Source organism: Rosettibacter firmus (assembly GCF_036860695.1).
Lineage (GTDB): Bacteria > Bacteroidota > Ignavibacteria > Ignavibacteriales > Melioribacteraceae > Rosettibacter > Rosettibacter firmus.
On sequence record NZ_JAYKGJ010000003.1, the window covers coordinates 115,343 to 173,013 of the forward strand.

The 57,671-nt window shown below is 29.9% G+C and carries 46 protein-coding genes (2 of these 46 running past the window's edge); 12 read left to right on the plus strand and 34 right to left on the minus strand.

The features are described from left to right. Positions 1 to 110 carry the end of a DNA primase gene (gene dnaG / locus VJY38_RS10885; protein ID WP_353680734.1) on the plus strand. Its footprint begins 1,756 nt before the window's first position, so only the last 110 of its 1,866 coding nucleotides appear in the window; its start codon lies off the left edge, out of view; it ends in the stop codon at positions 108 to 110. Continuing rightward, positions 107 to 1,570, plus strand: a complete 1,464-nt coding sequence (locus VJY38_RS10890) for an alpha-amylase family glycosyl hydrolase (RefSeq protein ID WP_353680735.1) — start codon at positions 107 to 109, stop codon at positions 1,568 to 1,570. The genes dnaG and VJY38_RS10890 overlap by 4 nt, the downstream gene beginning before the upstream one ends. Positions 1,571 to 1,632: 62 nt before the next feature. On the opposite strand, the gene VJY38_RS10895 is transcribed toward VJY38_RS10890, so the two are convergent. From VJY38_RS10895 to VJY38_RS10940, 10 genes are all read right to left on the minus strand, one after another. Continuing rightward, entirely contained in the window at positions 1,633 to 2,043 is a 411-nt protein-coding gene (locus VJY38_RS10895) for a response regulator (RefSeq protein ID WP_353680736.1), read from the minus strand. 108 nt (positions 2,044 to 2,151) lie between these two features. Further along, positions 2,152 to 6,072, minus strand: a complete 3,921-nt coding sequence (locus tag VJY38_RS10900; RefSeq protein WP_353680737.1) for a PAS domain S-box protein — start codon at positions 6,070 to 6,072, stop codon at positions 2,152 to 2,154. Between the two features lie 383 nt (positions 6,073 to 6,455). Next, complete coding sequence (gene carB / locus VJY38_RS10905) at positions 6,456 to 9,635, minus strand: carbamoyl-phosphate synthase (glutamine-hydrolyzing) large subunit (RefSeq protein WP_353680738.1); 3,180 nt, start codon at positions 9,633 to 9,635, stop codon at positions 6,456 to 6,458. 44 nt (positions 9,636 to 9,679) lie between these two features. Further along, the gene (carA, locus tag VJY38_RS10910) at positions 9,680 to 10,759 is read right to left on the minus strand and encodes a glutamine-hydrolyzing carbamoyl-phosphate synthase small subunit (protein WP_353680739.1); all 1,080 of its coding nucleotides are present in this window, start codon (positions 10,757 to 10,759) and stop codon (positions 9,680 to 9,682) included. Positions 10,760 to 10,879: 120 nt separating this feature from the next. Continuing rightward, positions 10,880 to 11,473, minus strand: a complete 594-nt coding sequence (locus VJY38_RS10915; RefSeq protein ID WP_353680740.1) for an aminotransferase class IV — start codon at positions 11,471 to 11,473, stop codon at positions 10,880 to 10,882. Continuing rightward, positions 11,457 to 12,434 carry an aminodeoxychorismate synthase component I gene (locus VJY38_RS10920; RefSeq protein WP_353680741.1) on the minus strand — a complete coding sequence of 326 codons (978 nt, stop codon included), beginning with the start codon at positions 12,432 to 12,434 and terminating at the stop codon, positions 11,457 to 11,459. Before VJY38_RS10920 ends, VJY38_RS10915 begins: the two co-directional genes overlap by 17 nt. A 75-nt stretch (positions 12,435 to 12,509) precedes the next feature. Beyond that, positions 12,510 to 13,412, minus strand: coding sequence for a DoxX family protein (locus tag VJY38_RS10925; protein WP_353680742.1), 903 nt, complete (start codon positions 13,410 to 13,412; stop codon positions 12,510 to 12,512). Between the two features lie 5 nt (positions 13,413 to 13,417). Then, complete coding sequence (radA, locus tag VJY38_RS10930) at positions 13,418 to 14,767, minus strand: DNA repair protein RadA (RefSeq protein WP_353680743.1); 1,350 nt, start codon at positions 14,765 to 14,767, stop codon at positions 13,418 to 13,420. After that, a complete protein-coding gene (locus tag VJY38_RS10935; RefSeq protein WP_353680744.1) occupies positions 14,760 to 15,503 on the minus strand; it encodes an ABC transporter ATP-binding protein in 744 nt (247 codons plus the stop codon). The genes radA and VJY38_RS10935 overlap by 8 nt, the downstream gene beginning before the upstream one ends. A gap of 89 nt (positions 15,504 to 15,592) precedes the next feature. Next, positions 15,593 to 17,638 carry a GWxTD domain-containing protein gene (locus VJY38_RS10940; protein ID WP_353680745.1) on the minus strand — a complete coding sequence of 682 codons (2,046 nt, stop codon included), beginning with the start codon at positions 17,636 to 17,638 and terminating at the stop codon, positions 15,593 to 15,595. A gap of 199 nt (positions 17,639 to 17,837) precedes the next feature. On the opposite strand from VJY38_RS10940, the gene VJY38_RS10945 reads away from it, so the two are divergent. Next, a complete protein-coding gene (locus tag VJY38_RS10945) occupies positions 17,838 to 18,263 on the plus strand; it encodes an archease (protein ID WP_353680746.1) in 426 nt (141 codons plus the stop codon). Between the two features lie 21 nt (positions 18,264 to 18,284). Continuing rightward, positions 18,285 to 19,754 (plus strand): RtcB family protein, encoded by a 1,470-nt coding sequence (locus VJY38_RS10950; RefSeq protein ID WP_353680747.1) that lies wholly within the window; start codon positions 18,285 to 18,287, stop codon positions 19,752 to 19,754. 49 nt (positions 19,755 to 19,803) lie between these two features. On the opposite strand, the gene rdgB is transcribed toward VJY38_RS10950, so the two are convergent. Genes rdgB through uvrA form a run of 3 tightly spaced genes read right to left on the minus strand, consistent with a single transcriptional unit; the run spans position 19,804 to position 23,599 of the window. Beyond that, complete coding sequence (gene rdgB / locus VJY38_RS10955; RefSeq protein ID WP_353680748.1) at positions 19,804 to 20,394, minus strand: RdgB/HAM1 family non-canonical purine NTP pyrophosphatase; 591 nt, start codon at positions 20,392 to 20,394, stop codon at positions 19,804 to 19,806. Beyond that, positions 20,391 to 20,753: a carboxymuconolactone decarboxylase family protein gene (locus VJY38_RS10960; protein WP_353680749.1), complete on the minus strand. Its 363-nt coding sequence runs from the start codon at positions 20,751 to 20,753 to the stop codon at positions 20,391 to 20,393. The genes rdgB and VJY38_RS10960 overlap by 4 nt, the downstream gene beginning before the upstream one ends. Before the next feature lie 11 nt (positions 20,754 to 20,764). Further along, positions 20,765 to 23,599, minus strand: coding sequence for an excinuclease ABC subunit UvrA (uvrA, locus tag VJY38_RS10965; protein WP_353680750.1), 2,835 nt, complete (start codon positions 23,597 to 23,599; stop codon positions 20,765 to 20,767). Positions 23,600 to 23,679: 80 nt separating this feature from the next. Here uvrA and VJY38_RS10970 point away from each other — a divergent pair, with 80 nt between their 5' ends. Together VJY38_RS10970 and VJY38_RS10975 are read left to right on the plus strand one after the other, a co-directional pair. Next, on the plus strand, positions 23,680 to 24,303 hold the full coding sequence (locus VJY38_RS10970) for an IMPACT family protein (RefSeq protein WP_353680751.1): 624 nt from the start codon (positions 23,680 to 23,682) through the stop codon (positions 24,301 to 24,303). A 104-nt stretch (positions 24,304 to 24,407) separates the two neighbouring features. Further along, a complete protein-coding gene (locus VJY38_RS10975) occupies positions 24,408 to 24,836 on the plus strand; it encodes an RrF2 family transcriptional regulator (RefSeq protein WP_353680752.1) in 429 nt (142 codons plus the stop codon). Between the two features lie 49 nt (positions 24,837 to 24,885). On the opposite strand, the gene VJY38_RS10980 is transcribed toward VJY38_RS10975, so the two are convergent. From VJY38_RS10980 to lepA, 5 genes are read right to left on the minus strand one after another with little or no spacing between them, the layout of a single operon-like run. Next, positions 24,886 to 25,305 carry a hypothetical protein gene (locus VJY38_RS10980; protein ID WP_353680753.1) on the minus strand — a complete coding sequence of 140 codons (420 nt, stop codon included), beginning with the start codon at positions 25,303 to 25,305 and terminating at the stop codon, positions 24,886 to 24,888. Further along, positions 25,305 to 25,946: an O-methyltransferase gene (locus VJY38_RS10985; protein ID WP_353680754.1), complete on the minus strand. Its 642-nt coding sequence runs from the start codon at positions 25,944 to 25,946 to the stop codon at positions 25,305 to 25,307. Before VJY38_RS10985 ends, VJY38_RS10980 begins: the two co-directional genes overlap by 1 nt. A gap of 4 nt (positions 25,947 to 25,950) precedes the next feature. Beyond that, positions 25,951 to 27,981: a S8 family serine peptidase gene (locus VJY38_RS10990; protein ID WP_353680755.1), complete on the minus strand. Its 2,031-nt coding sequence runs from the start codon at positions 27,979 to 27,981 to the stop codon at positions 25,951 to 25,953. A 52-nt stretch (positions 27,982 to 28,033) separates the two neighbouring features. After that, the gene (gene lepB / locus VJY38_RS10995; RefSeq protein ID WP_353680756.1) at positions 28,034 to 28,939 is read right to left on the minus strand and encodes a signal peptidase I; all 906 of its coding nucleotides are present in this window, start codon (positions 28,937 to 28,939) and stop codon (positions 28,034 to 28,036) included. 27 nt (positions 28,940 to 28,966) lie between these two features. Then, entirely contained in the window at positions 28,967 to 30,760 is a 1,794-nt protein-coding gene (gene lepA, locus VJY38_RS11000) for a translation elongation factor 4 (protein ID WP_353680757.1), read from the minus strand. A gap of 150 nt (positions 30,761 to 30,910) precedes the next feature. Here lepA and VJY38_RS11005 point away from each other — a divergent pair, with 150 nt between their 5' ends. Both VJY38_RS11005 and VJY38_RS11010 read left to right on the plus strand, forming a co-directional pair. After that, positions 30,911 to 32,719 (plus strand): outer membrane protein assembly factor BamB family protein, encoded by a 1,809-nt coding sequence (locus tag VJY38_RS11005; RefSeq protein WP_353680758.1) that lies wholly within the window; start codon positions 30,911 to 30,913, stop codon positions 32,717 to 32,719. A 1-nt stretch (position 32,720) separates the two neighbouring features. Continuing rightward, positions 32,721 to 33,368 carry an HAD family hydrolase gene (locus VJY38_RS11010; RefSeq protein WP_353680759.1) on the plus strand — a complete coding sequence of 216 codons (648 nt, stop codon included), beginning with the start codon at positions 32,721 to 32,723 and terminating at the stop codon, positions 33,366 to 33,368. Positions 33,369 to 33,373: 5 nt separating this feature from the next. Here the strand turns inward: VJY38_RS11010 and VJY38_RS11015 are convergent, their stop codons facing one another. Genes VJY38_RS11015 through VJY38_RS11030 form a run of 4 tightly spaced genes read right to left on the minus strand, consistent with a single transcriptional unit; the run spans position 33,374 to position 38,517 of the window. After that, positions 33,374 to 34,723: a hypothetical protein gene (locus VJY38_RS11015; protein WP_353680760.1), complete on the minus strand. Its 1,350-nt coding sequence runs from the start codon at positions 34,721 to 34,723 to the stop codon at positions 33,374 to 33,376. A 19-nt stretch (positions 34,724 to 34,742) separates the two neighbouring features. Then, positions 34,743 to 35,951, minus strand: a complete 1,209-nt coding sequence (locus VJY38_RS11020) for a murein hydrolase activator EnvC family protein (RefSeq protein ID WP_353680761.1) — start codon at positions 35,949 to 35,951, stop codon at positions 34,743 to 34,745. Further along, positions 35,945 to 36,730 (minus strand): lipoprotein insertase outer membrane protein LolB1, encoded by a 786-nt coding sequence (lolB1, locus tag VJY38_RS11025; RefSeq protein ID WP_353680762.1) that lies wholly within the window; start codon positions 36,728 to 36,730, stop codon positions 35,945 to 35,947. The genes VJY38_RS11020 and lolB1 overlap by 7 nt, the downstream gene beginning before the upstream one ends. Continuing rightward, a complete protein-coding gene (locus VJY38_RS11030) occupies positions 36,727 to 38,517 on the minus strand; it encodes a tetratricopeptide repeat protein (protein WP_353680763.1) in 1,791 nt (596 codons plus the stop codon). Before VJY38_RS11030 ends, lolB1 begins: the two co-directional genes overlap by 4 nt. Positions 38,518 to 38,771: 254 nt before the next feature. On the opposite strand from VJY38_RS11030, the gene VJY38_RS11035 reads away from it, so the two are divergent. Further along, entirely contained in the window at positions 38,772 to 39,677 is a 906-nt protein-coding gene (locus tag VJY38_RS11035) for an ATP-grasp domain-containing protein (RefSeq protein WP_353680764.1), read from the plus strand. On the opposite strand, the gene rsgA is transcribed toward VJY38_RS11035, so the two are convergent. From rsgA to cysS, 5 genes are all read right to left on the minus strand, one after another. Continuing rightward, the gene (gene rsgA / locus VJY38_RS11040; protein WP_353680930.1) at positions 39,663 to 40,619 is read right to left on the minus strand and encodes a ribosome small subunit-dependent GTPase A; all 957 of its coding nucleotides are present in this window, start codon (positions 40,617 to 40,619) and stop codon (positions 39,663 to 39,665) included. The two genes, VJY38_RS11035 and rsgA, sit on opposite strands and share 15 nt — an antisense overlap. Positions 40,620 to 40,739: 120 nt before the next feature. Then, on the minus strand, positions 40,740 to 42,185 hold the full coding sequence (locus tag VJY38_RS11045; RefSeq protein WP_353680765.1) for an OmpP1/FadL family transporter: 1,446 nt from the start codon (positions 42,183 to 42,185) through the stop codon (positions 40,740 to 40,742). Between the two features lie 26 nt (positions 42,186 to 42,211). Beyond that, positions 42,212 to 43,117 (minus strand): hypothetical protein, encoded by a 906-nt coding sequence (locus VJY38_RS11050; RefSeq protein ID WP_353680766.1) that lies wholly within the window; start codon positions 43,115 to 43,117, stop codon positions 42,212 to 42,214. A 130-nt stretch (positions 43,118 to 43,247) separates the two neighbouring features. Further along, on the minus strand, positions 43,248 to 44,021 hold the full coding sequence (locus tag VJY38_RS11055; protein WP_353680767.1) for a hypothetical protein: 774 nt from the start codon (positions 44,019 to 44,021) through the stop codon (positions 43,248 to 43,250). Positions 44,022 to 44,096: 75 nt separating this feature from the next. Next, positions 44,097 to 45,515, minus strand: coding sequence for a cysteine--tRNA ligase (cysS, locus tag VJY38_RS11060; RefSeq protein ID WP_353680768.1), 1,419 nt, complete (start codon positions 45,513 to 45,515; stop codon positions 44,097 to 44,099). A 219-nt stretch (positions 45,516 to 45,734) separates the two neighbouring features. Here cysS and VJY38_RS11065 point away from each other — a divergent pair, with 219 nt between their 5' ends. From VJY38_RS11065 to hydF, 3 genes are all read left to right on the plus strand, one after another. After that, a complete protein-coding gene (locus VJY38_RS11065; RefSeq protein WP_353680769.1) occupies positions 45,735 to 47,846 on the plus strand; it encodes a multiheme c-type cytochrome in 2,112 nt (703 codons plus the stop codon). A 95-nt stretch (positions 47,847 to 47,941) separates the two neighbouring features. Beyond that, positions 47,942 to 49,351, plus strand: a complete 1,410-nt coding sequence (locus tag VJY38_RS11070) for an aspartate ammonia-lyase (protein ID WP_353680770.1) — start codon at positions 47,942 to 47,944, stop codon at positions 49,349 to 49,351. After that, positions 49,344 to 50,576, plus strand: a complete 1,233-nt coding sequence (gene hydF, locus VJY38_RS11075; RefSeq protein ID WP_353680771.1) for a [FeFe] hydrogenase H-cluster maturation GTPase HydF — start codon at positions 49,344 to 49,346, stop codon at positions 50,574 to 50,576. Before VJY38_RS11070 ends, hydF begins: the two co-directional genes overlap by 8 nt. Before the next feature lie 2 nt (positions 50,577 to 50,578). Here the strand turns inward: hydF and VJY38_RS11080 are convergent, their stop codons facing one another. The 7 genes in view from VJY38_RS11080 to VJY38_RS11110 are tightly spaced (at most 25 nt apart) and all read right to left on the minus strand, a layout consistent with a single transcriptional unit that may run on beyond the window. Then, entirely contained in the window at positions 50,579 to 51,562 is a 984-nt protein-coding gene (locus VJY38_RS11080; RefSeq protein WP_353680772.1) for an RluA family pseudouridine synthase, read from the minus strand. Then, complete coding sequence (gene lspA / locus VJY38_RS11085; RefSeq protein WP_353680773.1) at positions 51,531 to 52,199, minus strand: signal peptidase II; 669 nt, start codon at positions 52,197 to 52,199, stop codon at positions 51,531 to 51,533. The genes VJY38_RS11080 and lspA overlap by 32 nt, the downstream gene beginning before the upstream one ends. Before the next feature lie 9 nt (positions 52,200 to 52,208). Further along, entirely contained in the window at positions 52,209 to 52,811 is a 603-nt protein-coding gene (locus tag VJY38_RS11090; protein ID WP_353680774.1) for a TraR/DksA family transcriptional regulator, read from the minus strand. 23 nt (positions 52,812 to 52,834) lie between these two features. Further along, entirely contained in the window at positions 52,835 to 56,029 is a 3,195-nt protein-coding gene (gene ileS, locus VJY38_RS11095; RefSeq protein WP_353680775.1) for an isoleucine--tRNA ligase, read from the minus strand. A 25-nt stretch (positions 56,030 to 56,054) separates the two neighbouring features. Then, positions 56,055 to 56,672, minus strand: coding sequence for a hypothetical protein (locus tag VJY38_RS11100; protein ID WP_353680776.1), 618 nt, complete (start codon positions 56,670 to 56,672; stop codon positions 56,055 to 56,057). Then, positions 56,669 to 57,490 (minus strand): purine-nucleoside phosphorylase, encoded by an 822-nt coding sequence (locus VJY38_RS11105; protein WP_353680777.1) that lies wholly within the window; start codon positions 57,488 to 57,490, stop codon positions 56,669 to 56,671. The genes VJY38_RS11100 and VJY38_RS11105 overlap by 4 nt, the downstream gene beginning before the upstream one ends. Beyond that, positions 57,487 to 57,671, minus strand: partial view of a DivIVA domain-containing protein gene (locus tag VJY38_RS11110; protein ID WP_353680778.1) — the end only. 355 nt of this gene lie beyond the right edge of the window; the window shows 185 of its 540 coding nt (coding positions 356-540); the start codon falls outside the window, past its right edge; it ends in the stop codon at positions 57,487 to 57,489. Before VJY38_RS11110 ends, VJY38_RS11105 begins: the two co-directional genes overlap by 4 nt.

Consider the following 57,671-nt stretch of genomic DNA (forward strand, 5'->3'; position numbering starts at 1 on the left):
AAATAATGGAAAATACAAAAGATGAACATTTACATATAGAACTACTTAATAGGAACAAGGAATTATTAAACGAAAAAAAAATATTACTTAATCAAAAAGTAAAAAAATGAATCCTACTCTTTACGAAATAAACATTAGAACATTCCTGAAACGCTTCGGCAAAAGTGCAAAATTAAATGAGATATCAGAAGAATACTGGAATTATTTCATACAAAAGAAATTTGATTACATCTGGCTAATGGGCATATGGAAAACAAATAAAAGTGTAATAGAAAAATATTGTTTTGAAGATTATTTAATTCAAAGCTATCAAAAAGCATTAAAAGACTGGAATAAGAATGATGTTATTGGCTCACCATATTCGATAGATATTTATGAAGTCAATCCAGAAATTGGAAATTTTGATATGCTTCTGGAATTAAAAAACTTTCTAAATAAAAACAACATTGGATTAATACTTGATTTTGTACCGAATCATTTTAGTGCAGAAAGCCAGTTGATTAAAAAATATCCATCATTTTTTTTAAGTGTCGATAAAGACACATTTGAAAAAGATTCAAATACATTTTTTAAACCTTTTGAAGATTGCGAAAAATATTTTGCTCACGGTCGCGATCCTTTTTTTCCAGCATGGAAAGATACCATTCAGGTAAACTATTTCAGTAAAGATGTCCGTGAATACTTCAAAAAAATATTAATTGATTTAAAAAAATATTGTGATGGCGTAAGATGTGATATGGCAATGCTTGGATTAAATAATGTATTTAAAAGTACATGGGCTGGAGTAATAGAAAAAAGTAACTCAGATACATTAACTACAGAATTCTGGAGCGATATTATTTCTACAGTTAAAAAAGAAAGAAATGATTTTTTATTCATAGCAGAAGTTTACTGGAATCTTGAGAAAGATTTACAACAACTTGGATTCGATTATACTTACGATAAAAGCATACTCGATAAACTCAAATCTGGCAGTGCACTCGACATTAATGATCATCTTACTATGGATAAAGAATATCAATATAAATCTGTGCGATTCATTGAAAATCATGATGAAGAAAGAGCAATAGTATCATTAGGAAAAGAGAAATCAAAAGCTGCAGCAGTAATAATTAGCACAATTCCAGGTATGTGTTTATTCCATGATGGACAATTTGAAGGGAAAAAAATTAAATTGCCATTACAACTGGGTCGTGAGCCAGAAGAACAGATACAATCTGACTTAAAGGAATTCTATGATAAGCTCCTTGATATCAAAAGTTATGACATTTTTAAAAAAGGAAACTGGAAACTACTTTCAACTTTACCTTCGTGGGATGGAAATCATACTTTTACTAATTTATTAGCATGGCAATGGAATTTAAATTCTGAAAATTGTCTTGTGGTTGTAAACTTTTCGAATACAACTTCTTCTTGTAGAATTAAATTAGATGTAAGAAATTATCCCGAGACATTTGAGATTAGAGATGAGCTCAATAAGCAAACTTATTTTCGTTCTTCTGAAGAAGTTTATCACCAGGGTTTATATATAGAATTAAAACCATATCAAGCACATATATTTTTTTATTAAATAATTTGTTTAAAAAATGGTAAGTGATAAAGAAAAGTATAGTATAATAAATTGAGAAAAAATTATTCTATCTTTTTACCAGTCTTCTTTTCATAAGTTTTAATTAAAGAATCCAGTAAAACACTATTCTGAACTGGTTTAGTAATAAATAAATCGACACCTGCGTTATAAGCATTGTCTTTATCTCTTTGAAAAGCATGGGCAGAAAGACCAACAACAGGAATATCTTTGGTTTCTTCTGATTCACGTAATTCTTTTGTCAATTGTAAACCATCTTTTCTTCCTCTTAGAGAAATATCCATTAAAATAATATCAAATTTTTTCTCGTTCATTTTTTCATAAAAAGTTTCGGCAGAATCACAAACATCTACCTCGAACTTTCGTTTTAAAAACAACTGAAGAAATTTTTGATTTTCAAAATCATCTTCTACTATTAATAATCTTGGTTTATTTTTATCATTGATTTCAGACATAACTATGTTCCCTAATAAGTTTATAATCACTAAAAATTTACGAAACTAAGATAAACATTTCAAATAAACATATAAAGTGATTTTACACAAAGTATTAAAATAAACCGATTAAGATTTTTTGAATATAACTGTAAATGTTGTACCAATATCTTTTTTACTTTCAACAAAAATTTCTGCATTATTTATTTCGCAATATTTCTTAACAAGTGCTAATCCTAAGCCACTTCCCTCAAATCTTCTTGTATATCCCTGTTCTTCCTGTGTAAATGGTTGAAATAATTTTGGAATAAATTCATTACTAATCCCTATTCCTGTATCTTTTACTTTAATTACAAGATTATTCTCATCATTTCTATCCACAGTCACTTCTACACAGCCTTTTAAAGTATACTTAATTGCATTATCAATTAGATTTGAAAATATTTGTGTTATACTATAATCATCTGCAAAAAGCTCTAAATCTTGTGTGCTATAAACAATTGAAAAATCTAAGCCCTTTTCTTGAGCAATTAATTTGAACTCGGATTCCAGTGGTTCCAAAACATCACTCTTAATATTTATTGTTTTAAAACTTGTTTTATAAGATCCTGATTGAATTGCAGACATATTTAAAATCAGATCAATCGTTCTAGTGATTCTTTTGGAAGCCATATCAATACTATCAAAACTTTGAAGCAAATCTGATGATAATTTATCTTTAATTTCTTCTTTTATAAAATTACAGAAACTAACTATAACATTAAGCGGGGTTCTAATTTCATGTGACATTTGCGCAAGAAAATATGTTTTAAGTTTGTCTGCCTGTTCAGCTTTTTCTTTTGCAATTATTAATTCTTCCTCAGCTAATTTCTTTGTTGTAATATCTTCTGCTGTTCCTTCAAAATATGCAATGCTACCATCATGGTTTTTATATGCTCTTGCGTTTTCTCTAATATAAATTATTCTTCCATCCGTTCTTTTCCATTTCTGTTCAAATCCATAAACATAACCTTCTTCCATCATTATATTTAAGAACAAATCGCGTGTACCTTTTTCAGCATAAACTTCATCCATTTTAATTTTTGATTGTGCTTCTTCGAGAGAATCAAAGCCAAGCATCGAAAGAAAAGCTGGATTAGCAAGAAGCAATTTCCCATCGGGAGTAGTTCTATATACACCAATAGTAAGACTTTCATAAATATTTCTGAATCTCTCTTCACTTTCTTTCAATTTTTCTTCAGCAATTTTTCTATCGGTTATGTCAAATGCAGTTCCTATAGCAGCAATTTCTCCTTTATAGTCAATTAAAGTAGAAGTAAATGTAATCCATTTTTCTTTACCATCTTTTGTAAGAATTTTAAAATCATAGCTCGAAGGAACATCTTCTCCTCTTTGACGTGCCAATCCTCTTTCTTTTATTAATTCTCTATAATCTGGATGAACAACTTCCCAGAAATTCATATTCAATAGTTCTTCTTTTGAATATCCAGACAATTTTTCTGTTGCTGTATTTACATAAACAAACCTAGCTCCTTGATAAATAAAAATAGCAGTATTAGTCGATTCAGCTAATTTTCTGAATTTTTCTTCGCTTTCTCGTAGATTTTCTTCAGCTATTTTTCTTGCTGTGATATCTCGAGCTATCCCTTGAATAGCAACTAGCACTCCCTTTTCATCATATATTGGAACGTTCGTTTGTTCTGTCCATATAATTTGTCCATCTTTTCTGATACATCTAAATTCCACGGGTTGGGTGGAAATTTTATCTTCAAAGAAAGATTGTAAATTTGGAAGATCATCGGGATGAACAATTTTAATCCCAAGCATAGGATCAGAATAATATTCTTCTGGTGTATAACCTACAATTTTAGTTACTGAAGGACTAATATATTCGAATCCAAGACTGGGTTTAATTCTATAGACAAAAATTAAATCGCGTGATCTTTCTGCAATAAATCTAAATTTCTGTTCGCTTTCTTTAAGAGCTCTCTCTACTTCTTTAAGCTGTGTAATATCCTTAGAAATAATTGTTACAGCAACAGTTTCGTTTGTTTGTGGATTTTTTACAGGGCTTAATGTTCTAATAAAATATCTCCCATCTCTATTACTTTGATATTCATAAACCATTGAAATTCCAGTGTTGCATACTTTTTTAATTTTTTCTTCAAAATCTTTTGAGCCTTCTGGAGTATGGAAGTCACTATACGGTCTGCCTACTACATTTTTTAGCGTCTCACCAAGTCTTAACAAATATCTCTTATTCATATGGAGATATTTACATTCCTTATCAACAAGATATATAGCATCTTCGCTTGATTCTATAAGTGTAGAATACATTTCAACATTTTGTTTTAGTGTTTCTTCTACTTTTTTTCTTTCTCTTTCATTTTCAATGTATTCAAGTGAATACGATAAATCCATCGTAAGTTCTTCGAGTAACTTTATTTCTTCTTCGTCAAAGAAATTTTCTTTATTTGAATATAAATTAAAAACACCAATATACTCACCAAACATCCTAATAGGGAATGAAGCAAATGAATTAAATCCATAGTTTCTTGCAATTTGATGACATAGTCTTGTTCTTCTATCTTTCAACACATTATTGGATATGAATGATTTGCCACTTTTTATTACTCTATTAATTTGCCATAAATTTCTGAGTGTTTTTAAATCTTCTTCAAATTGTTTCATTAATTCATCATTAAAGCCATAAGCGGAATTTATGTAATAATTATTTTCAAACTTTTCCTTTAATATTATACAAGACAAAGTAAAATTCCCCACTTCAACTGCAATACGATTAATTGCATTAAAAATTTCATTTGGTTCGTGTGTTGTAACCATCTTATGATTTATCTCGCTTAGCATCCTATAAGTACGAGTCAATTTTTGAATCTTTTCTTCAGCAATTTTCTTTTCAGTAATATCTTCAATTGCAAGGAGTATTAATTCTGTTTTACCAGTATCTCTATAAATTCTACGAGCATTAAGTAACATTGTTTTTTTACCAATTCGAGGGAAATCGTGCTCAACTTCAAAATCACTAAACGAAGTATTTTGAGGTAATATCTTCTCCAATAATTCTTTTAATGCTTGAATATTCCATTGTTGATTTCCGAGGTGATATAGAGATTTTCCAATAGTTTCATCTGGTGAAGTTTTGAATGTCAAATAAAAAGATTTGTTTGCAGCAACAACTTTCATTTTAGAATCAAGTACAAGAAGTGGTTCTCTAATTGTTGCAATTATACTTTCTGCAAATATTTTAGCTTCTTCAATTTTTCTTTGAGTTTCTCGCTCTTTTGTTTGATCTCTAAAAACAAGAACAACCCCAATAATTTTTCCTTCTTTATCTTTAATTGGTGAACCACAATCTAATATTGGTATTTCATTTTTATTTTTCGATATTAAAATTGTATGATTGGCTAATCCAACAACAATACCTTCTCGTAAAACTCTTTTTACAGGATTTTCAACTTTTTTACGAGTATACTCATTGACAATATTAAAAATTTTTTCAAGTGGTTTCCCCTTAGCTTCTGATTCTTTCCAGCCTGTTAATTTCTCAGCTACAGAATTCATCATTACAATCTTACCTTTCGCATCAGTTGATATAACAGCATCTCCAATACTATAAAGTGTAGCTCTTAACTGTGATTCAATGTTTATCAATTTTTGAGTTGTATCTAAATGTTCAGTTATATCTTGAATAATTACAAATACACAATTCTGGCTTTCATAAACAATTTTATGAGAAGCAACCTGAACATTTATAAGTTTCCCGGATTTTGTTTTATGGTTCTGGTTGGTAAAATTTTTCTTGTTACTTATTTCAAAATTTTCTTTGGTAGGATAAAGGTGTGTAAATTTAATTTTTAGAAATTGATTTTTATTATAACCATATTTTCTTATAGCAGCATTATTAACATAAAGAATCTTGCATGAATTAATATTGTAAATAATTACTGGTAATGGGAAAAAATCGAATAAAGATTTAATAGATTCTTTGCTTAGGGTATTATTTAGTTTTTCTGCCTTTCCACCTAGCATGCATACACCCCTAGTTTATTTTTAATATATCAGGTTCTTACAAAGAACATTAACAGTTTTTAGAAGCTAAAATTAAAAGTAAAATTTATAAATCTTCTTAATAAACTTTTAATTAATTAAAAATACAAGATTTCCTTAATAAATAAAATAAAAAAGAACACAACAGCATTTCTACTAAATCATATTACTAATTACATTTTAATAACATTGTACGTTTGAATAGAAACGACTGACGGGATAATTTAATTACAAAAACTGCTGGTGAAAGTTTAAAGAAGTAATATTACTTCATCAACTTTTTGGAAGTAATAAATTTCGTTGTAACTGTGATTAGAATTATCAAAAGTTAACAATGCAAAATATTTTATTCAGATAAAGTATTATTAATATTCATCCCAGCTTTTAGCTTCTAATTGCAAAGGATTTTTATTTACGAGTGCTTCAGCCAATCTCATCGCAAGTTGTCTATTTGTAATTAATGGTATTTTAAAATCGACTGCAGTTCTTCTTATTAAATAATCATTTGTTAACTCTTCTTCCTGGAAATTTTTAGGAATATTAATTACAAGATCAATTTTGCCAGCTTTTATAAAATCAACAGCATTGGGACTTTTACCATTTAATGGCCAATCAAGAGTTTCAACAGGAATTCCATTTGATTCCATAAATTTTGCAGTACCAGGTGTTGCATAAAACTTAACTCCACATTTCAATAGCTGTCTAGTTGATTCAAGAAGTTCAGATTTAGATTCAATTGTACCGGAAGAAATCAAAATTGATTTTATAGGAAACTTATATCCCACTGCTGTTAATGCTTTTAAGAATGCTTCGTCAAAATCATTACCAAGGCATGCAACTTCTCCAGTTGAAGCCATTTCTACTCCAGTCGTAGGATCAGCTCCTTCTAGACGGGTAAATGAGAATTCTGGTGCTTTCACTCCAACATAGTCATAATTAAATGTTAGATCATCTTGCTTTTCAACTTTTTTACCTACAATTACTTTAGTTGCTAAATCAATAAAATTAATCTTTAATGTTTTTGATACAAATGGAAAACTTCTCGATGCTCTAAGGTTACACTCAATTACTTTCACTTTATTATCCTTTGCAAGAAATTGAATATTAAAAGGACCATTTATGTTAAGAGATTTTGCAATTGCAGCTGAAAATTTTTTAATCTGTTTCATTGTTTCAAGATATGTTCGTTGTGCAGGTAAAACAAGTGTAGCATCTCCAGAATGCACACCAGCGTTTTCAACGTGTTCAGATATTGCAGAACAAATTATTTCTCCATTTTGAGCAACCGCATCAAATTCAAGTTCTTTTGCGTTAACAAGAAATTTTGAAATTACAACAGGATGTTCTGGAGAAACATCAACAGCTTTTTGCAAATATCGTGTAAGTTCAACATCATCTGTTGCAATTGCCATAGCAGCACCGCTCAAAACATAAGATGGCCTTACTAAAACTGGATAACCAACTTTGTTAGCAAATTGTAATGCATCTTGAATAGTATTTAATTTACTCCATTCTGGTTGTTCTATGCCTAATTGGTCTAATAATGCAGAAAATTTGCTGCGATCTTCTGCAGTGTCAATTGATTTAGGAGATGTACCAAGTATTTTCACACCAATATTATGAAGTTTAAGAGCAAGATTATTAGGTGTTTGTCCCCCCATCGAAACTATTACACCGCGAGCTTTAATAGTATCATAAATTTCCCAGATTGTTTCTGTTGTTAATTCTTCAAAGAATAATGCATCGGATTCATCATAATCTGTGCTAACGGTCTCTGGATTACAATTTATCATAACAGTCTTATATTTTAATTCTCGTAAAGTTTTAACAGTATTTACACAACACCAATCAAATTCTACGGAACTACCAATTCGATAAGGACCAGAGCCAAGAATAATTATGCTGTCTTTAAGTTTAAAATCAAAATCGTGAGCAGAACAGTTATAAGTAAGATATAAATAATTTGTTTTAGCAGGGTACTCAGCTGCAAGTGTATCAATATGTTGAATAAAAGGTCTAATATTATATTTTCTTCTTAATAAATAAATATCGTGAGCATCTTTATTCAATATATTTGCAATTTGTCTATCAGAAAATCCATGTTGTTTTGCTTCGAGTAAAAGTTCTTTTGTTAATTTATTAGAAGCTGCAATTTTCTTTTCTATCTCTACAATATTCTGAATTTTATATAAAAACCATTTATTGATATGTGTTAATGAATGAATCCAGTCAACAGAATAACCTTTCTTAAATGCCTGAACAACAGCAAACATTCTTTCTTCTGTAGGATGACTTAATGCTTCTTCTAAATTATCGAATTCAATTTTTGTTCTACTTGCTGTCAGACCTTCCACACCAATATCGAGCATACGCATTGCTTTTTGAATAGCTTCTTCAAATTTTCGACCAATTGCCATAACTTCGCCAACAGATTTCATTGAAGAACCGATGTTACGTTTAACAAGTCTAAATTTTTTCAAATCCCACCGAGGCACTTTTACAACAATGTAATCCAGTGCGGGTTCAAAAAATGCTTTTGTAGTTTTTGTAACTGAATTCGGTAATTCATGCAAACCATAGCCGAGTGCTAATTTTGCAGCTACAAATGCCAGTGGATATCCTGTTGCTTTAGAAGCCAGAGCAGAACTTCTTGATAATCTTGCATTAACTTCTATAACACGATAGTCTGATGAATTTGGATCGAGTGCAAATTGTATATTACATTCTCCAACTATATTAAGATGACGAATTGTTTTTATTGCAACTTCTCTTAGCATGTGATATTCATAATTCGTAAGAGTTTGACTAGGTGCAACAACAATACTTTCTCCAGTATGAATTCCCATTGGGTCAATATTTTCCATATTGCAAACTGTGATACAATTATCATAGCGGTCACGAACTACTTCATATTCAATTTCCTTCCAGCCTTCAAGATATTCTTCTACAAGAATTTGTGAAGAATATGACAATGCTTTTGTAGCCAGTTTTTTAACTTCTGTTTTATTTCTACAAATTCCAGAGCCCAATCCACCAAGTGCATAAGCAATTCTTATAATAACAGGGAATCCTATTTTCTTTGCATATTCAATTGCATCTTCAACTGTTGTAACAGCTTTGCTCTGAGGAAATTTTACATTTATCTCAGAAAGTTTATTGCAGAATAATTGTCTATCTTCTGTATTCTCGATTGCTTCGATTGGAGTTCCCAATACTTTCACTTTATATTTTTCAAGAATTCCTTCACGATAAAGTGCAAGACCACAATTCAAAGCAGTTTGTCCACCAAAACCAAGAAGAATACCATCAGGTTTTTCTTTTGCAATTACTTTTTCTACGTAGTGTGTATTAATCGGGAGGAGATAAACTTTATCTGCAAGATAATCTGATGTTTGAATTGTAGCAATATTTGGATTAATCAGGATTGTAAAAATCCCTTCTTCTTTTAATGCTTTTATAGCTTGTGAACCTGAATAATCAAATTCACCTGCTTCACCAATTTTTAACGCAGAACTTCCTAAGATTAATACTTTTTTGATTTTCATTTCTCCTTTTATTAACCAATTTTTTTGAAAATTAATGTTGAAAATTAGATGTCTTTTAAAAATTCATCAAAGATAAATGAAGTATCAACTGGACCAGGAGTTGCTTCTGGATGAAATTGAACACTTCTGAATGGTAATCTCTCGTGAATCATTCCTTCATTAGAATAATCATTTAGGTTTTCGAACCATGGATACCAACCACGTGGTAATGTTTTTGTATCCACAGCAAATGAATGATTTTGAGAAGTTACATAACACTTATTCGAATTAACTTCTTTTACTGGTTGATTTTGACTTCGATGACCATATTTTAGTTTATATGTTTTGGCACCTGCAGCAAGAGCAAGTATTTGATGTCCCATACAAATTCCAAGTATGGGCACCTGTTTCTGAATTAATTTTTTAGTAGATGCAACTAATTGTTTATATACTACAGGATTACCAGGCCCATTAGAAATAACTACGCCATCATAATCTTCCTTTTCTACATCATAATCATAAGGGACTCGTATAACTGTTACATCTCTTTCTAAAATATTAGTTAAAATACTTTTTTTACATCCACAGTCAATTAATAAGATTCTTTTTTTGCCATTTCCATATTTAGTAACATTTGAAACTGTAACTTTCGAAATTAGATCATCTTTATCTGGATCGTAGTAGTCTACTTTTTCATTACCAACTTCAATTTTACCAAGCATGGTTCCATGTTCTCTTAAAATTTTTGTTAACATTCTTGTATCAATACCATATAAACCAGGAACATCAAATCGTTTTAACCAATCATTCAAACTTTCAACTGAATTCCAGTGGTTATAAGCTTCAGATTCTTCTGAAACTATTAAACCAGAAACCTGAACTCTTGATGATTCAAAATTTTGTGGAATATCATCACTATCCATTTGGGGAATTCCATAGTTCCCAATTAGAGGATACGTCATGACAAGGATTTGTCCTTTATAAGATGGGTCTGTTAGAGTTTCAGGATATCCAACCATTCCTGTATTAAAAACAACTTCGCCTGCTACAGATTTATGACTTCCAAAAATGTATCCTTCAAATGTTTTTCCATTTTTTAGTATTAGTTTTCCTTTTTGTTTTGTTACACTTTTTGGAATACTCAATTTTTACTCCTAATTCTTTAATAATATGGGAGGATTATCAATGGATGTCAAAACAAATTGTGCAAATATATAAAAATTTTATTTTGTACCAAATTGGTTATTATTTTTTCACAGAAGTATTTAAATAATTTTATCAAGAAGAATTTTGTTATTATCTTCCAGATCGAGCATGGCATTAATAAAGAAAATATATTTGAATTTTTTCAAGTCTTTTTCTTTTAGTTCATCTTCTTTTATAATTCCTTCATCTAAAAGTTTAGCACGCTTTGTACCTTTTAAAAGAGGGGTTGCAGGTGTTAGATATGAATTCCCATCACTTAAAACTATATTGGAAAATGAGCCATCTGTAATTAATCTATTTTTGATTATTATAATTTCATCTGCATTTGAATCTATTAACATTTTTGTCAATGCAGTTCTGTCTTCATACTTGTGTTCGTATTCAATATCATTGTTTTCCACAACTTTCACTTTATAAATTTCTTTTTTCTTATAAGGAATAAATTCTATTGATTCTATTTCTTTCGAATATATAACTCTACATTTATATAATTCGTTGCTTAAGTATGAAGGTATAATAATTTTATCTAATAAATTAATTTCATCATCGCAACCAAATAATATCTTTCTTGAATTATTCATTCTTCTGTTATGATATTCAATATTGAATAATTTTTTATCAAATATTTTTATTGTTTCAATTAATCGGCACATAAACTTTATCTATTAATTCTTGATATTCTAAATATGGATTACTCATAAATGTTATACCACCACCGCTTCTGTAAATAAATTCTCCATCTTTATTTTCTATAAAACGGATCATAACTGCACTTTCTAAGTCTATGCCATCAAATACTCCAAAAATTCCAGTGTAGTAACCACGTTCATCAATTTCAACATTATGAATTATTTCAACTGTCTTTCTTTTGGGAGCTCCGCTTATTGATCCAGCAGGCAAAAGTGTAAAAATAATTTCACCTATTTTTTCATTATAATTTTTTTCGAGTTCACCAACAATTTTTGAACTCACCTGCAGTAATGTTTTATCATTTGTAATTAATTTATCAATATATCTGAATTTTTCTACTCTTACATTTTTTGAAACCATACTTAAGTCATTCCTAATTAAATCTACTATAGTGTTATGTTCAGCAATTTCTTTTTCATCACTCAATAGAATTTGTTCTGCATCTGGAATAGATGCATCTATTGTTCCTTTCATTGGATACGATGAAATTAATCCATCTTTAATTGTTACAAATGTTTCTGGTGAAAAAACTACAAATTTATTTTTATATAACAATTTATACTTTGCATCGCTTAATAAATATATTTCATGGAGAGAAAGATTAGTTTTTATTCTGGTAGGCAAAGTTAGATTTATTAGATAAGTATTTCCTGCATAAATTTCATCGTAAACTTTTTCAAATATTTTTTTATAATCTGAAAATGAAATGGGATATTTCTCGAATTCTATTTTTTTGTTGAGATGATACTTTTTCTTTTTAGTGTTATTAATTTCAAATAGTATTCCTTCTTTCATTAAATCTGATTGTGGCAAGATAATAGGAGAATTCATATCAAAGTCTATAATAAATAAAAATGGGATACGATTTCTACCATAGTTATTCATTAATTCAATTGCAGAATATATTTTATTTTTATTAATCATTTCAATCATAACTAAAAATAGAATTGAGCTGGATTAAAATAATAAGACTAAAGTTTAATAAGCTTAACAATAAATTTACTTCTGTGAATTTAAAAGCTTATTGACAAAATCACTATCCCAGTATTCTTTTACAATACCATCTTTCAACCAGTAAATTCTTGGGGGATTGCTACCTATTAAATCGAAAAATTTATTAATATCAATTTGGTGATAGGGAAAGTCAAATCCAGTTAATGTTTTAAATGAATCCACAGAAATTTCACCTTCGGAAAATAAAAGTGCATAAATTTTGGATGAAATTTCTGGATTAGATTTTAGAGACACCAATTCTTTTGCTAATTGCTGACAATGATCACATTCGGTATTTAGTATAACAATAAACTTTTCTCCACTTGTTAAATCTACTCTACCTTTTCCTTCGAAATATGTAATATCCCCAAATGTAAAATTTTTATATGATTTAAAAGGTAAAACAATAAACATTATAGATGGAATTAAAAGAATGATAAGCAATGTAAGACGAAAATTATTTTTATTATTCGGATTTAATTTTATTAAAAAAAGTACGAGTGCTACTAAAATTACATTTTTAATTATCGATTCTAATGGCGACATTGGAATCACTTCTCCAAAGCAACCACAATTTTGATTATCTTTCAATACATAGCCTGAATAGAATAAATAAATTGTAAAAGCAATTAAAAAAATCATTGCTACTGGAATAGCTACTCTTTTCAATTCATAATTCAGTATAAACAAAATGCCAATAGAAAACTCAATACCGATTAATATGCGAACAACTATTGCCGCAATTTCTCTTGAAGGGAAAATTCCATGTTCAACTAATATTATTTCGACAATGCCAGGAGAAATAAATTTTGTGTAAGCAGATAGAATAAAAACAACTCCAATAAAAATTCTCAAAATATCTTTAATGATTTTCCCTTGATATTTTTTAAGAACGTTCACATTCATCATTTTACCTAAGAAGTTAATACGTTTTTCAATGCAGAAATAATATTTTCAACAGGAATTATTTCAATAGAATTTTTAAGGTTAATTGATTTATAGTTGTTCTCGGGAATGACAACTCCTTTAAATCCCAGTTTGGCAGCTTCCTGAATTCTTTTTTCGATGTTACTAACACTTCGAACTTCGCCACCTAAACCAACTTCGCCAATTACCACCAAATTACTTTTAGCAAGTCGATTTGTATAACTTGAAGCAATTGCACAGCAAACCGCAAGATCAACTGCAGGTTCATCAATCTTAATTCCGCCTGCTATATTCAAAAAAACATTTTGAGAAGATAGCTTTAAATTGGCTCTTTTTTCAAGTACTGCCAGTAGAATTGAAAGTCTACGATAATCAAATCCAGTTGCAACTCTTTGTGGATTACCATAAACAGAAGGCGTTATCAATGCCTGAACTTCGAGTAAAATTGGTCTTGTTCCTTCCATGCTCGAAGTAATAACAGAACCAGAAATTTCTTTTTCTCTTTCACTAAGAAATATTTCACTGGGATTTGTTACTTCATATAATCCATCTTCGTGCATTTCAAAAATGCCAATTTCATTTGTGCTACCAAATCTATTTTTATTAGAACGCAATATTCTATATGAATAACTTCGTTCACCTTCAAATTGTAAAACAACATCAACGATATGCTCCAATATTTTTGGTCCTGCAATCATTCCATCTTTTGTTATATGTCCTACGATTACAATAGCACATTTTTTCTTTTTAGCCAGTTGCATTAATTCTGCAGTACATTCTCTTATTTGTGTAATTGTTCCAGCGGTATTTTCTAAATCTGGTTTATAGATAGTTTGAATAGAATCAATTATAACTACTGCAGGTTCGTATTTTTCTATTGAATTAATAATTATATCAAGATCAGTTTCGGTAAGAATAAAAATATTTTCAGAAGAGATATTTAATCTTTTTGCACGCAAATTAATTTGACTTAATGATTCTTCTCCTGTTACATAAATTATTTTTCTATTAATCTTTGAAGCTGCCTGAAGCACAAGAGTAGATTTACCTATTCCAGGATCGCCGCCAATTAAAACAACAGAACCAGGCATTAATCCACCACCAAGCACTCTATCAAATTCCTCTATTCCTGATTTAATCCGATCTTCTTCAATTACTGTTGAATTTAATTTATCGAGTAAAATTTCAGGAATATTTTTGCGTAATCCTTTTTTCTTTTCTTCTACAAATTCTTCAATAAAAGTATTCCAGTTTTCACAGGATGGACATTTACCAAGCCATTTAATTGATTCATAGCCGCAATGTGTACAAACATATTTTATACTTGATTTACTCATTAATCAAAAAGCCTGTCCTTTTAATAAAATTTTCAATTACTTGATCTTTGCTATCAAGAAATTCCTGAGGTGTGCCAGTAAAATAAATTTTCCCTTCATGAATCATAGCAATTCTATCTGCAGTATTTTTAACACTAAACATATCATGAGTTACAATAATTGATGTAACATTTAATCTTTCGTTAAGTTCTTTGATTAACTCATCAATTGAATCAGACATAATTGGGTCGAGACCTGTAGTTGGTTCATCGTAAAGAATGTAATCGGGATTTGTAACCAGAGCACGAGCTAAAGCAACTCGTTTTTTCATTCCCCCAGATAATTCAGATGGTTTTAAATCAAGAATATTTCGTAGACCAACAAGTTCTAATTTTTCTTCAACAATTTTTTTTATCTCACCAATTGTGTAACCAAAATTATTTTCAATAAGTGGTAAACTAACATTTTCAAAAACTGTCATTGAATCAAATAAAGCAGCTCCCTGAAAGAGGAATCCAAATTTTTGTCTTATTTTATATAATTCCTTTTTACTTAATTGATATATTGATTTACCATCTATTATCACATCACCTTTTTCAGGGAATAATAATCCCACAATATGTTTTAGCAAAACACTTTTACCACATCCACTTTTTCCAATTATTGCCAGAGATTCTCCAGTATTAATATTCAAATCAATACCACGTAAAACATAATTATCACCAAAATTTTTGTGAATGTTTTTTATTTCTATCATTTGTTAATTAACTTTTATTTTTATTATGAAATATAAAAAAGATTAATCGAATATAATTAACAAATAAATTTATTCTGCTGAGTGTATAATTACTCTGATAAGTTAATGAATGTTGATGATGATACTTCTCTTTTACTTATATTATCTTTGATTGTAATTGTAATTGAATATTTCTCAGGAAGATAATTTTTCATATCAAGTTGTAAAATAATTTGAGGACTATCTTCCAGTGTTTTATAATTTGATGTAACAATTATTTCAGAATCATCATTTAATCCAAAAATGTTAGAAACAGCAGATGCAATTTTTTCAAAACCACTTTCAGATTTTTCTTTATACTTTTTAATTGATATTCTTTGTTCAAAATCGCAAATACCATTCTCATTTCTTCTGAGATTATAAATTTCGTAGTATAAATAAATTGAATCACTTCTTGAAAATTGATTTAATGGATCAGGAGTGAAATAAATATTTTTTCTTAAAATCCCCTTAATTTTTTCTTTAGATATTTTTTTTGATAGCAAAATGTCACTCAAACAAAGCTCTGTATTACTAAATCTTTTTATTTCAAAATCTTCACGATTCGAGTAAGTCCCATTATCACCTTCTCTTATAATTTCAAAGGAGATAAAACCTGAGTCAGGATAAGAAGAGACTGCCAAAGTATTTACATATTTATCTTTTTCATTTTTATTAATAATAATACTATCTATTTTTTTCAATTGCTCTTCATAATACTTATCAAAAAAGAAAATACCAATTTTATGTTTAATCTTTTCATTTGTATTAAACAGTGAATCAGGAACATCAATTAAATAATTAAAATACATATCCGTTTGATATAATTTCTTTTCACTTTTAAATTGAAGAACAGAATAATTTATATCAAAGTTTGGACCTTCGTATTTAGGTTCATAAAACGAATAACGAATCTTTCTTAATGTATTAATGTAATCCAATGTATTGCCAGAAAATTGTGAATGCACTTTATCCTTTTCGTTAGAAGGCCAACTAAATAAATAATTACCTGAAGATGCCATATCTGTAAATCCAAAACTCATATCTTCATAATCCCATATTTCTGTTTTCATCATAAAACCATTTTCTCCCATTGATGGTCGCAGGCGAATAAAATTTAATGGTTCTCCATATCGAAGAACAATTTCACCACGATTTGTTTTCCAGCCTATCAATCCTAACTTAGGTACACTAAAATGCAAATTGGAATATACCACTCGTGAATAATGTTCCAGTAGTCTTTCATTATAATCTGTCATATAAAGCGGATCCATCACTTTCCAGTATACATCAATAAATTTTTTTAATTCTATTTCACTTATCCTGTTAATTACATTTTGATATAATGGTTCAATCAAGAACTTAACTGTATTAAAAGTAAAATCTTCTTTTTCTTCTCGATTCATAAGAGCAATTGCTTTTCGATATTCATTATAACTCAAATTAAACTTTGAAGTTTTATAATAAAGAAGTCCAAGTAATAGATGAATATCTTTATCATCTTTCTTCAAATTTATAAGTCGAATTAGTAATGGAATTCCTTTTTCTGGTTTTCCAGCATTTTCATAAAGTAAACTTAATTTAAAGTTTGCTTCGTAATTAGTCGAATCTAACTTTAATGCTTTTAGATAATAATTTTCTGCTTCATAAAAATCCTTATTAGCATAATCCTGCAAACTTGCATAAAATTCATCACTTAACTTTCTGACTGAATTATTATACTCATTAAATTCCAGACTTTTTAATTCAGCCAGACTTAGATAGGTAGGAATATGTGTGCTATCAATTTCAAGAATTTTCTGGAATTCTCTTATAGCACTAATCTTAGCAAAGTCTTTCATTAATGTAGCATAAGCAAATCGATAATTAATATTATGAGGTTCTAATAATGTAGCTTTCTTAAAATATTCATAAGCTAAATTTCTGAAATTATAAGTGTTTCTTTTTAGATTAATATTTCCTAATTGATAATAAGAATCTGCATCATTGTATTTTCTGATGGATTCCAAGAAAAACTTTTCTGCTAATAAAGTATCTTTATTCTCAAGTGCTTTTTTACCTTTAATATTGAGTTCAGTAATATTTTTATAATGTTCTGAATATACATTTTGGATCATTAAACAAAGAATGAACAATATAAGATTAAATGTAAAACTTATATTTTTTGTTATTATAATCATATGACAAAATAGAGTTCTACAAAAACATAATAACAGAAAAATGTAAAATCAATTGAAGCTTTTTTCTCTACAGAAAATTTGTCACACAACCTTAAAAAAACTAAATTAATATCAGAAACAAAAGTAACTTTTTTATATGCCATACAAATTTATTGAACATACAGCCGATGTAGCAGTCGAGGTTGAAGGCTCGACACTCGAAGAACTTTTTATTTCAGCTTTTTCTGCGTGGAAAGAGATTGTTATGGGAACCAATTCTCAATCCAGAGAACAATCGAAAAAATTTCTCTTCTCATCAAAAACCTTAGAAGAACTCCTGATTGAATTTTTAAGTGAATTAAATTATCAACTTTATACCAAGAAATGGATTATAAATTTTATAAATAAAATTTTAATTCATAAGGTTAATGAAAATTATCATCTGGATGTTGAAGTATTTGGAGAATCTATCAAAAAAAAGGATTATGTAATTAAAGAAGAAATAAAAGCTGTAACTTTTCATAAAATGAAAATTGAAGAAAAAAACGGGAACTTTTCTACGATAATTGTATTTGATATTTAAAAGGAAAGATAAGGAGGAGCTATGGAAATAAATGGTATTAAATTAGAAAAGATAAGTGATTATCTCTGGGAAATACCAGTACAGGGTGGAATGATAGTTCCCGGAAGAATTTATGCTTCAAAAAAAATGCTTGAAGAATCAATAAAAAATGATGAAGCATTAAAGCAGGTAATAAATGTAGCTCATCTACCAGGTATTCAAATGTTTAGTTTGGCAATGCCAGATATTCACTGGGGTTATGGTTTTCCTATCGGTGGAGTAGCAGCAACCGATTTAGATGAAGGTGTTATTTCACCTGGAGGAGTTGGTTATGATATTAATTGTGGAATTCGTCTTGCTCGTACTTCATTAAATTATGAAACTGTAAAAAATAAATTACAAAAGTTAATAGAAGTACTTTTTAATAACATTCCCACTGGAGTTGGAGCAAGCGGTGCAATAAAAAAATTATCACCATCGGAAGTAAAAAGAATTTTAAAGATTGGAGCCGAATGGGCAATTGAAAATGGTTTTGGTACTCAAGAAGATTTAATCTTTACAGAAGAAAATGGAAAACTCAAAGATGCCAATCCTGAATCTGTAAGTGAAAAAGCAATTGAAAGAGGATTAGACCAGGCAGGAACTCTTGGCTCTGGAAATCATTTTCTTGAAGTTGATGTTGTAGAAGAAATTTTCGATGAAGAAGTAGCAAAAGTATTTGGATTATTTAAAGGTCAAATAGTTATTCTCATCCATTCTGGTTCTCGTGGTTTGGGTTATCAAATTTGTGATGATTATTTAAAACTGCTTGTTCAATCAGAAAAAAAATTTGGCTTTAAACTCCCAGATAAACAGCTTGCTTGTGCTCCTATTAAATCTCAAGAAGGACAGGATTATTTAAGTGCAATGAGATGTGCAGCAAATTTTGCATGGAATAATAGACAAATTATAATGCACCTGGCTAAAAAAAGTTTTAAAGAAACTTTTTCTATTTCAGATGCCGAACTTGATTTCCATTTAATTTATGATGTTAGCCATAACATTGCAAAAATAGAAGAACATAAAATCACCGACTCGAATGGAAAAACAATAACAAAAAAAGTGTGTGTTCATCGAAAAGGAGCTACAAGAGCATATCCTGCTGGTAGTTTATTAATTCCAGAAAAATATCGAAGTGTTGGTCAACCAGTTTTAATTCCAGGTGATATGGGAAGATATTCTTATATAACAGTTGGAAAAGAAAGATCGATGGATGAGACTTTTGGTAGTTCATGCCATGGAGCTGGCAGAGTTCAAAGTCGTCATCAAGCAATGAAATCTGCAAAAGGAAAAGATTTAATTAAAGAATTAGCAGATAGTGGCATTATAATTCAGGCTAAGGGTTATAAAACAATTGCAGAAGAAATGCCACAAGCCTACAAAGATGTTTCTGATGTTGTAGATGTGATGCACAATGCAGGCATAAGTACTAAAGTTGCTAAACTAAAACCTGTTGGAGTAATTAAAGGTTAATAATTTTCTTATTGATTTATAAGAAAAATACAACAATAAACATTCGCTTTTAGATTTTAAAATATCTTTTTAATTTAGCAAGTAACTTATTAAATGCTTCTGCTCTGTGACTAATTTTATTTTTTTCTTCTAAACTTAATTCTGCTATAGTTTTATCATAACCATCAGGGACAAAGATTGGATCATAACCAAAACCATTATTGCCTCTTTGTTCTTTAATAATCTTTCCTTTAAGTTCTCCAACCGTTTCGATTATATTTTTACCATCATAAAAAACAGCTGTACAAACAAACTTAGCTTTGTGTGGTTCAGGAAATTCTTTTAGTTCATTTATTACTTTTATGTTATTATCTTCAAAAGTACATTTTTCTCCTGCATATCTTGCCGAATAAACACCAGGTCTTCCATCAAGTTGTTCTACTATAAGTCCTGAATCGTCAGCTATAACAGGTTCTTTATAATAATCATAAATTGTTTTTGCTTTTATAACAGCATTTTCACTAAATGTTGAACCTGTTTCATCAATTTCAATATTATTTCCTAAATCGTATAAAGAAATGATTTCGAAGTTAGAATTTTCAAATATTGATTTAACTTCTCGAACTTTACCAGTATTTTGACTTGCAAAAATTATTTTCATTTTTTCTCCGCAACTTTCTCTTCAAAAATTTCATCCATCTTTTCAATTGCATATCTTAAATGAGGAATTACTATTGAACCACCAACAATTAAAGCAATATTAAAAGATTCATAGAGTTCCTCTCGCGTTGCCCCTTCCTCTATAGATCTATCAATATGATAAAGTATACAATCATTACATCTTAGAACCATTGAAGCTACAAGTCCCATAAGTTCTTTTACTTTTGCAGGTAAAGCTCCATTAATATAGGCTTTTGTATCAAGAGCAAAAAACTTTTTAAAGTCTTCAAATCCTGAATTTAATATTCTTTCGTTCATTTCTGCTCTATACTTTTTGAATTCTTTTATAGTTGTTTTCATAATTTTACCTATTATTTATTTCTCATTAATTCTTTTTTTAAAAATTTTCCTGTTATACTTAATTTATTTTCTGCTATTTGTTCTGGTGTTCCTTCGGCAATAATCTCGCCTCCATGTTCACCACCACCAGGTCCAAGATCAATTATATAATCTGCAACCTTTATTACATCAAGATTATGCTCTATAACAATTACTGTATTCCCTTTATCGACAAGTTGATTTAAAACCTTTAGTAAAATACTTACATCTTCAAAATGCAAACCAGTAGTAGGTTCATCAAGAACGTATAATGTTTTGCCTGTGCTTACTTTACTTAGTTCGGTTGCTAATTTTACTCTCTGTGCTTCACCACCAGAAAGTGTTGTAGCCTGTTGACCTAATTTCATATAGCCCAGACCAACATCGTACAAAGCTTTTATTTTACGATGAAGTACAGGATGATCTTCAAAAAATTTCAATGCTTCTTCGACTGTCATTTCCAAAACATCTGATATTGATTTAGTTTTGTAAAGTATTTCAAGAGTTTCGCGATTATATCTTTTTCCACCACAAGCTTCGCAGGTAACATATACATCGGGTAAAAAATTCATTTCGATTTTTTTCAAACCATCTCCACCACATTCATCACAGCGTCCACCACTTACATTAAAACTAAATCTTCCTGCTGTATATCCTCTCATTTTAGATTCTGGGAGCTGTGCAAATAAATCTCTTATGTGTGTAAATACTCCAGTATAAGTTGCAGGATTTGAGCGAGGTGTTCTTCCAATAGGACTCTGATCAATTTCTATAATCTTATCAATATTCTCTAATCCCCGTATCTCTTTATATGGGAGAGGAACTACTTGAGAGTTATAAATCTTTTTGAAAAGAATTTTTACCAATGTTTCGTTAATTAATGAAGATTTTCCTGAACCACTAACTCCTGTTATAGTAACAAATGTTCCCAGTGGAATTTTAAGATTCACATTCTTCAGGTTATTCCCCGATGCTCCTATTAATTCAATAAATTTTCCATTACCTTTTCTTCTTTCTTTAGGAATTTCTATTCGTTTTTGATTCTTAAGATACTGTGCAGTAAGAGAATTTTTTCCATCAGGAGATTTTAATATTTCTTCTGTTCTTCCGTATAGACACACTTTTCCACCATGTTCACCAGCATACGGACCTAAATCGATGATATAATCAGAGTTTTCAATTGTTTCTCTATCGTGTTCAACAACTATAACAGTATTACCAAGATCGCGAAGGTTTTTTAATGAATTTATTAACTTAATATTATCCGATTGATGTAAGCCAATACTTGGCTCATCAAGTACATAAAGAACTCCTGAAAGTTGAGAACCGATTTGAGTAGCCAATCTAATTCGTTGAGCTTCGCCACCAGATAATGTTCTTGCAGAACGACCAAGTGTTAAATAGTCAAGTCCTACATTTATTAAAAACTCAAGTCTTGTTTTAATTTCTTTTATAATTTGTTTAGCAATTAGTTCTTCTCTCTCACTTAATTTAAGTTCTTTGAAAAACTTGAGTGCTTTTTCAATTGAAAGTGAAGTAACTTCAGCTATATTTAATCCATTTATTTTTACAGAAAGAGATTCTTTTTTTAATCGTCCCCCATTACATGTTGAACATGTCAATGTATTCATATAAGATTCTGCCCATTCTCGTACTTTATTCGAAGTTGTATTTTCGTAATAATGTTTAATGTAATTTATCACACCACTAAACTTGTGCATATATGTAACTTCTCTTCCACCGCCATAAACATATGTGAATGGGATTTTTTCTTTCGTACCATTAAGTATAATATTTATCTGTTCTTCTGTTAATTCTGAAAGAGGTGTATTAAAAGAAAATCCATAATAGTTTGCAATACCTTTTAGTTGATCAAAAATCCAGATAGAGCGTGGTTTGCCAAGAGGTGCAAGAGCTCCTTCATTAATTGATTTATTCCAGTCTGGAACAATTAAATTAACATCAAGTTCTTTCTTTTCTCCCAGACCATCACAATCTGGACAAGACCCATATGGTGAATTAAACGAGAAGGAATTTGGTGCTAATTCCTGAAAACTAATTCCACATTGTGGACATGCAAAATTTCTGCTGAACCAGAAATCTTCTTTACCATCATTAACTATGATGTTACCATTACCATAATTTAATGCAACTTCAACAGATTGCCTGATTCTGTATCTTGAATTTTGAACTACCTGTAATCTATCAACTACAATTTCAATATCATGAACTTTATATCTCTCAACCTTAAAATCATCTATTAATTCATAAACATTTCCATCAACTCTTACTCTTAAAAAGCCATCTCTTATAATTTCTTGAAAAAGTTCACGGTAGTGCCCCTTTCTTCCTCTTACAACTGGGGCGAGAATTAAGATTTTCTTTTCATTAAAATTATTAAGTATTGTATCTATTATTTGATCGGATGATTGTTTTTCTACTGCTCTACCACAATTATAACAATATACTTTTCCAATTCTTGCATAAAGTAAACGAAGGTAATCATAAATTTCTGTAACAGTACCAACAGTTGATCTTGGATTTGCTGTAGAAGATTTCTGTTCAATCGAAATTGTAGGACTTAAGCCTTCAATTAAATCTACATCAGGTTTTTCGAGTACATCAAGAAACTGACGTGCATATAAAGACAATGATTCTATATAACGACGCTGACCTTCGGCATAAATTGTATCAAAGGCTAATGATGATTTACCAGAGCCAGAAAGTCCTGTAATAACAACTAAAGAATCCCTTGGTATTTCCAAATCTATATTTTTGAGATTATGTTCTCTTGCCCCTTTGATTATTATTTTATTCAATGGTTGCATTTGTATAATTTTGTATAAGTTCAACCTGTTATTTTAGATAATAGAAGAACCAAAATCAATGCTAATAAATAAATTTAAAAATGAATTATCCTAACCAGATAAAAACAATTTCTTCAGCTACAGAATTTAAATTAAAAGAAAAAAGTTCACTTTTTATTGGCATGGCTTTTCCAGTTTCAAGCGAACTTGAAGCAACTGAAAAATTAAATGAAGTAAGAAAAAAATATTTCGATGCAACACACAATTGTTATGCGTTTAAAATTGTTAACGGATTAATAAAATATTCAGACGATGGAGAACCAAATGGAACAGCAGGCATCAGAATCTTAAATGCTATTAATCACTTTGATTTCAATAATGTACTTGTAATAGTCACAAGATATTTTGGTGGTATAAAATTAGGAGTTGGTCCCTTAGGGAAAGCTTATTATGATACAGCTTATGAATGTCTAAATAAATCGGAGGTAATCCTAAAGAAACTTTATAATAAAATTGTATTGACATATCAATTCGAACTATCAAATTTTGTTCATAGAACAATTTCTAAATACAACGCGCTAATCGAAAAAAATTTATTTGAAGAGGAACCACAAATTATCTGTATGGTCCCATCAGAAGTAAAAAACAAATTTATTGAAGAATTAACAATTAACTCTCAACATCATATAAAAATTCAAGACTGCGATTTATTAATGTATAAATAAAGATTCAAACCAATTAAAAATTGACAAAATATATCTATTTAATTAATTTGAATAAAGACATAAAACTCTTTTAATAATTTTACGAAAATAATAAAGGTAACATTATGATTTATACAAAAACTGGAGAATACGCCATTAGAGCAATTTTATATTTAGCACGTCAACCTAAAGATAAATTAATAATGTCTTCGGAAATTGCAAAAAGCGAAGATATTCCTGCACATTACCTTGCTAAAATTTTACAAAGAATGGCAAAATATGGCTATGTAGATTCGTTTAAAGGGAGAGGTGGTGGATTTAGAATAACTGAGCTTGCAAAGAAAAGCTCTATACTTGAAATTGTCGAAAGAGTTGAGGGTCCTGTTATTAATCTTAAATGTGTTACTGGCTTAAAAGAATGTTCTGATGAAAATCCATGTCCACTTCATGATGAATGGGCAGATTTAAGAAACAGAATTTATAATTTGATTTCGAGTAAGTCTGTTCAGGAAGTTGCAGAAAAATATGCTGAAACTCTAAGCAAACATAGTTAAGAATTTATACGGGTTGTTTAAAGAAACAGAAATTGCTTTAGACAACCCTTTATTTATTATCATTAAAATAGTACTTCAAATAAACCAGATCGCTACACAAATCATTTAATGCATTCATGCTTTGAAATGTAAGCTGGAAAAATTTTTCTTTATAAATAGTTTTTAGAAATTGATATGAATCCTCAAGCAGTTCTTCTAATATATTTTTAATTTTACTAATGGATACAATGAATTCATTCTGCAATGTTGATAAATATTTATCGTCAATAGTATTATCCCTGCTCCGAATAATCTTTAAAATACCTTGCGAATATTTTGCTTGAAATGCAAGTTCTTGAAGTTTATCCATTTTACCTGAACTAAATGCAAGCTCAATTATGCGGGTCAAATCTTCTTTATTTTTTAATTTACCTTTAGCTAAATCCTCAACCGCATTAGAAATTTTTTCGGCTTCTAATTTATAGTCCATTAAATTTTTACTCCTAATCCAATCCCATCACCAATTGGCAAAATAGTTTTTTGTAAAGAAGTTTGACTCATAAATAGCTTATTAAAATCCCTGATAATTTTTGTAGAATTTTTATATTCATCTGGCACTTTTGAAGAAGCAGTATATCCATGCCATAGTAAATTGTCAATAAAAATAACTCCTCTTTTTTTAAGAAGAATAAGGGAATAATAAAATAATTTTTCGTAGTCCTGTTTATCTGCATCTAAAAATATTAAATCATACTTTTTTGTTAAAGTTGGTAAAATATCAAGTGCATTTCCTTCAATTAAATTAATTTTCGATTCGAGTTTTGATCTTCTGATATAATCAGTTGCAAGTGCAATGTTATCCAGACTTTTTTCTATTGTATCGATCGAAGCTTTCTTTTTCAAATTTTTTGCAATGCGAATTGTTGAATAGCCAATAGCAGTTCCAATTTCAAGAACTCTTTTAGGCTTTTGAATTAATATCAATTGTTCTAAAAAATCAGCGGCAATTTTATCGAGTATAGGAATTTTATTCTCCTCAGCAAATTTTTCCATCTCTTCAATTAATGGATCATTTTCATTTCTTAACGATTCAATATACTTTAATTGATTTTCGTAAATGATTTTATTCATAAAATTATTTTATTAAAGTCATCTTTTTAGAAAAATATTTCCCATTAATTTTAAGTACATAAAAATAATGTCCACTTGAAACATTCATACCCGAATCATTGTCACCTTTCCAGTATAAAACATTTCTACCTATTTGAGAATTCCCAGAAAAAATAGTTTTAATTTTTTGTCCCAGCAAATCATATACACTCAATTCAGCATAGGAATTATCTACAGAATAGAATTCAATTCTTGTAGAACCATTAAATGGATTGGGATAATTATTGTACAGGTAATAATCAAAAATAATTTCTTTTTTAAAGTCAGTTGTATCTTCAACACTATAGACATTATAATGAATCAACATAGAACCATAATAGAATTCGTATAAGCCTGATTGCGGATCTCTTACTTCTCCAGATTCATTTTTATAGGAAAAGTAAAAAGAAATTTTTTGTCCATACCTAAGATTAGGTATATTAAAACTATATTTTAATTTTCCATCATAATTCAATGTGTATGAATAATAGTTACTATTATCAATTTTATAATTAATATAAACTGGTTCTGATTTTATTTGCGTAGAATCAATAAAAATTTTATAAAGAATAAATTGATTATTAATTTTCTCAAGATTCGGGAATGAAATTGCTCTTCGAGCAGAAATTAAACCATAACCTCTATGATTATCTGGACTATTAGCATTATCTCCACTTTCCAAAATAATCTGACGTATTTGATAGTTGTTTAAATGCGGATAAGCAGACTTAAGCAAAGCTGCAATACCTGCTGCAATTGGTGTTGCATATGAAGTTCCGCTTCCATAAGCATATCCTCCATCAGCAAGTGCAAAATAAACTCTTGAACCCTGAGCAACAATATCGGGTTTAATTCTCCCATCGGCTGTTGGTCCCCTGCTACTAAAAGAAGTTACTAAATTATTAGTATCAACTGCACCTACAGCTATCATATTAAAAGCATCGGCAGGAGATACAATTTTACCATATTTATTATCACCGTATTTTGCACCCCAATCTGAATTACCTTCATTCCCAGCTGCAGTAAATGTAGAAACTCCTCTTTCAAAAGCAAGATTTGCTGCTTGAGCAACAATTGTTGTTTTACCATTCATATCTAAAAATGTATAAGAATTTTCGCCTGCATCAAAAGTGTTATATCCAATAGAACTACTGGTAATATCAACTCCTTGAGCTTCCATCCATTCAAGAGCTGCTGCATAATTATCTTCTTCTATATGAGTTTCTGTAGGCACATATTCTGTTTTTGCAAGAAGAAAAGATGCACCATATGCTGGACCTATCAAATTACCTTCGTCATACCCTGCAATTATTGATAAAACCGCTGTACCATGCTTATCTTGATTTGGGGAATCACCTTTTGATGTATCATTTGCTGTAGAATTATCGTTTTGAATAAAATCTTTTTCTCCTATTACAGTAATATTCCTAAATGCTGGATGATTTTTCCATCTAAATCCAGTATCAAGTAAACCAATTAACACACCACTTCCATTAATCCCTAAATCATGGACAGCAGGTATTTCAGAAAGTAAATTTTGCTTTTGAGAATATCCATATTTCAAAGAATAATCAGTTTTTCTAAGATCAACCACTGAATAATTTTCATATAAATCTACTGGTTTAATGCTTACTATTGATTTTACTTTTTCAATACTTTTAACAAATGGTAACTTTTTTATGCTTATTATATGTTCTTCATTTAAATAACACGATACTGCATTAAACCATTTTAATTTGTGTATAATTTTTACTCCAAGCTTTTCAATCTGTTGAATATATTCTTCGTTGACTGGAATATCTTCAATTGTTATGTAATTGTTGCCTAAAACTTTTTTTCTTCGTTCAATTGCTTTTGTTGAAAGTTCTTTTTCTGCCTGTATAAATACTTGTGAATTTTTTTTAAGAAGTTGTGATTCCGAGAACCCCTTATCCTTAAAATAAATAAAGTACTTATTTTGAGCGGGCACAGAGATAAAAAAAATAATAAAGAATATTATTGAATAAGAAATTTTCATATTTAAGTTAATGCATATAAAAAGTATTTTTATTTAATGAACACACAAATAATTAATGAACTAACTTGGCAATTCGATTTAAGCGAACAGAACCCAGTAGTTTAAAGAAATCTGAAAATGGAATGCTTGGATCCCATGACCAGTAAATTAAAAATGCCTGTCCAACAATTTTATCGCGAGGAACAAATCCCCAGAATCTGCTATCTGCACTATCATCACGATTATCACCCATCATGAAATAATAATCTTTTTTTAATGTATAAGATTTAACAGGTTTCCCTTCAATATAAACTTGATCTCCTTCTACTGTAACAACTCTTCTACCATATTCTCTATCGATAATTGTTCTCCATTGTTCAACAGTTTCTAAGTTCAAAGGTATAACATCCCCTTTTTTAGGGACAACTATTGGTCCATAATTATCTTCATTGAAATTAGAACCTTTAGGAAAAATTCTTGGATTAGGAACTCCTTTAGGAGTAACATAAGGATTTAAATATTGAATATGAGGAGGAATCCAGGCTTCTTTGCCATTTACAAAAACAACTTTGTCAATAATTTCAATTGTATCACCAGGAATTCCGATACATCTTTTTACATAATTATTAACTTCAGCAGGTTCTAATTCATCTCTATCACCAGGATATTCAAACACAACAATGTCTCCGCGTCTTGGTTCTCTTAAAGCAGGAAGTTGAAAATAAGGGAGTTTAATATTTGTAAAAGGAATTATTCTTGGAGATGTTGAGCCATATATAAATTTATTAACAAATAAAAAATCGCCAACTAAAATAGTTTTTTCCATCGACCCCGTTGGTACTCGTGAGGTCTCAATTAAAAAAGTTTTTATAAGTAAAGCTGCAATAGCAGCAAAAAACAAATTTTTAATAAACTCTAAAAACTTTTGCAAAGGAGTTTTCTGTAATGTTTTTAATTTTTCTTTTTTTTCCGAAGTCATAATTATTCACTGTATTGTTATAAAATATTAATCTTCTATTTGAAGTACTGCAAGAAATGCTTCTTGTGGAATTTCAACATTACCAACCTGTTTCATTCTTTTCTTTCCTTCTTTTTGTTTCTCAAGTAATTTTCGTTTACGGGTTACATCACCGCCATAGCATTTTGCAAGTACATTTTTTCTTAAAGGTTTTATATTGGTTCTTGATATAACTTTACTTCCAATTGCTGCTTGAATGGCAATCTCAAACATTTGACGTGGAATCAGTTCTTTAAGTTTCGAACAAACTTTTAATCCCCAGTTATAAGCTTTTTTTTCATGTACAATTATAGAAAGAGCATCAACTTTTTCGCCATTTAGCAAAATATCCAGCTTTACAAGATCAGAAGGTCTATAGCCAATAAATTCATAATCAAAAGAAGCATAGCCACGTGAAATAGATTTTAATTTATCATAAAAATCAAAAATTATTTCTGAAAGAGGAAATTCAAAAGATAAATCTGCTCTTGTTGGGTCAATGTATGTAGTATTTAAATACACACCTCTTTTTTCAATTGCAAGTTGCATTAAGTTCCCAATATATTCACTGGGAGTAACAATCTGTGCTCTTACATAAGGTTCTTCGATATGATCTATTTCTCCTTGAGGGGGCATATCAGCAGGATTATCAACAATTACTTTTTCACCATTTCTTTTATAAACCCAGTATTCAACATTTGGCAATGTTGTAACAATTGATTGATTAAATTCTCTCTCCAATCTTTCCTGAACAATTTCCATGTGTAGCATTCCAAGGAAACCACATCTAAATCCAAAACCAAGTGCAGCAGAATTTTCAGGAGTAAAAACTATTGATGAATCGTTCAAGCGGTACTTTTCAAGTGCATCGCGTAAATTTTCATAATCATCAGAATTTGTAGGATATAAACCACTAAATACCATTGGTTTAATTTCTTTATAGCCTGGTAAAGGTTTTTCTGCTCCATTTTTTGCATGTGTAACTGTATCACCTACTTTTGTATCACGTAACTCTTTTACGCCAGCAATTAAATATCCCACATTTCCAGCTACCAGCTCTCCTGTTCTAATTCTATTGAGTCTAAGAATTCCTACTTCTTCTGCAATATACTTTTTTCCGCTTGCAAAAAAAGTAATTTCATCTCGTTCCTTTATAACTCCATTAAATACTCTTATGTATGCAACTGCTCCACGGTATGAATCAAAAACAGAATCAAATATTAATGCCTGTAAAGGAGCATCTTCTGATCCACTTGGTGGAGGAATTCTTTGAACAATCGCTTCCAAAATTTTATCGATGCCAATTCTTGTTTTCGCACTTGCCAATATAATTTCGTCCTCTTTACAACCAATCAAGTCAATAATTTGCTGTTTTACGGTATCAACCATTGCGCTTGGTAAATCAATCTTATTAATCACTGGAATAATTTCCAGACCAGCATCTATAGCCATATAAAGATTAGATATAGTTTGAGCTTCTACTCCCTGTGCGGCATCTACTACAAGAATTGCACCTTCGCATGCAGCAAGAGAACGCGATACTTCATAAGAAAAATCAACATGCCCGGGAGTATCTATTAAATTTAAAATGTAAGTCTGACCGTCTTTAGCAGAATATTCCATCTGAATTGCGTGGGATTTAATTGTAATGCCACGCTCTCTTTCGAGATCAAGGCTATCAAGAAGTTGCTCTTTTGCTTCTCTTTCAGATACTGTATGAGTAAATTCTAATAAGCCATCTGCTAAAGTCGATTTGCCGTGATCTATGTGAGCTATAATGCAGAAATTGCGAATGTTTTGCATACTCTTAAATAATTTAGTGGCAAATATATAAATAAGGTTAAGGATTTACAATTTACTATAAAATCCATGAAGTTCTCAATAAATCTTTTCTTGAAAAATTCATAATCATATTTTGTTTTGCTAATTTTGTATGAAAAATCTAAAGTGGAAATGAAAAAATTATTACTCATAGTTTTATTTATTGGTACAATAATAAATGCTCAAAAAATAAATTTTGCTCTAATATCAACCGCTTCAATTGAAAAGACAGGAAATTATTCACAATTAGACTCGACAATTTCCAGAATTAATCAAATAGATAATCTTGCCTTTGTTATAATATGCGGTAATTTAACTTCATCTGGTTCAGAAAAAGAATTTGTGATTTTAAAATCTTCATTGAATAAACTTAATAAACCTTATTTTTTACTTCCCACCACAAATGATTTTTTAGACGCCAATGGATGGGTTTATTTTAATGAATTTTACGATAAAAAATTTTCAATCAGAAATGGAAATAAAGTTATAATTGGTTTGAGTCCTTCGATTCCTTTTACAAAAATTAATCACTATACAGTTGAAGATATAAACTGGCTTTATGAAACTCTCGATACATTAAAATTAAGTGATGAAATATTTTTCATATCACCACTTCAAATTGATTTATACGTAGATAACTGGAAAAGCTTATTATACACTTTATCAACAAAAAATATTAAGTTAATAATTAATGCAAATAGCAATAAAACAGAATTAAGAACTTTGTCTGGTTATTCAGTATTCGACATTCAATTTAATAATCAACCAAGCAATAAAATTCTTGATTTAATAATAACAGAAATATCAAACGATTCTGTAAAAATTTACAACAACGATAAAATTCTTGCAGTAAACGACAAAACAATTGACATCTCAAAAGATAAATTATCAAAGGATGAACTCAAATCTTTTGAAAGTGATATCCAGTTGAATATAAACTTAAATACTACATTATTAACTTCGTGCAACTGGTGGAATCAAAAAATTTATACTGCCGATTATTCTGGTTTAATTAGTTGCATAGATACTACAGGAAAAGTTCGATGGGAATTTGATGCAAATGGAAATATTATTGGTAGTCCCTTAATTGCTGATAGAATGTTTGTTGTATCCACTTTTCAAGGTGATTTAATTACATTAAGTGCAATATCAGGAGAACAAATACAATCCATTGGTTTTGAAGATTACATAACAACAGATTTGCTTTCAATTGAATATAAAGGTGATAAAGAATTAATGATTCCAAAACTCACATCATCAAACACTGCTATAGTCTTTGGTACGGCGAGTGGAAAAATTTATTGTTACGATTTAGAAACTCTTCAGGAATACTGGGTAAATGACTATTGCAAAAATATGATAACTTCCAAGCTTCTATATGTAGATAATAAAATTTTCTATACAAGTACAGATGGTTATCTTTATTGCATTGATGCAAGAAGTGGAATAACCATCTGGAGATGGAAAGAAAAAGTTAATACAGATCTTTCTTACTCACAAATTTTAAGTGATGGGAAACGATTATTTGTTGTTTCAAAAGATGGAATTTTATATGCAATTAACCTTTTACTTGGAAAACTCGAATGGAAAATCGAAAATTCAAACATTCTGCAGAATATTGGAATATCTGAAAACAAAAAATTTATTTACGCAATAAGTTCAAATAAAGAATTCATCATCATTTCTATTCAGAAACAGAAAATTGAAAATAAAATTAAAATTGACTCATCGTTTTTGTATACTTTTTCAACACCATTTCAATCTGGTAACAATATCCTATGGTGCGATAGTGGATTTGTAAATTATCTGAATACAAAATATGAAAACAAAAAGATTTTGTTTTTAGGATATGCACCTGTTCATCCAATTATTCAAATATCGCAAAACAAATTTCTTGCATCTAATATCGATGGAACAATAACAATTTTTAAGTTGAGGTAAAATGAAAAATTTTGATGGAATAATTTTCGACATAGATGGAACTTTAGCATCAACTCACGAATTAGTTTTTGAAAGTTTTAATTATGTCATTAATAAATATTACAATAAAAAATTAACAACTGATGAAATCATAGCACTCTTTGGTCCAACTGAAGATGTAATTCTTAAAGAATGGATGAAAGAACATTATGAAAATGCCAGAAAAGACTATTACGAATTTTATGAATCTCAGCACAATGAAATGGCAAATATTTTCCCTGGTCTCGAAGAAGTAATAAAAATTATCAAGTCCAAAAGAATCCCGCTTGGAATTTTCACTGGCAAAGGGAGAGATACATCTATAATTACACTTAAAGCAATAAAACTTTATGATTACTTCGATTTAATTATTACAGGTGACGATGTTAAAGAACACAAACCATCTCCAGAAGGAATTAATAAATTTTTATCTGCATTTAATTTAAAACCTGAAAGAACATTAATGGTAGGAGATACTCCAACTGATATAATTGCATCAAGGGGAGCAGGAGTTAAATGTGCTCTTGTGCTCTGGGATGATTTCTCAAGAAGTAGATACTCAAATTCAGAAACTGATTTTATATTCTACTCTGTTGAAGAATTTAAAGAATTCATAATTAATAACATCTAAAAAACTTATTTACTTAAACTCAACGGATATATAAAAGAAATTCTTGGTTCAACCTTTTTTTGAGTTTTATATCCAACTATGTTGTCAGTTTTATCTCTCACTGGTGTATATGTCCAGTAATAAATCATTGAAAAGAGCAAATATTTATTAATTTTATAGCCAGTCTCAACAAAAAGAAAAGAACGATCATCCATTTTGAAAATATCTCTAAAGTTTTTAATACTTACTTTATCGTATCCAGCACGAAACATATATGGAAAATTTTCTGGATTTACAACAGTCCATATATGCATAATTCCACTGTTTGATTGTCTATCTAATTTTTGAAAACTTCCTATTATATTAAAATTACCTAATAAACTAATCAACATTTCACCGAAATAACCATTTCCTTCGTTTGCTATTTTCAATTTTTGAATCTTACTTATAACATTATTACTTTTATAATCTATTTTGAATCTTTCAATTTCATACAACGAGTTAAAATAAGAAGGTAAATATTGTTCGTTATTAAATCTTCTTTCGAATCTAAATTTCATTGTTAGTAAATTAATTCCATTGAAATCTATTATTGTACCTAATGCAGAACCACTACCAAATTTTATAATCTTGGCATAATCATAATAAATATCCAGATTAAAAATTTTTGTTCGCAATAGTGGTAATCCAACATCCAAACCAACTATCGTTATATTCCCTTCATCCTCTAATGGCAGAAATGTATTGTTTACAGGATTATATTCTCCCGAAATAATTCCACTTTTATCATCTGCATCTGTTGATAAAGTTGTACCAATTTCTAATTTACCAAGAACTGGAATAGAAGATAAATCAGTAAATTGCATTGGTCTAACATAGCTTCTAATACCTATTAATCCAGACTTACCAAAATTACCATAAATGGTTTCAAAACCAAACTTATCGAAATCCATATCGAACTCCATTCCAATTTTTCTGGCATCGAAAGTTGGACTATTGTTATAAAGATAAATTATGCTGCCGTGACCTAATGTTGCATAATCGAGTGCACCAATTCTAAAGTATAATGGATCGTGTTTATAACCATATCTCACATAACGAATGATACTCAAATAATCAGTAAACTCATTAAAATTTTCTGTACGAATTTTTCCTGATGATGTAAATTCAAGATTCAGGTCTAAACCAATTCCAATCTTAGAAAACTGAAACTCTGGATAAAAGCGAAAAGCATAGTGTGGTTGTCCATTAATCCAGGTTAATCCAAAGCCTCCACCAAATAATAATTCGTTTTGATTAATCTGTCCATATTGTGCAAAAGATATTTTTGTTAATAATATGAAAAGAAATTGTAGAAGTAATTTTTTGTTATTCATTTTTCTAATTTAATTGTTATTATCTTTTTGCTAACCAGGTTTCTGGATTCTGATAATTTCTTTCGTTCCAGATTTCGAAGTGTAAAATATTACCTTCCAAACTTTCGCTTACTTTCCCAATTACTGTACCAGATTTTACCAGGTCTCCTTCTTTTACTGTTATATTTGTTATATGACCATAAACAGTTCTGAATTCATTATTATGAGAGATAATTACTACAGATCCAAAACCAGGAATCCATTCAACAGCAGATACAACACCTTCTGCAACTGCATAAATTTCCTTTTGTTGTTTTGTAGAAATATCCACTCCATAATTTATAGTTATAGTATTTAACCTATCATTTTTATTTTCTCCAAATCGGCGTACTATTTTACCATTTTTAACTGGCCAGATCATTTTCCCTTTTAGTTTTTCAAAATTTTCTAAAGTTGTATAACTTATAGCTGGCTTTACAGTTTTGTCATTAAGCTTTTTTTCAAGTTGACGAGTTTTTTCAAGTCTTTCTTTTTCTACTAAACTCAAGATCAACTTTTTTATTTCTACTTCTGCTTTTCTCTTTGAATCAATTTCGGCAGCTAATATTTTTTTATCTTTTCTTAAAGTAGCAATTAATTCATTCCTTTCTGCCTGGAGTATTTCAAGTTTTTTCTGTTCTTCCATCTTTTTTGCAACAAGTATTTCTTTTTCTTCTTTTTCCTTCTGAAGAAGTGCTTTGTATTTCATCAAATTAATTTTACTATCAGAAAGCATTCTCAAATCTTTTTTATTTTGTTTACTAATAAGTTTTAAGTATCTGAATCTTTTAAGCATCTGGTTAAGTGAGCCAGCATTTAAAATAAATTTGAGTGTTGAATAATTTCTATTTTTATAAATCCAAACTATATATCGAGAATATCTCTCTCTTAGAAGAGAAATTTTATTTTCTATCTCTCCAATTTTTTCTTCTATTTTCTGAATTTCGAATGTTTTCTGTTTTTCTTCTGCAATAAGATTATTAATTAATTTTTGGATCAATAAACTCTGTCTATTACTCCTTTCTAAAAATTCAAGAGTTTCTTTTTCCTTTTTTGTTTTATTACTTAATTCTTTTTCTAACTGTGCAATTTCCTGTTTAATTTGTTGAAGTTCTCTATTCTTTGTGGAAATACTATCTTTTCTTTGAGAGTAATATGGGAAGGACAAAATAACTAATAAAATAAATATGTTCGATAAACATTTCACCATTCTATTACTTTTGCATCTTCTGGTAATTCAATATTTATGTTTTGTGATTCATTGTTAATGTTGACGCTTCTATATTCAATTTTTATTTGTTGCTGATTTCTAAAATCACTTACTGTTATTTCCATTGGGATAGGTACATTATTAAAATTTTTAAAACCAGAAAATTTCCCTTCGATTAATTTCTCGCCGTTAAATTTTTTTATTGAATTTTCTGTAATTGATAAGTCATCAGCTTTTACTGTGTATACTTTTTCTATTGAATTGGTTGAATCAATGTAAGTTAATCTGTAATAATTTTTTTCATATTCAAAATTATCTGGTTCTCTTCTTAATTTATCTGAAAGATTTACAGAACCAGTGAATGCATCAATTACATCACTAAGTGGAAGATTAATCTTTAATATTTTTTGTAAAGCTTCTTCCTTTAAGCTTCCTTTATAGATTTTATTATTAATTACATCATAAAATAAAAATCCATTTGATGTAATTAATGCGTGAGCCAGGTCTATGCCAAATGGTCCGAAGAAAGATATTTTAACTGAATCTGGCTTTTTCAAATTAACTTCAAAATTACTTTTAGCATTAAATTCTTTATTCTGTACACTAATAACTCCACTACCATTAAAGTTTTTTATTTTTCTTCTATTTGCCTCAAGTTTTATAATCAGTCTATCTGGCGAAATAATTTTTTCTTTTTCAAGTGATGTAGTTGGAGCACAAGCATTAAAAAGAAATAAAATAGAAACTACAAGTAATAAGTAAGAATAACTTTTTCTCACAGTTCACCTTTCTCTAATTTTAATTTTATTTTTTCATTAGTTGGTTCGAGCTCGAGAGCTTTTTGCCAGTACTTTTTAGCATTCTCTTTATCACCAAGTTTATAATAAATATCACCAAGATGATCTGTTACAGTAGCACTTTTTGAATCGTGTTTTAAGGATTCTTCAATATATTTTTTTGCAGTCATATAATCACCAAGCTGGTAATAAACCCATCCTATAGTATCAAGGTAAGAAGCATTCTCAGGTTCTTTTTGAACAGCCTTTTGCGACATCTTTAATGCATCATCTAATCTAATTCCTCTTTCTGCAAGTGAATAAGCATAATTATTAAGTATCAAAGAATTTGTCGAATCAATTATTAAAGCCTGATTATAAAGCGAATCTGATTTCTCAAAATTTTTCTGGGAGTCATAAATTAAAGCAGCCATTCCAATTGCATCAATATTTTTGGGATCTAATAACAAAGCTTTGTTCAATATTTCCAGTGCCTTATTTTCTTCTTTTAGTTGATTCAATGTATAGCCATAGGCAATTAATGATGTTATATCATCTGGATTTATTCTAATAGCTCGTTCAAAATAAGTTATAGCTTTTTGATGTTCATTTAGTTGTGAGAGTGAAAGTGCATACAATAAGTTAATAGGAAAATCATTCGGAAATTTTTCAACTGCATCTTTTAAATAATCAACCAGTTCAGAATATTTTTTTCTATCAAATAATACTCCACCTAATCTTGCCCATAGTTGAGAATTCCATTCTGCAAGTTGAACAGCCTTTTTAAAATATTCTGTTGCTATAGAATCATTTTTAAGTTTAAGTTCAATTTCGCCAAGTGAAGCATTTACCTGCCAGTCGGTTGTATCTTGATTTAATTTTTGAAAAAGGTCTTTAGCAATGAATAGATTTAATGAATCTCTTTCTGATGCCATTAAAAATAAAGAAGCTATTCTAAACTTTATACTAAAATCACTTTCTTTATTTTCAAAAATATTTTTATATACCGAGGCTGCTTCTTTCCATTTATCCTGTTGAATAAATATATTTCCTTTTAATTCAAGTAAACCAATATCATCAGGAAAACTAACTAACGATTCTTCGCAAACAGCAAGGGCTTTATCGTACTTTTTTGTTTTAATGTAAGCATCAATTAATAACTTCTGAAGTTGCAGATCAGATGGATTTAAATTTACTAATTCTTCCAGTGTCTGAATCGTCTCTTCTATATTTCCCAATCTTTCATTTAAATCAATCAAATTTAACAACACATTCCATTCTGGACCAATTTTTTCTATCAACTTTTTATACATAGATAACGATTGATTAGGACGTTTATTTTCATACAACTGAGCAAGCTGAAAATATGCATTGATATCAGTTGAATCTAATGATAAAATTTTTTCGTAAGCAGCAATCGATGAATCTTCGAGATGCGAAGCTTTATAAATTGAAGCAAGTAAATACAAGTATTCTTTGTTTTCTGGTTCAAGCGTTACTGCATTTTTTGCATATTGAAGAGCTTGCGATAATTTGTTTAATCTATAATAATTTTTAGCAAGAGCATAATAAATGCCCGGTTTTTGAACGAAACTCAATGCTTTTAAATATTCATTTATTGCTTCCTGAAAATTTCCTTTCGTCTCCTGAATTGACCCACTTATAAATTTATCTATAGCTAACTTTTCATAATCAATTACACTTTTACTATCAGAAACACTTTCTTTTGTTATATTAGAAGAACAACCAATGAAAAACAATATAATAACCAAGCAACTCAGATATTTCATAATCACCTTTTAATTTTATTCAAAATATAGTTTATCAGCTATTCATTAACAAGTTTATATAAAATTCCAGTAATTATGATTTTTTACTCAAATAAATATTACAGATTTCAGATGTATGAATAAATTATCTACTAACTCTTAAGAATTGATTATAAACTTATTATTAAAGTAGCAAAGAAAATTTTTAAATACGCATTGTTTGAGTATAATATAATTTATAATTTATAACAATTATTAAAATATCAAAAAGATTTATGAACATTTTCGATTTAGCTATATCGTATACCTGGGAATATGATCAAGAATTTGTAGATCTTATTGAATTTATTTTCCAGAAAGATGGACTCACAACTTTTGTTATCAGCACATATAATGTTTTTGAAGTAATTAATGCATTACAATCAAAACAACTTCACTTTCATTCATATTTGGATAGAGCATCAGATGTAGATTCTGATTTTGAGCCAATTGCTACAATTTTATCAAAACGTAAATCTTACATAATCAATCCACATAAAAAAGTACACAGGTTCATTAATAAATCATTCATGCATAAAGTACTATCGAAAAAAAATTTTAATCTACCAAAAACAATAATTCTTCCCCCTTATTATTACAATCATAGTATAAATATAAAACAAGAAGAACTTGATAAAATTGGTAATCCATTTATCATAAAGCCCGCAATTTATACAGGTGGCGGAGAAGGTGTTAAAATTGATGCAACAACAATCTATCAAATACAAAAAGAAAGAATAAAAAATCAAACCGAAGAATATTTAATTCAGGAAAAAATACAACCTAAGATACTTGGTGGAAAAAGAGCATGGTTTAGAGTTTTCTGGGCATTTAATAAAGTAATTCCAACATGGTGGGATGACCAAACACACATTTATGAAACGATTAGCCATGAACAGATAAAAAAATATAATCTACATCAACTTTATCGTATTACTAAAAGACTCTTTAAAATTACAAGAATAGATTATTTTTCTACTGAAATTGCTTTGAGTAAAAAAAACAAATTTGTATTGATTGATTACATTAATGACCAATGTGATATGAGATTAAAATCCAATCACATAGATGGTGTGCCTGATGAAGTAGTTATTAATTTCATTGAACAGATGAAAAAGAAAGTTTTATTATTCAAAAAATAGATCTTCTTCTATAGTACTTAATAAATTAATATAACTTTTATATCTCTCCTCGCTAATTTTTCCCTGATTACAAGCTTCTACAACTGCACATCCCGGTTCGTGATTATGTGTACATGTATTAAACTTACAGTTATAAATATATTCCTTAAATTCGATGAAGTAGTGTGATAAATCCTCTTTCTTAATACCATATGGATCAATTTCTCTTATACCAGGACTATCTATTACAAATGTATTGTCATCAACTTTTTTCATAAGAACTGTAACTGTAGTATGTTTTCCTTTCAATGTATAATTACTAATTTCACCAACTTTAAGATTCAGTCCTGGATAGAGTTGATTCAGTAAACTTGATTTACCCACACCAGAATGTCCCCAGAATAAATTGGAATTCCCCTGTAATCTATTTTTTAAATTTTCCAATCCATCTTTTGTAACCACACTAGTTTCAAAAACTTCATAACCAATTTCCTTGTAAAGATTAACCCAGTAACTTCTATTATTTTCTTTATCAAGATCAATTTTATTTATAACAATTAATGGCACAACACCAGAACTTTCAGCAACAACAATCATTCTATCGATTAATCTATTATTAAACTTTGGTTCAAGCCAGCTTGAAATTATTACCAGATTATCAACATTGGCAGCAATAATCTGCTCTAATCTTTCTCCTCTGAGACTTGCACCCTTTATTCGTGGAGCTTTTCTAGAAATTTTATTTTTTCTTGGAAGTATATCTGTTATTAAACCTGTTCCATCACTATTTAGCTTAAATTCAACATTATCTCCAACAGCTACAATATCGAGTGTAAGTAGTTTATCTTTTTTAATAGAAAATTCTTTTTGAAATTTACCTCTTAAAAAACATCTGATTTCTTTATTGTTTTCATCAAGAACATAATAGTTTTTACTCTCAATTTTGAATACTACTCCTTTAATATTACCTCCTTAATTAATTTATTTTTATACACAAATCTATTCTATCAATTATTTAAAAACAAAAAGCATCTTATTTCTAAGATGCTTTTTGCGAAGGGGGCTTACCAAGTAGGGGTGTGTTTAAAAATTATATCTTACACCAAGAATAAAATTACTCCTTTCTATATCCTGATAAGTTCGTGATAGATTTGAACCATAATTATCTCCAATATCTTTCCACCAGCCATAAGCATATGCCAGATTAATAGATAAATTAGAACCTGGATTTAAACCAAGTCCCGCTGTAATAAATTTTTTATCAAAATCAGAAGGATCATCTTTATAAGGTGAAGGCAAAAGCATAAATCCACCACGGAATGCTACATTAACAAAAGGAATAATGTATTCAAAACCAGCATGTAAATTAATTACTTTCCTAAATAGCTCTTTAATATCCCGGTTATTGTTTTCAATATCTCGAATATCGAGACCGCTTTTAAATTCCATCTGGGTATAATCTATAAATTTTGCATCAAAGCTAACATTCAAATTATTTTCATTAAAAGCTGCACCTAAAGATAATTCATAAGGTGTATTGATTTTATATTCGAGTTTATTTTCGATTGGTGGATCCAGGTAAAATCGTGTTTGAGCAAAATCGCTATACGCATCTACAAAATAAGTCTCTTTTATAGTATAAAATCTTGGGGTTTTAATTGAGAATCCAAAATTAAATACTTTATTAATTTTTGTTAATAAACCTATATTCAAATTCCAACCACTGACATCCCATTTAATTATATCATTCATATAAAAAGTCTTAAAATCTCGCGAAGAAGGCTCTAAAGGATCAAGGAGCAAATTAGAACTATAATAATCATTAATATCATCTTCCCAGTATTGTCTATCCCGTCTGAAATCTCCTCCAATTACATTTAATGTTGCACCAACAAAAACATTCTCCTGAATTTCGAGTGCAGCAGAAAAAGACCAGTTATGCAAACCTCCGTCCTGAACAATTTTACCGCTTTGATTAAGTTTACCGTTAATAAGCGTTGTATCATACAAATATTTATTATTTCTATCATAAACTGGATAGCTTAAAACTAATTTATAAGCAATATCATCATTATAATTTGTTAAATCCTGGATTAATGAATTATTATTGGGATTGTACCCATTAAACTTCATTGTATAATTAAAATCTTTTTGCTGATTGTATCCAAATGCTAAAACAAAACTTCCTCTTATTGTTGGTAATGGTAAAGCAAAACTCAATTCGCTAAGCTTTGTTATGTTATTTGAAAAGTCTTCCTTTCTATTAAAAAAGGTTGTAGAGTTAGAAAATGAATCATAAGAAAATGAAGCAGAAAATTCTGACTTTTTTATTAATCCTAAACCAGCTGGATTAAAAAGTGTAGCAGAAAAATCGTTACTCAATGCTGTATAAGCATTTCCCATTGAAAGTGCTCTTGCACCTGTAATAATTTCTGGTTCTGTTAATCTTAATGCATCATTAAAATTTTGTGATAAGCAAAAATTGTAAGAAACTAAAATCAAAATTGTTACAAGGAACGTTTTTCTCATATTAATCCTCAATAATTTTTTCATTATTATCTTCTTCTGCCATCTCCACCGGATCTACCACCATCTCCTCGTGTTGATTGACCACCTGAACTTGGTCTTGATGGAGGATTGTATGATGGAGTAGATGCTCTTGATTCACTTGGTGGTGGAGAATATGATGGCTGAGAAGAACTGCTTGAATTATCTCTGCTTGTATTTGTTCTTTTCCTTTCTGATCCACTATCTCTACTTCTTTCTGAACTATTTGTTCTTTCTCTTGAACTTCTATCACGAGTTGCATCTACAGGATAATTAATTCTTGTTTCGTTTCTATCTCTTTTACGCTCAACAGTTGTACCAGGAGAACCTTTTAAAAGTGTACCTGAATTATTATCTCTATTACGTGATACTCCTGTTCTACTCAAATCAACATCGTCTGGTTTATCACTTGTTCGATTACCAGTAATATTTGTTCTCCCCGATCTATTACTTCTATCTCCTATATCAACACTTCTTCCACCATCAGTATTTCTTAAACGAGTGTATGTATTCCTGTATTTATACTTACCCGGTGAATAGTATCCACTATGCCAGTAGTAAGGATAATACCAATAATCAGTATAAACCCAATAATTATAATGGTAAGGATAGTACCACCAGGGGTAATAATAAGGATAGTAAAAATCCCACCAGAAAGGATCATAATAATAAGTTCCAATAGTTATACTCCATCCAGGATAGTATCCCCAATAATACCTTCTGTAATAAGGTCCATCATAGTAGTAATTATAAATATTTACATCTCCGCGTTTTTCTGTATATGAAGTATCATCCTGTTCTTCATAGGTATAATCATCATTATATTCATAATCGGTGCGGAGAGCTAATTGAGTATAACAACCACCAACCAAAAATAACGGAATCAATGCTAATAATCTTATATACTTTTTCATTTTCTTAAATCCTTTTTCTTTTTCTTGGACAAAAATTATACCTAAAAAAGTTTAAAAGAAATGCTAAAATGAATGGATGTCTAAAAAGAATGTATATAATTATAAACTATTGTGTCTTTAATACATTACACTAAAAAATAGACTTGACATATTCTACAAAAATTCCACGATCAGCTTTGCTGCTTGTAAACTTTTTATTATCTAGTAAATCTCTTAGATTTATGCCAAGTGTAAAACCATCGGCAACAGACCATCTTAATCCCATATTTAAATATCCATTTCCACTTCCGAGAGATTGACCGGTATTATCATTAATCGCAAAATCATATTCTCCCACAAAAGAAATTTTATCACCAATAGTTTTTTCTAAGCCTACAGAAATGTTCAGATCTTTATCTGAGTCATCTCTTTCAAGCGAATAATTTACAGTTCCATGAAGGCTTAAATAACCAAAGAATTCAAAATTTTTAGCTGCAGAAATAAAAAATCCAGAAGATTTTATTTGAAATCTATTTAATTCTTTATCATAAAAACCCTTGCCCTGTGAATCAAATCCAATGGTTAATGCTGGTGAAGTAATAGTTTCGTTAATTATTCTCAATCTAACATTAACACCTGGTAATTCGTACCAATCAATTTTTCCCTGTCCAATAATATTACTTCCACCATATGAAATTCCAAAGCTGAAGTTATCAAAAACTCCAACTTCTATTTTTGAAATTACAACTCCCAGAGGCATAACATCTAATGATATTCCAACAACACCTTTATCCAGTACACCAGCGGTAGGAATATCGATTAAGTTTCTATATTCATAATTTGCTTTTGTACCAGATGTTTGAGGAAAAGCCTCAGTGGATAAAGTAATGATCAGTATAAAAAGAAATTTATAATAAAATTTCATAATTGAATAAACTTTTAATTATTAAAACAAATTATACGATAATTTTTTTAATATCTAAAATAAATATTACATAATCTATATTTTTTTTCTTTTATAAGTTGTTCCCTCTTTACTATCTTGAAGTATAATTCCAAGTTTATTTAATTCATCTCTTATCAAATCAGAAAGTGCATAATTCTTTTCCTTCTTCAATAAAAGTCTAACATTAATAAGAAGTTCAATTAATTTATCCTCAATAGATTCTTCTTTTATTCCATTTAATAAAGAATCAAAATGAATTATGCCAAGAACAGCTTCTGCTGTATCCTGCAAAAATTTCTTTACTCTTCTATAAAAATCAGTATTAATCTTTTCATGTTCAGATATTATTTTATTTATGCTTTTCACAAACTCAAAAATTACTGCCACTGCTTGTGGAGTATTAATATCATCATCCATAACTTTTTCGAATTCTTTATAGTAGAATGAAAAATCAAATTCGGGCATAACTCCTTCGTTACTACCCTTCTTTAATTCTGATTCTATTTTATCAGCAAGATTTTTTATTTTTTCTACCCCTTTTTCTGCAGCAGTTAAAAGTTCTTCACTAAAATTTAATGGCCCTCTATAATGAGTTTGAGAAAAGAATAATCTTATTGCTTCTGCAGAATACTTTGATAAAAGTTCTCTTGCAGTTATAATATTTCCCAATGATTTCGACATTTTTTCATTTTGAATATTAAGGAAACCAAAGTGCATCCAGTATTTAACAAATTTCTTTTCATTTGCAGCTTCGCTTTGTGCAATCTCATTTTCATGATGTGGGAATATTAAATCGTTTCCTCCAGCATGAATATCAATTGATAAGCCAAGATGTTTACAACTCATTGTTGAGCATTCGATATGCCAGCCAGGTCTCCCTTTCCCCCATGGACTATCCCAGCTGGGTTCCCCTTCTTTTGCTTTTTTCCACAGAACAAAATCAAGCGGATTTTTCTTTGCATCATTTATTTCAATTCTTGCCCCAGCTTCAAGTTCTTCTAAGTTTTTACCACTTAGTTTCCCATAATTTTCAAATTTTGAAATATCATAGTAAACATTTCCATCTATTTCATAAGCATAACCTTTTTTTACCAGGGTCTTTATCATTTCAATTATATCCTCAATAGAATCAGTAGCTCGTGGATACACATTGGCAGGTTTAATTTTCAATTTTGAGATATCTTCATAAAAAGCATTTGTAAAGAACTTAGCAATTTCATCTGTTGGTTTTTTATATTCTTTAGATTTATTAATTATTTTATCATCAATATCTGTAATATTCATTACAAATTTCACAACATATCCTTTGTATTCAAGATATCTACGTACAATATCTGCCATTATAAAAGAACGAGCATTTCCAATATGAAAATAATCATAAACTGTAGGTCCACAGACATAAAAGTTTACTGTGGGAGGATTAATCGGAATAAATTCTTCTTTAGTTTTAGAAAAGGTATTATAAATTTGCATTATAATTCCAAAATTTGGGAAAAAATATACGAATAGTGCTTTGTTTATACAAATTTAATTATGGAACGAAATTTGACAATAAAAGATAAAAAGATATTTTAACAAAAAATATAATTAGACTTTGACATCTTACTTGTTCTTTTTATATTTTAATAAGAAAAAAATATCTTATTAACTTAAAAATCCAGTATTACCTTACTCAACTAAGGGAGGACCTATATGATTCAAAAACTTACAACAATAATTTTCATCTGTTTCCTTTCTACTACTCTAAATGGGCAAACCGTTAAATTAGATTTACAACCATTTGGAGTTTCTCCGAGAGATGTAGCGAGATCCACAACCGACATCTATACAAATCCTTACTCAGGATTAACTAATGTCGGTGTAGGCACCAAGATGTATTTTAAGGCTTCGATTACGGGAAAAAAGTTTGAAAATATTCAGTGGTCAATTACACGCAAACCCGCCGGCTCTACAGCAACAATTGATCCAGATAAAGATATTAAAAATGATTCAACACAAGTTGCTTCTTTTACCCCAGATAAGTTAGGAGTATATGAAATTACTGTTACTGAAGGTTCATATACAAAATCAGTAGTATTTAATTCAGCTAAATATCTTGGTTACACAAACACCATAGTTAATGGTGTTGACAAAAAAGTTAACTGTCAAACATGTCACCCCGGTAAAGTTGAAGATTGGTCGAAAACCAATCATGCTACAATGTTTACAAGAGCAATGAAAGCAACTCCAGGATTAAGTGGACCAACAGATCATTATGCAAGTTACTGTGTACCATGCCACACAACAGGATATGATGCAAATCCAACAGCAGTTAATGATGGCTTTGATGATTTAGGTTTTGTATATCCACAAACAATTACTCCAAATACATACGATACACTTTTAGTAAAATTTCCTGATGCAATGTTAAGAGCAAACATTCAATGCGAAAGTTGTCATGGACCAGGTAGTGGACATTTAGGTGTTACTTCAGATTCAAGAATGCAAGCTACATTTTCAGCTGATGTTTGTGCATATTGTCACGATTCTGGTACCAAGCATATCTTCCCAGAACAATGGGATGCTTCAGTTCACTCGGGAGTTACATCATATCCAACAGGTCCTGGTAGAGAAGATTGCGTCCCCTGCCATACAGGTAAAGGTTTTGCTCAATATGTAAATGGTATAACAAAATCAGATCCTTACTTTGATGCATCATATACTCCAATTACATGTGTTGGTTGTCATGATCCTCATAGTAATAAAAATACTCGCCAATTAAGAAAAGTAGAAGCAGAATTATTAGCTCCAAATAATACAACAATCAAAATAGATGAAAGCAATGCAGGTACAGGAGCTCTTTGCTTCAATTGCCATCGCTCAAGAACAGAAGCTAACGCTGCTTTAGCTGGTAATATCACAGTTAGATTTGGCCCACATCATGGTCCTCAAGGTGATATTCTTGTTGGAAATAATATGTTAGAGTTAGCAGGAGTTAAATTAGCTAATTCGAATCATTTTGGAGCAACACAAGAAGCCTGTGTAAGATGTCATATGTATTCAGGGAATGCAGTAACAGGTTCAACAGTAAATCAATGGGGTGGTCACTCATTTAGTATGAGTACCTTTAAAAAAGATGAAAATGGAAATTTCATACTTGATGAAAATGGAAGAAAAATACCTGATAAAGATAATATGGAAGCCTGTGCTCAATGTCACGGAAATACATTTGGAACTTCATTTGAAGATGTAAAATTTTACATAGATAATAAATATGGGGATCATGATAATGATGGTGTTGTCGAGGGTTTACAGGCAGAAGTTAAGGGCATGATAGAAAAAATTATGGCTGCCCTCCCACATAAAGCAGATGGAACATTAGATGGTCCTAAATCAAGCTGGACAAAAGATCAATTGAGTGCATACTGGAATGCAATAACAGCACAAGAAGATAAGAGTGGCGGTATTCACAATCCTCTATATGTAGTTACAGCTTTAAAAGGAGCTATGAATTTACTTGGAATTCCTACAGATGTTAAATCTGAAGAACAAGTTATACCAAGCGAATATGCTTTATTACAAAATTATCCTAATCCATTTAATCCAACTACAAATATTACTTTCCAATTACCAAAAGAAACACACGTTAAATTAACTGTTTACGATGCTGTTGGAAGAGAAATTGTTACCCTGGTAAACAATAGATTAGATGCTGGAACTCATACAATTCAATGGAATGCTAAAAATATGGCTTCCGGTGTTTATCTCTATAGAATAGAAGCCGGTGATTTTGTTAAGACAAACAAGATGCTGCTACTCAAATAATCTTCATTTTACCTCCTTCTTTAACCCTCTGCATTTTTTTGCAGAGGGTTTTTTTATGCTCAGTTTTTATATTTTTGTAAAAGGATTTTCTTACTATGAGAATAGAAAAAGATTCATTAGGTGAATTCCAAATACCTGACGATGCATTATATGGAATTCATACACTAAGAAGTATTAATAACTTTCCAAGAAGTGGTGAGAAAATTAATCTTCATCTAATTAAAGCATATCTTCAGGTTAAACTTGCAGCTGCAGAAACAAATTATAAATGTGGCCTTCTCTTAAAAGAAAAATACGATTTAATTTCTGAAGCTATTTATGAACTAATTACAGAAACCGATGCATGCATAAAAGGTAATTTATCTACAATTTACGATAAAATTGTTGTTGATCCTTATCAGGGTGGTGCTGGAACTTCTCTTAATATGAATATAAACGAAGTAATTGCAAATACTGCATTACAAATTGCAGGAAAAAAGTTTGGTGATTATAATTACATTCATCCTATTGACGATGTAAATATGAGTCAATCAACAAATGATACTTTTCCTACTGCATTAAAAATTGCGTCTATAAATTTATTAAGAGAATTAACAGATTCTTTTGCCACATTACAAAATGCTCTACAAAAAAAAGAAGAAGAATTTAAGCATATCTTAAAACTTGGTAGAACTCAATATCAAGATGCAGTCCCGATTACATTAGGACAGGAATTTGGTGCATATGCTCAGGCTATTGCTCGAGATAGATGGAGATTATACAATGCAGAAGAAAGATTACGCTCTGTTAATCTTGGAGGTACTGCCGTTGGAAATTCTATCTCAACAACAAAAGAATATGTTCTTAATGTAAATAATATCTTAAAAAAAATTACTAAACTTCCAATTGCTAAAAGCGAAGATTTAATTGATGCAACACAAAATCTCGATGTATTTGTTGAAGTTCATGGTTTAGTAAAAGCTGGTGCAGTTACTGTAATTAAAATTTGTAATGATATAAGATTCTTATCAAGTGGTCCAACTGGTGGAATCGGAGAAATAAATATACCTCCAAAACAGGCTGGTTCGAGTATTATGCCCGGAAAAGTAAATCCTGTTATACTTGAAAATTCAATTCAGATTTGCGAATTAGTTAAAGGTCACGATTTAATTATTTCAAATATAGTTGGTAATGGGAACCTCGAGCTAAATCCATTTGTACCTTTACTTGCTCATTTATTTTTGAAATCACTTGAAATGTTGCGGGATTCAAATATTAACTTAGCTAAAAATTGTATTGAAGGAATTACTGCAAACGAAGAAAGATGTAAATTAAATCTTATAAATAGTTCTGCAATAGCAGCTTCTTTAATTACAACTTTTGGTTATGATGCAATTCAGGAATTAGTAAAATATTCATACGAAAATAAAATTCCTTTTGTAAAGGCATTAATGAAAAGCAAATTACTTGACGAAAATCAACTTTACCAAATTATTTCCAAAGAATTAGGAATTGACCTTGAGTAAAACACCACAATCAGAAAGAATACACATAGCTTTTGTAGGAAGAAGAAATGTTGGAAAATCTTCGCTTATAAATTGTTTTACTGGACAGGAACTTGCAATTGTAAGTGATATTCCTGGTACAACTACAGATCCTGTTAAAAAAGCGATGGAACTTCTTCCTTTCGGTCCTGTTGTTTTAATCGATACAGCAGGAATAGATGATGTAGGTGAATTAGGACAAAAAAGAATATCTAAAACAATTAAAACAATTTCAGAAGCAGACTTTGCAATTTTAGTTCTGGATTCACAACAAAAATTAAACTCATACGAGTATGATTTAATTGAACAACTTAAAAATTTTAATGTCTCATTCCTTGCAGCAATTAATAAATCTGATCTGGGCATCAATTATGAATTAATTGAAGAATTAAAAAGTCTTGGCATCAAATATCATCCAGTTTCATGTTTAAAAAATCAAGGAATTTATGATTTAAAAGAAAAAGTATCGCAATTATTACCAAAAGAAGATGAAATTCCACTTATTGCTGATTTAGTTAAACAACACGATTTGATAGTACTTGTGGTACCAATTGATTTAGGAGCCCCAAAAGGACGATTGATTATGCCACAGGTACAAACAATTCGAGAAGCACTTGACGTCGACACAATTGTTGTTGTTACAAAAGATAAAGAATTAAGAGCAACATTAAGTAAATTAAATCAACAACCTAAATTAGTTGTTACTGATAGCCAGGCAATTATGAGAGTTAATGCAGATGTTCCTGATGAAATTCCAATTACTACTTTTTCAATCTTAATGGCAAGATATAAAGGCGATTTAGTTGAATACATTCGTGGACTCAAAAAAGTAGAAGAACTACAGAACGGGGATAAAGTTTTAATTGCAGAAGCCTGTACTCATCATGCTCAGGAAGATGACATTGGAAGAGTTAAAATTCCTCGCTGGTTAAGATTACATACTAAAAAGAATATCGAAATAGATATTGTAAGTGGACACGATTTCCCTGAAAATTTATCTGAATATAAATTAATTATACACTGTGGTGGATGTACTTTAACAAGAAAGATGATGCAAACAAGAATTAAGCAAGCTCGTTATATGGGAATTCCAATTGTTAATTACGGCATAATAATTTCATATTTACATGGAGCAATTCCAAGAGTTTTACAACCTTTTCCAGAAGCATTTAATGAGTGGGAAAAAACTACTTCTAAAATAAAGTAAAATTATTCTCTTAGTTTATCTAATAACAATTTCATATCATCAGGTAATTCAGAATCAAGAAAAATTTTTTCTTTTGTATGTGGATGTATAAATCCAAGTGTTTTAGCATGAAGTGCCTGACGGTTCATAATTTGCAATAAATTTTCGACACGACTTTTTATTTTTGCCAGATTTGTACCATAAACAATTCTTCTACCACCATAAGTTGGATCTCCAAACACAGGATGTTTTATATGCGACATATGAACACGTATTTGATGAGTTCTACCGGTTTTCAATTTCAATTTAACTAAAGAAGTAAATTCAAATTCCTCGAGAACTTCGTACAAAGTGTGAGCAAATTTACCTTCAGTTTTACTTACAGTAAAAATTTTTCTGTCTTTAGTAGAACGTGTTATATTACCTATAACTTCACCAGTTTTCTTTTCAAAGTGACCCCAGCAAATAGCCCAGTATTCTCTTTCAATTGTATGTGCAGCAAATTGTTTTGCAAGTTGAGCATGAGTCCATTCATCTTTTGCTATGAGAAGTAATCCACTTGTATCTTTATCAATTCGATGAACTATGCCAGGACGAAATTTATCCTGATGAAATTCACTGAGTTTATTTGTGTAATGAAGAAGTGCATTTACGAGAGTTCCACTGTAATTACCGAGTGCCGGATGTGCAACCATTCCAGCTGGTTTGTTTACAACTAACAAATATTCATCTTCATATACAATATCTAAAGGTATTTCTTCAGGTTGTGTTTCTTCTGGTCGTGGTGTTACAGGAATTGTAACTTCAATTATATCTCCAGGATTAATCAAATAGTTAGCTTTTACAAATTTATTATTAACAGTAACTAGATTAGATTTAATTAATTTCTGAATTCTTGAACGTGATGCATGCTCAATTGAGTTGGCTAAAAAAATATCTATCCTTTCTTTCTTTTTGCCCTCGGGGATCTCGATTTTAATTTTCTTTTCTGAAATTATCTTCGACATTTTTTATGGTTGAATTTGTAGCCACAACATCTTCATTGTTATCCGTACTTGTAACTGTTTCTTTTATAATTACCTCTTCTTTATCTTCCTGAGTTTTTTCTTCTACTGATTTATGAAAAATCATTAATAAAACAACACCAATCGATACCGATGCATCTGCAATATTGAATATAGGCCAGCGATCATATGTTTTTCCGAAAATAGTAAAATCAAAAAAATCTACATTAAAAAAATCAACAACTTTTCCATAAAATAATGGAGCATAACCATAAAATAGTCCATAAAATGTTCGGTCAATTAAATTTCCAATAGCGCCACCTAATATTAATGCCAGAGCAAATTTTACAATAAATTTTTGATTCTTCGATTTATATAAAAAATAAAAAATTCCAATGCTTGCAATCAATGAAAATATGGAAAGAATCAACTTTGATGAATCATTCACATTTATACCAAAAGCTAAGCCTGGATTTTCTACAAAAGTGATTTTAAAAAAATCCCCGATAACATTAATACTTTCTCCATACTCCATCCCCTGAATTTTAATATTCAGTATAGGAATATTAATCCCTTTCACAAGGAACTTAGAGATTTGATCGAGAACTACAATTACTAAAGTTGTGTATAGTACTTTCAAGATTTACCTTTAAGTATTTTTCATTTTTTGTTTTACTTGTAAACAATGCTGAGTATGTGGTACTGCCATTAATCTTTCTTTAGGGATTAATGGACAGGTTGGACATAAATTTTGTGGTTCATCAATACATTCAATACATATTCCATAAGTACCATTTTCAATTCTTTGAAGAGCATCATCAAGGTAACCAAGAAATTTATTTTCTCTTTGTGCCCAAAGGTATAATTTTTCTCTTTCCATTGCATCGGTCCCTTGTTCTGCCATATGTAGCGAATAAGGAGAATTTTCATTAACATATTGTCCAGTAGTTGGATCCATCATTTGTTCCTTTAATGCCTGCAATTGTTCAATTATTTCATTTCTTCTTTCAATAATTATTTTTTTAAATTCTTCCAGTTCTTTTTTTGAATATCCTTGAATCTTTCTAACCTGTTTGGTTGGAGAAATCACCTCAACAACTTTTCCTTTATTTGCACGTTTATTTTGATCTGATGCTTTTGCTTTTGTAGCTGTAGATTTCTTTTTTGTTTCTGTTTTTTTCGTCGTTTTCTTAGTTACTTTTGCCTTTGATTCAGGCTTCTTATTTGATTTTTTATCTGATTTTTTTGCCATAACTCCTCCAATGTGTCAATATTTTAATTAATTTTCTTTTCTATAGTTATCTCACATTCATAATCGCCAATTTGCCATTTTTGTTTATAACCTTCCAATTTACCTCGATAACTAATAGACTCTGCTAATACTTCATTAGAAATATAATCAGAAAATTTTTGTATATAGTTTAATAATCTTTCATCTCCTTCTACATCTACCATTATTCTATCAACTACATCAAATCCAGCATCTTTTCTCATATTTTGAACACGATTAACAAATTCGCGTGCATAACCTTCGGCAATTAAGTCTTCGGTTAACTCGGTATCAACTGCTACTGTTACTCCTTCTTCGCTTTCAACAAACCAACCTTCAATTTCGTGACTTACAATTTCTACATCTTCTCTTGTAATTTGAATTGTTTGACCGTCAATTACTAAATCAAGCTTTCCAGTTTTTTCTAATTCAGCTATTGAATTTTTATCAAGTTCCTTAATAGCATTTGTCAATGGTTTAACAAGTTTACCAAATTTTGGTCCTACAACTTTAAAATTTGGTTTTGCAGTTTTATTTACAATCGAAGAATCATCTTCAAGAACAACTAATTCTTTAATATTAACTTCTTCAAGTATTACATCCTGCATTTTCCTGAGAGCATCCTGTTTTGATTTGTCAACAGCAACCATAATTTTTCTTAAAGGTTGTCTTACTTTCAAATTATGCTTTGCTCTAATTGCACGTGTAAGATAAACTACTCGCTGAGCAATATCCATCTTTTCTTCAAGCTCTAATTCGAAATATGATGGCTTCGGAAAATCTGCAAGATGAACAGATTCATAATTTTCTTTTCTGGTAACACGATTTAAGTTCTGATAAATTTCTTCTGCAATAAAAGGAGCAAATGGAGCAGTTAATTTTGAAATTGTAAGTAAGCATTCATAAAGTGTTTGATATGCAGATAATTTATTTTTATTAATTTCAGATTTCCAGAATCTTCTCCTACTTCTTCTCACATACCAGTTTGAAAGCTGATCAATTGTAAAATTAGCAACCTGACGAGCGGCTTTTGTTACATCATAATTATCCATTAATTCTTCATATTCTTTAACAAGAGAGCTAAGTTTTGAAATAATCCATCTATCTATTTCTGGTCGTTCTTCATAAGGAATCAAATCTTCACTGAAATTAAATTTATCAATATTAGCATATAATGCAAAGAATGCATAGGTATTAATAAGAGTACCAAAAAATTTTCTTTGTACTTCAAGAACTCCTTCTTCGTCAAAGAGTGTTGGTTTCCAAGGTGGACTTGTAGTAACAAGATACCATCGTGTAGCATCTGCTCCATACTTTTCAAATAAATCAAATGGATCGACAGTGTTACCACGAGATTTGGACATTTTTTGTCCTTCTTTGTCAAGTATCAATTCATTAACAATAAGATTTTTAAATGTAACACTATCGAATAACATTGTTCCAATTGCGTGAAGAGTATAGAACCAGCCTCTTGTTTGGTCAATTCCTTCGCAAATAAAATCAGCTGGATAATGTTTCTTAAAGACTTCCTGATTTTCAAATGGATAATGAAATTGAGCAAATGGCATTGCTCCGCTATCGAACCAGACATCAATTAATTCAGGTGTGCGTTTATATATTTTACCATTTCTTTCAAACTTAACTTCGTCAACAAAAGGTTTATGAAGATCGATTTCTTCTTCTGGCAAATCCTTAACATAAATTCTCTTACCATCTCTTTCGACAAAGCCTTCTTTAAGTTCTGCAATCGAACCAACAGCAAACATATCTCCATCATCACTAATCCATATTGGAAGTGGTGTTCCCCAATATCTATCTCTTGAAAGTGACCAGTCTTTATTTTCTTCAAGCCAATTACCAAAACGTCCAGAACCTACTTCTGGTGGATACCAGTTAATAGTTTTATTTAATTCAATCATTCTTTGAGCAACTTGAGTTGTACGAATATACCAGCTATCGCGTGCATAATATATCAAAGGATTATCGCATCGCCAGCAATGTGGATAGGAGTGCATATAATCATTAGTTGCTCTGTAGATTAATCCACGTTCTTTTAAGTTACGAATGATATCTGGATCAACACCTTTTTCTTCGTGAGTTTCAAATTGAATTGTTTTAATTAATCTTCCTGCAAAATCAGTTACTTCATCAGTAAATCTTCCACTTTTAGTAACCGGTTGAATAAATGGTAAATCATATTTTTTGGAAACTTCATAGTCGTCTGCACCAAAAGCTGGAGCTATATGAACCACACCTGAACCATCTTCAGTGCTAACAAAATCACCAGCGACAATATACCAGGCTCGTTTATTGACAGGTATATAATTGAATAATGGTTCATATTCTCTATTTAATAATGCACTACCTTTCATTTCTTCTAAGATTGTGTAATCCTCTCTAATAACAGAAAGTCTTGCTTTTGCAAGATACATTACTCCATGTTGTTCGGTTTTTATTTTTACATAATCGATATCTGGACCAACAGCAAGAGCAACATTTGAAATCAATGTCCATGGTGTAGTTGTCCACACAAGAATTGAAGCATCTTCATCTTTGAGTTTGAATTTCACATAAACATTTGGATCTTGAACATCTTTATAACCTAATGCTAATTCATGTGATGAGAGCGGGGTTTCGCAGTGTGGACATTGTGGAACAATTTTAAATCCTTTATAAATCAAGCCCTTCTTAAAATATTCAGCAAGTGCCCACCATACAGATTCAATATATTCATTTGTACATGTTATATAAGGATTATCCAGATCAATCCAGTAGCCCATTCTTTCTGTTAGAGTACGCCAGCCTTCTTTCATTTCAATATGATAATATACCAGTTCTTTAGCTTTTTTATTAAAAGCTGCTACTCCATACTTTTCTATATCAGATTTTTGTGTAAATCCAAGTTCTTTTTCTAATGCAATTTCAATAGGCAAACCATGAGTATCCCAGCCTGCTTTTCGTTCAACACGATATCCCTTCATTGTTTTATAACGACAGACAAGATCTTTAAGTGTTCTTGCCATAACATGATGAATTCCCGGTTTACCATTTACGGTAGGAGGACCTTCATAAAAAGTAAAGTTTTTATTTTCATCTCTTGTAGAAATACTTTTTTCAAAAATTTTATTTTCCTTCCAGAATTTCAGGATTTGTTCTTCGATTTCAGGGAAATTGATTTTTTCTCCAAATTGCTTAAACATCTTTCTCTCTAAATTTATTTATAAATTATTCTTCTTCTGATTCATATTTTTTAATTAATTCTTTTTCTGCTGCAATAAATTCTTTAAGTTGATTTTCAATATATTTTTTCTTTTCGAGTATATCATCAGCTGCTTTTTGGGCATCAAAAAGTATTTTATCTGCTTTAATTCTTGCTTCTTCTACAATTAATTGTGCTTCACGTTGGGCAGATGTCATTATTCTTTTAATTTCATCTAACTTCTTTTTTCCTGTATCACCTTCCTTTTGTAGTATCAGTAATTCACAAACCACCATACCAAAAAGTCCCATTGCTCCAAGTGTAATATTCCTGAGAATATACAAAATCATATTCTCTACAAGCAGGTTGTTTAAGCCAAAATATTCACTGAACAAAGAAATTAGAATCACAGTGATAAATGCGGATGAAACAATCACTGCAAAAATTACTTTACCACCGTGATTATATCCAAGAGTTTTATTAATAAGCCAACCACAGGCAAAACTAAAAATTGAAAGAACAAACCAGACAGCAAAATTTTGATATCCAGCTTGAAATATATCTGTGCTTAAAAAATTAGATGCAAAAATAATTAAAGCAAGTAATACGGCGGTAGCATAATAGATAGTTTTTTTTTCTTTCATAATCTCTTAATTACCTCTTTCATTATCAATGTCATTTTAGGTTCAGCTTCATTTGCGACTGCAAGTATATCTTCCAGTTTTACTGGCTTTAAGGCTTCGGGGAAACATTCATCTGTAATTATACTAATTCCCAATACTTTCATTCCCATGTGGTTTGCAACAATATTTTCTGGAACAGTAGACATACCAACTACATCGGCACCAATTGCTCTCAGGAATCTATATTCTGCTTTTGTTTCCAGATTTGGACCCGGGACAGCAACATATACACCTTTCTGAACTTTAATTTTATTTTCAAGTGCAACTTCTTCTGCTAATTTAATTAATTCTAAATTATAAGGTTCGCTCATATCCGGGAAACGTGGACCAAGTTCATCTTCATTTTTTCCAATTAATGGATTATCTCCAAGTAAATTTATATGATCTACCATAAGCATTATGTCACCACGACGAAATAGTGGATTCATTCCTCCACAAGCATTTGACACAATTAAAGTTTTTACTCCCAGAAATTTCATAACACGCACTGGATATGTAATTTGTTGCATCGAGTAACCTTCATAATAATGAAATCTTCCCTGCATAGCAACTACATCTTTACCTGAAATTTTTCCAAAAATTAATTTACCATGATGAGATTCTACTGTCGAAATAGGGAAATGCGGGAGTTCGGCATAATCGATTTGATGCTCAATGTCGATTTCTTTTACAAGGCCTCCGAGACCTGTCCCCAGTATAATTCCAATTTCATAATTTTTTGTAGTTCTTTTTCGTATTACTTCGAGAGTTTCATTAATCATATTGATTAATTGACTCATAGTAATTTCTCCAAAATATCATTTACATTTATTTCTGTTTGTTCTTCTTTGGAATCTGAAGATATTTCTTTTTGTTTTGGTTCATAAACTGCAGAAGAACTCACTTCGAGCAAATTAGCTTGAGTTTCAATCATTGCTTTTATTTTAGCAACAAGTAATTTTTTTTCTTCCCGCAATTTTA

Bases quoted from the DNA above. Each gene is read 5' to 3' on its own strand.
- VJY38_RS10890 (WP_353680735.1), top strand. From the start codon at position 107: ATGAATCCTACTCTTTACGAAATAAACATTAGAACATTCCTGAAACGC.
- VJY38_RS10895 (WP_353680736.1), bottom strand. From the start codon at position 2,043: ATGTCTGAAATCAATGATAAAAATAAACCAAGATTATTAATAGTAGAA.
- VJY38_RS10900 (WP_353680737.1), bottom strand. From the start codon at position 6,072: ATGCTAGGTGGAAAGGCAGAAAAACTAAATAATACCCTAAGCAAAGAA.
- carB (WP_353680738.1), bottom strand. From the start codon at position 9,635: ATGAAAATCAAAAAAGTATTAATCTTAGGAAGTTCTGCGTTAAAAATT.
- VJY38_RS10915 (WP_353680740.1), bottom strand. From the start codon at position 11,473: ATGTGCCGATTAATTGAAACAATAAAAATATTTGATAAAAAATTATTC.
- VJY38_RS10920 (WP_353680741.1), bottom strand. From the start codon at position 12,434: ATGATTAATAAAAATAAAATATATTCTGCAATTGAATTAATGAATAAC.
- VJY38_RS10925 (WP_353680742.1), bottom strand. From the start codon at position 13,412: ATGATGAATGTGAACGTTCTTAAAAAATATCAAGGGAAAATCATTAAA.
- radA (WP_353680743.1), bottom strand. From the start codon at position 14,767: ATGAGTAAATCAAGTATAAAATATGTTTGTACACATTGCGGCTATGAA.
- VJY38_RS10935 (WP_353680744.1), bottom strand. From the start codon at position 15,503: ATGATAGAAATAAAAAACATTCACAAAAATTTTGGTGATAATTATGTT.
- VJY38_RS10940 (WP_353680745.1), bottom strand. From the start codon at position 17,638: ATGATCCAAAATGTATATTCAGAACATTATAAAAATATTACTGAACTC.
- VJY38_RS10945 (WP_353680746.1), top strand. From the start codon at position 17,838: ATGCCATACAAATTTATTGAACATACAGCCGATGTAGCAGTCGAGGTT.
- VJY38_RS10950 (WP_353680747.1), top strand. From the start codon at position 18,285: ATGGAAATAAATGGTATTAAATTAGAAAAGATAAGTGATTATCTCTGG.
- rdgB (WP_353680748.1), bottom strand. From the start codon at position 20,394: ATGAAAATAATTTTTGCAAGTCAAAATACTGGTAAAGTTCGAGAAGTT.
- VJY38_RS10960 (WP_353680749.1), bottom strand. From the start codon at position 20,753: ATGAAAACAACTATAAAAGAATTCAAAAAGTATAGAGCAGAAATGAAC.
- uvrA (WP_353680750.1), bottom strand. From the start codon at position 23,599: ATGCAACCATTGAATAAAATAATAATCAAAGGGGCAAGAGAACATAAT.
- VJY38_RS10970 (WP_353680751.1), top strand. From the start codon at position 23,680: ATGAATTATCCTAACCAGATAAAAACAATTTCTTCAGCTACAGAATTT.
- VJY38_RS10975 (WP_353680752.1), top strand. From the start codon at position 24,408: ATGATTTATACAAAAACTGGAGAATACGCCATTAGAGCAATTTTATAT.
- VJY38_RS10980 (WP_353680753.1), bottom strand. From the start codon at position 25,305: ATGGACTATAAATTAGAAGCCGAAAAAATTTCTAATGCGGTTGAGGAT.
- VJY38_RS10985 (WP_353680754.1), bottom strand. From the start codon at position 25,946: ATGAATAAAATCATTTACGAAAATCAATTAAAGTATATTGAATCGTTA.
- VJY38_RS10990 (WP_353680755.1), bottom strand. From the start codon at position 27,981: ATGAAAATTTCTTATTCAATAATATTCTTTATTATTTTTTTTATCTCT.
- lepB (WP_353680756.1), bottom strand. From the start codon at position 28,939: ATGACTTCGGAAAAAAAAGAAAAATTAAAAACATTACAGAAAACTCCT.
- lepA (WP_353680757.1), bottom strand. From the start codon at position 30,760: ATGCAAAACATTCGCAATTTCTGCATTATAGCTCACATAGATCACGGC.
- VJY38_RS11005 (WP_353680758.1), top strand. From the start codon at position 30,911: ATGAAAAAATTATTACTCATAGTTTTATTTATTGGTACAATAATAAAT.
- VJY38_RS11010 (WP_353680759.1), top strand. From the start codon at position 32,721: ATGAAAAATTTTGATGGAATAATTTTCGACATAGATGGAACTTTAGCA.
- VJY38_RS11015 (WP_353680760.1), bottom strand. From the start codon at position 34,723: ATGAATAACAAAAAATTACTTCTACAATTTCTTTTCATATTATTAACA.
- VJY38_RS11020 (WP_353680761.1), bottom strand. From the start codon at position 35,951: ATGGTGAAATGTTTATCGAACATATTTATTTTATTAGTTATTTTGTCC.
- VJY38_RS11030 (WP_353680763.1), bottom strand. From the start codon at position 38,517: ATGAAATATCTGAGTTGCTTGGTTATTATATTGTTTTTCATTGGTTGT.
- VJY38_RS11035 (WP_353680764.1), top strand. From the start codon at position 38,772: ATGAACATTTTCGATTTAGCTATATCGTATACCTGGGAATATGATCAA.
- VJY38_RS11045 (WP_353680765.1), bottom strand. From the start codon at position 42,185: ATGAGAAAAACGTTCCTTGTAACAATTTTGATTTTAGTTTCTTACAAT.
- VJY38_RS11050 (WP_353680766.1), bottom strand. From the start codon at position 43,117: ATGAAAAAGTATATAAGATTATTAGCATTGATTCCGTTATTTTTGGTT.
- VJY38_RS11055 (WP_353680767.1), bottom strand. From the start codon at position 44,021: ATGAAATTTTATTATAAATTTCTTTTTATACTGATCATTACTTTATCC.
- cysS (WP_353680768.1), bottom strand. From the start codon at position 45,515: ATGCAAATTTATAATACCTTTTCTAAAACTAAAGAAGAATTTATTCCG.
- VJY38_RS11065 (WP_353680769.1), top strand. From the start codon at position 45,735: ATGATTCAAAAACTTACAACAATAATTTTCATCTGTTTCCTTTCTACT.
- VJY38_RS11070 (WP_353680770.1), top strand. From the start codon at position 47,942: ATGAGAATAGAAAAAGATTCATTAGGTGAATTCCAAATACCTGACGAT.
- VJY38_RS11080 (WP_353680772.1), bottom strand. From the start codon at position 51,562: ATGTCGAAGATAATTTCAGAAAAGAAAATTAAAATCGAGATCCCCGAG.
- VJY38_RS11090 (WP_353680774.1), bottom strand. From the start codon at position 52,811: ATGGCAAAAAAATCAGATAAAAAATCAAATAAGAAGCCTGAATCAAAG.
- ileS (WP_353680775.1), bottom strand. From the start codon at position 56,029: ATGTTTAAGCAATTTGGAGAAAAAATCAATTTCCCTGAAATCGAAGAA.
- VJY38_RS11100 (WP_353680776.1), bottom strand. From the start codon at position 56,672: ATGAAAGAAAAAAAAACTATCTATTATGCTACCGCCGTATTACTTGCT.
- VJY38_RS11105 (WP_353680777.1), bottom strand. From the start codon at position 57,490: ATGAGTCAATTAATCAATATGATTAATGAAACTCTCGAAGTAATACGA.